This is a genomic window from Pseudomonas sp. SF2 (assembly GCF_036858055.1).
Taxonomy (GTDB): domain Bacteria; phylum Pseudomonadota; class Gammaproteobacteria; order Pseudomonadales; family Pseudomonadaceae; genus Aquipseudomonas.
The window spans coordinates 1-55,836 of the sequence record NZ_JAMBDI010000016.1; the positions used below are offsets into that span (position 1 = coordinate 1).

The 55,836-nt window shown below is 64.2% G+C and carries 49 protein-coding genes, 1 tRNA gene and 2 pseudogenes (1 of these 52 only partly in view); 31 read left to right on the top strand and 21 right to left on the bottom strand.

Annotated features, from left to right (window positions below; translation table 11 throughout):
• Positions 1–142: 142 nt before the first annotated feature.
• Together glyA and M2S36_RS11210 are read right to left on the bottom strand one after the other, a co-directional pair.
• Entirely contained in the window at positions 143–1,396 is a 1,254-nt protein-coding gene (gene glyA / locus M2S36_RS11205; RefSeq protein ID WP_003256308.1) for a serine hydroxymethyltransferase, read from the bottom strand.
• A 217-nt stretch (positions 1,397–1,613) separates the two neighbouring features.
• The gene (locus M2S36_RS11210; RefSeq protein ID WP_207835661.1) at positions 1,614–5,444 is read right to left on the bottom strand and encodes a sensor domain-containing protein; all 3,831 of its coding nucleotides are present in this window, start codon (positions 5,442–5,444) and stop codon (positions 1,614–1,616) included.
• A gap of 248 nt (positions 5,445–5,692) precedes the next feature.
• Here M2S36_RS11210 and M2S36_RS11215 point away from each other — a divergent pair, with 248 nt between their 5' ends.
• The 3 genes from M2S36_RS11215 to gdhA all read left to right on the top strand — a co-directional run bounded on the left by M2S36_RS11215 (position 5,693) and on the right by gdhA (position 9,712).
• The gene (locus M2S36_RS11215) at positions 5,693–6,097 is read left to right on the top strand and encodes a hypothetical protein (RefSeq protein ID WP_207835664.1); all 405 of its coding nucleotides are present in this window, start codon (positions 5,693–5,695) and stop codon (positions 6,095–6,097) included.
• Between the two features lie 293 nt (positions 6,098–6,390).
• Positions 6,391–8,058, top strand: a complete 1,668-nt coding sequence (gene ettA / locus M2S36_RS11220) for an energy-dependent translational throttle protein EttA (RefSeq protein ID WP_087502930.1) — start codon at positions 6,391–6,393, stop codon at positions 8,056–8,058.
• Positions 8,059–8,371: 313 nt separating this feature from the next.
• On the top strand, positions 8,372–9,712 hold the full coding sequence (gene gdhA / locus M2S36_RS11225; protein ID WP_207835667.1) for an NADP-specific glutamate dehydrogenase: 1,341 nt from the start codon (positions 8,372–8,374) through the stop codon (positions 9,710–9,712).
• Between the two features lie 123 nt (positions 9,713–9,835).
• Here gdhA and M2S36_RS11230 read toward each other — a convergent pair whose 3' ends face one another.
• The 4 genes from M2S36_RS11230 to M2S36_RS11245 form a co-directional block, all read right to left on the bottom strand.
• The gene (locus tag M2S36_RS11230; RefSeq protein ID WP_241106244.1) at positions 9,836–10,333 is read right to left on the bottom strand and encodes a GreA/GreB family elongation factor; all 498 of its coding nucleotides are present in this window, start codon (positions 10,331–10,333) and stop codon (positions 9,836–9,838) included.
• 67 nt (positions 10,334–10,400) lie between these two features.
• On the bottom strand, positions 10,401–10,757 hold the full coding sequence (locus M2S36_RS11235; protein WP_207832339.1) for a hypothetical protein: 357 nt from the start codon (positions 10,755–10,757) through the stop codon (positions 10,401–10,403).
• A 215-nt stretch (positions 10,758–10,972) separates the two neighbouring features.
• On the bottom strand, positions 10,973–12,826 hold the full coding sequence (locus M2S36_RS11240; protein WP_233688089.1) for an Lnb N-terminal periplasmic domain-containing protein: 1,854 nt from the start codon (positions 12,824–12,826) through the stop codon (positions 10,973–10,975).
• Between the two features lie 75 nt (positions 12,827–12,901).
• Complete coding sequence (locus M2S36_RS11245; RefSeq protein ID WP_063911184.1) at positions 12,902–13,390, bottom strand: DUF3015 domain-containing protein; 489 nt, start codon at positions 13,388–13,390, stop codon at positions 12,902–12,904.
• A gap of 253 nt (positions 13,391–13,643) precedes the next feature.
• Between M2S36_RS11245 and M2S36_RS11250 the strand changes: the two genes are divergently transcribed.
• From M2S36_RS11250 to M2S36_RS11270, 5 genes are all read left to right on the top strand, one after another.
• Complete coding sequence (locus tag M2S36_RS11250; RefSeq protein ID WP_063911185.1) at positions 13,644–16,082, top strand: Lon protease family protein; 2,439 nt, start codon at positions 13,644–13,646, stop codon at positions 16,080–16,082.
• Positions 16,083–16,243: 161 nt separating this feature from the next.
• Positions 16,244–16,582: a PA4575 family protein gene (locus M2S36_RS11255; protein ID WP_003247487.1), complete on the top strand. Its 339-nt coding sequence runs from the start codon at positions 16,244–16,246 to the stop codon at positions 16,580–16,582.
• A 103-nt stretch (positions 16,583–16,685) separates the two neighbouring features.
• A complete protein-coding gene (locus M2S36_RS11260; RefSeq protein WP_003247486.1) occupies positions 16,686–17,174 on the top strand; it encodes a TIGR00645 family protein in 489 nt (162 codons plus the stop codon).
• Between the two features lie 158 nt (positions 17,175–17,332).
• The gene (locus M2S36_RS11265) at positions 17,333–17,638 is read left to right on the top strand and encodes a DUF6482 family protein (RefSeq protein ID WP_013970818.1); all 306 of its coding nucleotides are present in this window, start codon (positions 17,333–17,335) and stop codon (positions 17,636–17,638) included.
• Positions 17,639–17,723: 85 nt separating this feature from the next.
• On the top strand, positions 17,724–18,341 hold the full coding sequence (locus M2S36_RS11270; protein ID WP_025337633.1) for an FKBP-type peptidyl-prolyl cis-trans isomerase: 618 nt from the start codon (positions 17,724–17,726) through the stop codon (positions 18,339–18,341).
• A 127-nt stretch (positions 18,342–18,468) separates the two neighbouring features.
• On the opposite strand, the gene M2S36_RS11275 is transcribed toward M2S36_RS11270, so the two are convergent.
• The 3 genes from M2S36_RS11275 to M2S36_RS11285 all read right to left on the bottom strand — a co-directional run bounded on the left by M2S36_RS11275 (position 18,469) and on the right by M2S36_RS11285 (position 20,291).
• Positions 18,469–18,714: a PA4570 family protein gene (locus tag M2S36_RS11275; RefSeq protein ID WP_207832342.1), complete on the bottom strand. Its 246-nt coding sequence runs from the start codon at positions 18,712–18,714 to the stop codon at positions 18,469–18,471.
• Positions 18,715–18,797: 83 nt separating this feature from the next.
• Entirely contained in the window at positions 18,798–19,139 is a 342-nt protein-coding gene (locus M2S36_RS11280; RefSeq protein ID WP_009686103.1) for a zinc ribbon domain-containing protein YjdM, read from the bottom strand.
• A 183-nt stretch (positions 19,140–19,322) separates the two neighbouring features.
• Positions 19,323–20,291, bottom strand: a complete 969-nt coding sequence (locus tag M2S36_RS11285; protein WP_207832344.1) for a polyprenyl synthetase family protein — start codon at positions 20,289–20,291, stop codon at positions 19,323–19,325.
• A 244-nt stretch (positions 20,292–20,535) separates the two neighbouring features.
• On the opposite strand from M2S36_RS11285, the gene rplU reads away from it, so the two are divergent.
• The 5 genes from rplU to M2S36_RS11310 all read left to right on the top strand — a co-directional run bounded on the left by rplU (position 20,536) and on the right by M2S36_RS11310 (position 24,224).
• Positions 20,536–20,850 (top strand): 50S ribosomal protein L21, encoded by a 315-nt coding sequence (gene rplU, locus M2S36_RS11290; RefSeq protein ID WP_003247466.1) that lies wholly within the window; start codon positions 20,536–20,538, stop codon positions 20,848–20,850.
• Between the two features lie 38 nt (positions 20,851–20,888).
• Complete coding sequence (rpmA, locus tag M2S36_RS11295; protein ID WP_046616804.1) at positions 20,889–21,146, top strand: 50S ribosomal protein L27; 258 nt, start codon at positions 20,889–20,891, stop codon at positions 21,144–21,146.
• Positions 21,147–21,335: 189 nt separating this feature from the next.
• Entirely contained in the window at positions 21,336–22,562 is a 1,227-nt protein-coding gene (gene cgtA, locus M2S36_RS11300) for an Obg family GTPase CgtA (protein WP_333957175.1), read from the top strand.
• 85 nt (positions 22,563–22,647) lie between these two features.
• On the top strand, positions 22,648–23,766 hold the full coding sequence (proB, locus tag M2S36_RS11305; RefSeq protein WP_063911189.1) for a glutamate 5-kinase: 1,119 nt from the start codon (positions 22,648–22,650) through the stop codon (positions 23,764–23,766).
• Complete coding sequence (locus M2S36_RS11310) at positions 23,763–24,224, top strand: CreA family protein (RefSeq protein WP_233693826.1); 462 nt, start codon at positions 23,763–23,765, stop codon at positions 24,222–24,224. The genes proB and M2S36_RS11310 overlap by 4 nt, the downstream gene beginning before the upstream one ends.
• 105 nt (positions 24,225–24,329) lie before the next feature.
• Here the strand turns inward: M2S36_RS11310 and mksF are convergent, their stop codons facing one another.
• The 3 genes from mksF to mksB are packed head-to-tail and all read right to left on the bottom strand — an operon-like array spanning position 24,330 to position 29,147.
• Positions 24,330–27,164 carry an Mks condensin complex protein MksF gene (gene mksF, locus M2S36_RS11315; protein ID WP_063911190.1) on the bottom strand — a complete coding sequence of 945 codons (2,835 nt, stop codon included), beginning with the start codon at positions 27,162–27,164 and terminating at the stop codon, positions 24,330–24,332.
• The gene (mksE, locus tag M2S36_RS11320) at positions 27,161–27,868 is read right to left on the bottom strand and encodes an Mks condensin complex protein MksE (RefSeq protein ID WP_063911191.1); all 708 of its coding nucleotides are present in this window, start codon (positions 27,866–27,868) and stop codon (positions 27,161–27,163) included. Before mksE ends, mksF begins: the two co-directional genes overlap by 4 nt.
• Positions 27,858–29,147: an Mks condensin complex protein MksB gene (gene mksB, locus M2S36_RS11325; protein WP_024086237.1), complete on the bottom strand. Its 1,290-nt coding sequence runs from the start codon at positions 29,145–29,147 to the stop codon at positions 27,858–27,860. The genes mksE and mksB overlap by 11 nt, the downstream gene beginning before the upstream one ends.
• 285 nt (positions 29,148–29,432) lie before the next feature.
• On the opposite strand from mksB, the gene M2S36_RS11330 reads away from it, so the two are divergent.
• Complete coding sequence (locus tag M2S36_RS11330) at positions 29,433–30,218, top strand: energy transducer TonB (protein ID WP_207832348.1); 786 nt, start codon at positions 29,433–29,435, stop codon at positions 30,216–30,218.
• Positions 30,215–30,670, top strand: a complete 456-nt coding sequence (gene rimI, locus M2S36_RS11335) for a ribosomal protein S18-alanine N-acetyltransferase (protein WP_046616794.1) — start codon at positions 30,215–30,217, stop codon at positions 30,668–30,670. The genes M2S36_RS11330 and rimI overlap by 4 nt, the downstream gene beginning before the upstream one ends.
• 54 nt (positions 30,671–30,724) lie before the next feature.
• Here rimI and M2S36_RS11340 read toward each other — a convergent pair whose 3' ends face one another.
• Complete coding sequence (locus M2S36_RS11340) at positions 30,725–31,882, bottom strand: hypothetical protein (RefSeq protein WP_207832350.1); 1,158 nt, start codon at positions 31,880–31,882, stop codon at positions 30,725–30,727.
• A 67-nt stretch (positions 31,883–31,949) separates the two neighbouring features.
• Between M2S36_RS11340 and M2S36_RS11345 the strand changes: the two genes are divergently transcribed.
• A complete protein-coding gene (locus M2S36_RS11345) occupies positions 31,950–32,531 on the top strand; it encodes a D-Ala-D-Ala carboxypeptidase family metallohydrolase (protein ID WP_333957176.1) in 582 nt (193 codons plus the stop codon).
• Here the strand turns inward: M2S36_RS11345 and M2S36_RS11350 are convergent.
• Positions 32,471–33,388: a LysR substrate-binding domain-containing protein gene (locus M2S36_RS11350; RefSeq protein ID WP_333957177.1), complete on the bottom strand. Its 918-nt coding sequence runs from the start codon at positions 33,386–33,388 to the stop codon at positions 32,471–32,473. The two genes, M2S36_RS11345 and M2S36_RS11350, sit on opposite strands and share 61 nt — an antisense overlap.
• Positions 33,389–33,633: 245 nt before the next feature.
• Between M2S36_RS11350 and M2S36_RS11355 the strand changes: the two genes are divergently transcribed.
• Positions 33,634–34,248, top strand: coding sequence for a LysE family translocator (locus M2S36_RS11355; protein ID WP_207832355.1), 615 nt, complete (start codon positions 33,634–33,636; stop codon positions 34,246–34,248).
• 83 nt (positions 34,249–34,331) lie between these two features.
• Here the strand turns inward: M2S36_RS11355 and M2S36_RS11360 are convergent.
• Together M2S36_RS11360 and M2S36_RS11365 are read right to left on the bottom strand one after the other, a co-directional pair.
• A tRNA-Met gene (locus tag M2S36_RS11360) sits at positions 34,332–34,408 on the bottom strand.
• A gap of 103 nt (positions 34,409–34,511) precedes the next feature.
• Positions 34,512–35,105, bottom strand: a pseudogene (locus M2S36_RS11365) (FecR family protein); the annotation flags it as partial.
• Positions 35,106–35,286: 181 nt separating this feature from the next.
• Here M2S36_RS11365 and M2S36_RS11370 point away from each other — a divergent pair.
• The 6 genes from M2S36_RS11370 (at position 35,287) to M2S36_RS11395 (ending at position 42,469) form a co-directional block, all read left to right on the top strand.
• Positions 35,287–36,501 (top strand): MFS transporter, encoded by a 1,215-nt coding sequence (locus M2S36_RS11370; RefSeq protein WP_233693828.1) that lies wholly within the window; start codon positions 35,287–35,289, stop codon positions 36,499–36,501.
• Positions 36,502–36,700: 199 nt separating this feature from the next.
• Positions 36,701–36,838: a hypothetical protein gene (locus tag M2S36_RS11375; protein ID WP_233688085.1), complete on the top strand. Its 138-nt coding sequence runs from the start codon at positions 36,701–36,703 to the stop codon at positions 36,836–36,838.
• Between the two features lie 83 nt (positions 36,839–36,921).
• A complete protein-coding gene (locus M2S36_RS11380; protein WP_233688084.1) occupies positions 36,922–38,079 on the top strand; it encodes an MFS transporter in 1,158 nt (385 codons plus the stop codon).
• A gap of 88 nt (positions 38,080–38,167) precedes the next feature.
• A complete protein-coding gene (locus tag M2S36_RS11385) occupies positions 38,168–38,794 on the top strand; it encodes a DNA-3-methyladenine glycosylase family protein (protein ID WP_207832363.1) in 627 nt (208 codons plus the stop codon).
• A gap of 148 nt (positions 38,795–38,942) precedes the next feature.
• Entirely contained in the window at positions 38,943–40,001 is a 1,059-nt protein-coding gene (gene ada, locus M2S36_RS11390) for a bifunctional DNA-binding transcriptional regulator/O6-methylguanine-DNA methyltransferase Ada (protein WP_207832365.1), read from the top strand.
• Positions 40,002–40,057: 56 nt separating this feature from the next.
• Positions 40,058–42,469 (top strand): DUF3772 domain-containing protein, encoded by a 2,412-nt coding sequence (locus tag M2S36_RS11395; protein WP_207832367.1) that lies wholly within the window; start codon positions 40,058–40,060, stop codon positions 42,467–42,469.
• A 69-nt stretch (positions 42,470–42,538) separates the two neighbouring features.
• Here the strand turns inward: M2S36_RS11395 and M2S36_RS11400 are convergent.
• A pseudogene (locus M2S36_RS11400) lies at positions 42,539–42,799 on the bottom strand (DUF3422 family protein); the annotation flags it as partial.
• Between the two features lie 175 nt (positions 42,800–42,974).
• Between M2S36_RS11400 and M2S36_RS11405 the strand changes: the two are divergent.
• Positions 42,975–43,493: a GNAT family N-acetyltransferase gene (locus M2S36_RS11405; RefSeq protein ID WP_333957178.1), complete on the top strand. Its 519-nt coding sequence runs from the start codon at positions 42,975–42,977 to the stop codon at positions 43,491–43,493.
• A gap of 130 nt (positions 43,494–43,623) precedes the next feature.
• On the opposite strand, the gene M2S36_RS11410 is transcribed toward M2S36_RS11405, so the two are convergent.
• The 3 genes from M2S36_RS11410 to M2S36_RS11420 form a co-directional block, all read right to left on the bottom strand.
• The gene (locus M2S36_RS11410; RefSeq protein WP_207832372.1) at positions 43,624–45,054 is read right to left on the bottom strand and encodes an aldehyde dehydrogenase family protein; all 1,431 of its coding nucleotides are present in this window, start codon (positions 45,052–45,054) and stop codon (positions 43,624–43,626) included.
• A 13-nt stretch (positions 45,055–45,067) separates the two neighbouring features.
• Positions 45,068–46,567, bottom strand: coding sequence for a purine-cytosine permease family protein (locus tag M2S36_RS11415; RefSeq protein WP_207832374.1), 1,500 nt, complete (start codon positions 46,565–46,567; stop codon positions 45,068–45,070).
• A gap of 95 nt (positions 46,568–46,662) precedes the next feature.
• Complete coding sequence (locus tag M2S36_RS11420; RefSeq protein ID WP_207832376.1) at positions 46,663–47,052, bottom strand: YybH family protein; 390 nt, start codon at positions 47,050–47,052, stop codon at positions 46,663–46,665.
• Positions 47,053–47,290: 238 nt separating this feature from the next.
• On the opposite strand from M2S36_RS11420, the gene ycaC reads away from it, so the two are divergent.
• The 7 genes from ycaC (at position 47,291) to M2S36_RS11455 (ending at position 54,947) form a co-directional block, all read left to right on the top strand.
• Positions 47,291–47,911 carry an isochorismate family cysteine hydrolase YcaC gene (ycaC, locus tag M2S36_RS11425; RefSeq protein ID WP_186673804.1) on the top strand — a complete coding sequence of 207 codons (621 nt, stop codon included), beginning with the start codon at positions 47,291–47,293 and terminating at the stop codon, positions 47,909–47,911.
• A gap of 229 nt (positions 47,912–48,140) precedes the next feature.
• Positions 48,141–48,959 (top strand): polyphosphate kinase 2, encoded by an 819-nt coding sequence (gene ppk2, locus M2S36_RS11430; RefSeq protein ID WP_333957181.1) that lies wholly within the window; start codon positions 48,141–48,143, stop codon positions 48,957–48,959.
• A gap of 36 nt (positions 48,960–48,995) precedes the next feature.
• Positions 48,996–50,192, top strand: coding sequence for a monovalent cation:proton antiporter-2 (CPA2) family protein (locus M2S36_RS11435; protein ID WP_207832379.1), 1,197 nt, complete (start codon positions 48,996–48,998; stop codon positions 50,190–50,192).
• A 38-nt stretch (positions 50,193–50,230) separates the two neighbouring features.
• A complete protein-coding gene (locus tag M2S36_RS11440) occupies positions 50,231–51,328 on the top strand; it encodes an AI-2E family transporter (RefSeq protein WP_207832381.1) in 1,098 nt (365 codons plus the stop codon).
• A gap of 13 nt (positions 51,329–51,341) precedes the next feature.
• Positions 51,342–52,862 carry an efflux transporter outer membrane subunit gene (locus M2S36_RS11445; protein ID WP_207832383.1) on the top strand — a complete coding sequence of 507 codons (1,521 nt, stop codon included), beginning with the start codon at positions 51,342–51,344 and terminating at the stop codon, positions 52,860–52,862.
• Positions 52,859–53,947, top strand: a complete 1,089-nt coding sequence (locus tag M2S36_RS11450) for an HlyD family secretion protein (RefSeq protein ID WP_207832386.1) — start codon at positions 52,859–52,861, stop codon at positions 53,945–53,947. The genes M2S36_RS11445 and M2S36_RS11450 overlap by 4 nt, the downstream gene beginning before the upstream one ends.
• Positions 53,937–54,947: a DUF2955 domain-containing protein gene (locus M2S36_RS11455; protein ID WP_333957182.1), complete on the top strand. Its 1,011-nt coding sequence runs from the start codon at positions 53,937–53,939 to the stop codon at positions 54,945–54,947. Before M2S36_RS11450 ends, M2S36_RS11455 begins: the two co-directional genes overlap by 11 nt.
• A gap of 119 nt (positions 54,948–55,066) precedes the next feature.
• Here the strand turns inward: M2S36_RS11455 and M2S36_RS11460 are convergent, their stop codons facing one another.
• A protein-coding gene (locus M2S36_RS11460; RefSeq protein WP_207832390.1) for a SulP family inorganic anion transporter crosses the window boundary here: on the bottom strand, positions 55,067–55,836 show its end. Its footprint extends 943 nt past the window's final position; only the last 770 of its 1,713 coding nucleotides appear in the window; its start codon lies beyond the right edge, outside the window; its stop codon occupies positions 55,067–55,069.

Sequence of the window (55,836 nt, forward strand, 5' to 3'; positions counted from 1 at the left end):
CGTACACCGCGAACACCGGCGCAGCCGGTGCCATCCACCGTGTTGTCTTCTTCGCGGGCACGCCCGCTCCCACAGGATTCGCCACCTGAAAACGAAAAAGCCCGGCACGAGGCCGGGCTTTTTCCTGTCAGGCAATTGCCAATCAGTTGCCGTAAACCGGCAGCTTCTTGCAGATAGCCTTGACCTTCTCACGTACTGCGTCGATCACCGCTTCGTTGTTCAGGTCAGCCAGGATGTCGCAGATCCAGCCAGCCAGCTCGCGGCACTCGGCTTCCTTGAAACCACGGGTGGTAACGGCTGGGGTGCCGAAACGCAGGCCCGAGGTGACGAACGGAGAACGTGGGTCGTTCGGTACCGAGTTCTTGTTGACGGTGATGAAGGCTTTGCCCAGGGCGGCGTCAGCGTCCTTACCGGAGATTTCCTGCTTGATCAGCGACAGCAGGAACAGGTGGTTCTGGGTGCCACCGGAAACCACGTCGAAACCACGCTCGATGAACACGCTGGCCATGGCCTGGGCGTTCTTCACCACTTGCTGCTGGTAAGCCTTGAACTCAGGCTGCAGGGCTTCCTTGAAGCAGATGGCCTTGGCAGCGATGACGTGCTCCAGCGGGCCACCCTGGGCGCCCGGGAAGACGGCGGAGTTCAGCTTCTTCTCGATCTCTTCGTTCTTGCGAGCGAGGATCAGGCCACCGCGCGGGCCGCGCAGGGTCTTGTGGGTGGTGGTGGTGACCACGTCGGCGAACGGAACCGGGTTCGGGTACACGCCAGCGGCAACCAGGCCGGCAACGTGGGCCATGTCGACGAACAGGTAGGCACCGACCTTGTCGGCGATGGCACGGAAGCGGGCGAAGTCCAGCACCTGCGAGTAGGCCGAGAAACCGGCAACGATCATCTTCGGCTTGTGCTCGACAGCCAGGCGCTCGACTTCGTCGTAGTCGATCAGGCCGTTGCTGTCGATGCCGTACTGGATGGCGTTGTACAGCTTGCCCGAAGAGCTGACGGAAGCACCGTGGGTCAGGTGGCCACCGTGGGCCAGGCTCATGCCCAGGATGGTGTCACCGGCCGACAGCAGGGCCAGGTAGACGGCAGCGTTGGCCTGGGAGCCGGCGTGCGGCTGGACGTTGGCGTAGTCGGCGCCGAACAGCTCCTTGGCACGGTCGATGGCCAGTTGCTCGACGACGTCGACGTACTCGCAACCACCGTAGTAGCGCTTGCCCGGGTAGCCTTCGGCGTACTTGTTGGTCAGGACCGAGCCCTGGGCCTCCATGACTGCCGGGCTGGTGTAGTTTTCCGAAGCGATCAGCTCGATATGCTCTTCCTGGCGCAGAGCTTCTTGCTGCATGGCTTCGAAGAGCTCGGCGTCGTACTTGGCAATGGTCAAATCACGGCTGAACATGGCGGTCCTCAAGGATCGGGGTGAATTGGGGGGGCATTCTAACCGATTGATTGGCGGCTGGCATATGAAGTGGCATCAAGTCGCGGACCAATGGGCCTCATGTTGTATCCCGCGCCGTGTCTGGGCTGGGCGGGAATCTGAGTTGACTCGCAGGTCCGTTTTTCTATCCGGCACTCAGCCATAACACCTTACCTGTGGGAGCACCGCAGGCAACCGGTCAATGGAACATGAACAAGGTCTCGTTGGCGAACTGCGCCTCGAACTGATTCGCCGGCATCGGCCGCCCGAACAGGTAGCCCTGCACTTCGTCGCAACCATGTTCGCGCAGGAACTCCAGCTGCTCGTGGGTCTCCACGCCTTCGGCGATCACCGCCAGGTTGAGGCTGTGGGCCATGGCGATGATCGCCCGGGCAATCTGTGCATCCTGCTCGCCTTCAGGCAGGCCGTCGACGAAGGTGCGGTCGATCTTCAACACGTCGATGGGGAACTGCTTGAGGTAGTTCAGCGATGAGTAGCCGGTGCCGAAGTCGTCCACCGCGATGCTCAGGCCGAGGTTTTTCAGGCTGGCGAGAATCTGCAGCGCTTCGTTCACTTCGCGCATCAGGATGCTTTCGGTCAGCTCCAGCTCCAGGCACGCCGGTGGCAGGCCGGTTTCTTCCAGAATGGTGGCGATACGCGTGCCCAGCTGGCCGTCGGAGAACTGCCGCGCCGAGATGTTCACCGACACCTTGGGCACGCGCACCTTGGCCTTGTGCCAGGCCTTGAGCTGGCGGCTGGCCTCGCGCAGCACCCAGTCGCCCACGTCCACCACCAGGCCCAGCTCTTCGATCACCGGGATGAAGTCGCCCGGCGGCACCAGGCCGCGGGTCGGGTGGCGCCAGCGCAGCAGGGCTTCGGCGCCGGTCAGGCGCTTGCCGTCGCCGCTGAACTGCGGCTGGTAGTAGAGGATGAACTCGTTCTGCTCCATGGCATGGCGCAGGTCGCTTTCCAGCTCCAGGCGTTCCAGGGCACTGGCGTTCATCTCGGCCTGGTAGAACTGGAAGTTGTTCTTGCCGCGTTCCTTGGCATGGTACATGGCGGTGTCGGCGTTTTTCATCAGCTGGCTCAGCTCGCTGCCATCCTGTGGGCTGAGGGCGATGCCGATACTGGCGGTGACGAAGAACTCGCGGTTTTCCAGCACGAACGGCCGCACCAGGCTGCCAAGAATGTTCTCGGCCACATGGATGGCGCGGTTGAGTGCCATCTCGCGAGTGGCGCGCGGTTGCAGCAGCAGGGTGAACTCGTCGCCGCCCATGCGCGCCACGGTGTCGTCGTTATCCACACAGGCCAGCAGGCGCTGGGCCATGTCCTTGAGCATGCGGTCGCCGGCGGCGTGGCCGAGGGAGTCGTTGATCGGCTTGAAGCGGTCCAGATCGAGGAACATCAGCACCACCCAGGCCTTTTGTCGCTCGGCCTGCTGCAAGGCGTTGTACAGGCGGTCCTGGAACAACGTACGGTTGGGCAGGTGGGTGAGGGCGTCGTAGTAGGCCAGGCGGTGGATGCGCTGTTCGCTGGCCTTGCGCTCGCTGATGTCGGTGAAGAAGCACACGTAGCTGGCCAGGTCGCCTTCGTCGTCCAGCACCGCGGTGATGCCGACCCAGGCCGGGTAGTGGTCGCCGTCGCGGCGCTTGAGCCACACCTCGCCCTCCCAGCTGCCGCGCTGGTGCAGCTGCTTGACCACATAGCGCAGGTGGCCCTCCTGCTGTTCGTCGACGGTGAGCAGGCCCGGCAACTGGTCGAGTACCTCGCTGACGGCGTAACCACTGACGCGGCTGAACGCTTCGTTGGCCTGGACGATATAGCCGGCCGGGTCGGTGATGAGGATCGCCGAGGTGGAGTGCTCGAATACCGTCGCGGCCATGCGCAGGTCTTTTTCGGCACGCCGTTGCTGGCTGATGTCGCGGCCCACCCCGAGCACGCCTTCGAAGCGCTCCTCATCGTCCCACACCAGTACCAGGCGCAGTTCGATGGGGATCTTGCGGCCATCGGCGCGCAGGCAGTCGAACAGGAACAACTGGGTCGGCAGCTGGCTGCGCAGCTGGGCCAGTTGGGCCGGGTCGCTCATGGCCTTGCTGACGCGCTCCATCAGGCTGTAGATGCCGGTGAGCTGGGCCGGGTTGGCGATGATCGACTGCCAGCCGTTGGCGAAGATCCAGTCGGCCTGGTAGCCCAGCACGCCCTGCACCGAGGGGCTGACGTAGTTGAGCTTGAGCAGGCTGTCGGTGGAGAAGATCACGTCGCTGATGCTTTCGGCGAGCATGCGGTAGCGCTGCTCGCTGTCGCGCAGCGACTGGCTGGCCTCGATCTGCACCGTCACGTCCTTGCCCACGCCGATGATGCGCGTCACCAGGCCATCGGCGTCACGGGTCAGCACTTGTTCGCGGATGTCGTAGCAGCGCCAGCCGCCATCACGGTGGCGGAAGCGCAGCTGGCAGTGCAGCGGTTGGTCATGGCCGCTGTCGCGCTGTTGCTGGCGCAGTGCCTGGTAGTGCGCCGCGTCCTCGGGGTGCAGCAGCAGTTCCCAGAAGCGGTCGCCCATTTGCGCCAGCTCGGTACGGTCGTAGCCCAGGGTCTGGCCAAGGTGGCGGTTGCTGAAGATCATCCGCTGGTTGAGCACGTCCTGTACGTACAGCTGGTCGGGCACGGTGCGCACCACGTCCGACCAGAAGCTTTCGCGCTCCAGCAGCGACAGTTCCACCTGCTTGCGGCTGGTGATGTCGCTGATGCTGAGGATGACCGCCTGGTAATCACGGCGCTGCTGCGGCAGGCGGGCCATCAGCCACAGGTGCAGCTCGCCACCCAGCGGCGCCGGCAGGCGCACTTCCAGTTCCAGCAGCGGGCGTTGCTCGATCAGCGCGTCGATCAACTGCATGCCGACGCTGTCGCGGCCATCGCCAGTGCCGTCGATCAGGCGCTGCCAGGCACCTTCGTGGCAGTCGATGTTCAACAACTGGCGGGCCACCTGGTTGATCTCGGTGATCTTCAGCTCCAGCAGCAGCGAGCGGCGCAGGGTCGGGTCCAGGGCCAGGCTGTGCTTGAGCGCGGCAGGGTTGCGCAGGTGGTAGCGGTCGAGTTTGCCGGGCAGGCTGGACAGGTCGAGCACGCACAAGGCCACGCCGGTGCCTTCGAAGATTTCCTGGTAGCGCCGGCGGTCTTCCTGTAGCGCCCGTTGGCGGCGGCGCATGTTGATCAGGGCCAGCACCGGCAGCAGGGCGCAGAACAGCACCAGCAGGCATTTGCCGAGCAGCGCCGGCAGCAGTTTCTGCTGGGCCCGCTTGGCGTCGAACAGGCCGCGCAGCTGCCAGGTACTGTTGTCGATGAAGGCCAGCATCACGCTTTGCAGCGGTTCGTTGCTGGTATCGGCCGGCGCATGGCTTTGCAGTACCTCGCCGTTGCGGCTGTTTTCCAGCAGCCACAGCGGGTGGCCGGCATCATTCAGGTGAAGGGTGAGGGTGCGGTAGTAGTCCGGCGACAGGCGTAGCAGCCAGTAGCCGCGGTCCTCTTCGGTGGCCTGACGTAACAACAGGTAGAGGGTGCGGTTGTCGGCCGAGTTGGTGAAGAAGTACGGGCGACCCTGGTTCAACCTGAATAGCTCGTCAAGCAACTGGCGGTCGGGGCTGCCGTCCAGGCTGTCGGCCTGCACCTGCCCGGCAGCGTCCAGCCAGGCCATGCTCTGCAGGGCCGGCAGGCGCTTGCGCAGAGTGCCCAGCAGGCTGGGCAGGGCCTTGGGTGGCGGTGCCTTGAGGTAGGGTTGCATCACATTCATGGCCTGCTGGGCCTTGAACGCCATGTTCAGGCTCAGGTGGTCGGCCTGTTCGGCGGCGGCGTCCAGGCTCTGTTTGCGCAGGTCGGCCTGGGTATGGTTGAACTGGGCGAACAATTGCCACAGCAGCAGGCCCAGCAGGATCAGGGCCAGCAGCGCCAGCGCACCCTTGATCGACCCGCGCAGCGAAGCGACGGGCGCCTGTGGCGCGGAACGCAATGACGACGGATGTGTAAGATTGGTCAAGCGTTGATCCTGCGATTGGGCTGGCGATGGCAGGGATGGATCATGCACGGTATGCGCCGGTGTCTGGTTGCCAGACCGCGGTGGTGCACTATAAGGCCGGACACCTGAAACGGGCTAGCATGCCTAGGATTATGGCAAAGTGCCAGTCCGCTGGACCGGTGGTGCCTGCCCGGTGGTTCGGCAAGCCCCTGCAACCTGTGCGAGAATAGCGCCTGCTTCAAATGACAACGCATCGGAGATGTTCGGTTTTGGTTACTCACTTTTCCACCAATGGCCTCGATTCCGCCTGTGGGCGCAGCAGTCAGACCCTTGTCAGCACTGCCGTGACCGAGGACGTATCCTGCAAGTCTTGCCAGCGTTCGCTGAGCAAACCCGAGGCGGCAGCTGTCGCCAAGAGCAAGAGCCCATCGCTGGCTGAACTGCGCAAGACCGCCAAGGCGGCGGCAGAGCCGGCAGTTGCCGTGGCCGAGGTCAAGCCGGCGGCCAAGGTCGTCAGCAGTGTGCCTGCGGCCGCCAAACCGGCCAAAGCTGTCGAGCAGCAGCCTGCTCGTAGCGGTGGCTTCAGCGTGAAGTCCGCCTGGGCCGCGCGCCTGGCCGAGCAGGGCGACCGCTGCCGCTTGCCGCGGGGTACGGCCAAGCAGCGTCACGTCTGAGCCCTCTTTGGCTGCTGTGCCAGCCCTTTCGCGGCTGAAGCCGCTCCCACAGGGATTATCACTGCCTACGAGCGCTGTGCAGTACCTGTGGGAGCGGCTTCAGCCGCGAAGAGGCCGGTACAGGCAATAGATTCCCCCCGATCCCATCCCCACCATCCGCCCCTCCTATGCAACGCTGCGCGTTGGCGTAGAATGGTCGACTTTGTTCAATGACACCCCGTAAATACATCACCCTGGCCAGCGCGCCGGGGCGATCGTCGATGTCTTTACCTATCTGATTAGAGGGCTTGGTTTTGGCTCAATACGTCTACACCATGCATCGGCTGAGCAAGGTCGTGCCGCCGAAGCGGGAAATTCTCAAGAACATTTCCCTGTCGTTCTTCCCGGGCGCCAAGATCGGCGTGCTCGGCCTGAACGGCGCCGGTAAATCGACCCTGCTGCGGATCATGGCGGGCGTCGACAAGGAATTCGACGGCGAAGCCCGTCCGATGCCCGACATCAACGTTGGCTACCTGCCGCAGGAACCGCAACTGGACCCGAACAAGTCGGTGCGCGAAGTGGTCGAGGAAGCGGTCAGCGTGATCAAGGACGCCCAGGCGCGCCTGGACGAGGTCTACGCGGCCTACGCCGAACCGGATGCCGACTTCGACAAGCTGGCCGCCGAGCAGGCCAAGCTGGAAGCCATCCTGCAGGCCGCCGACGGCCATAACCTGGAGCGCCAGCTGGACGTGGCCGCCGACGCCCTGCGCCTGCCGGCCTGGGACGCGCGCATCGAGCACCTGTCCGGTGGCGAGAAGCGCCGCGTGGCCCTGTGCCGCCTGCTGCTGTCGGCCCCCGACATGCTGCTGCTGGACGAACCGACCAACCACCTGGATGCCGACTCGGTAGCCTGGCTGGAGCGCTTCCTGCACGACTTCCCGGGCACCGTGGTAGCGATTACCCACGACCGTTACTTCCTCGACAACGTCGCCGGCTGGATCCTGGAACTGGACCGCGGCGCCGGCATCCCGTACGAAGGCAACTACTCGGGCTGGCTGGAAGCCAAGTCCGAGCGCCTGGCGCAGGAATCCAAGCAGCAGAGCGCCCACGAGAAGGCCATGAAAGAGGAACTGGAGTGGGTGCGCAAAGGCGCCAAGGCCCGCCAGTCCAAGTCCAAGGCCCGTCTGCAGCGCTTTGAAGAAATGCAGTCGCAGGAATTCCAGAAGCGCAGCGAAACCAACGAGATCTACATCCCGGCCGGTCCGCGCCTGGGCGACAAGGTCATCGAGTTCAAGAACGTCACCAAGGGCTACGGCGACCGCGTGCTGATCGACAACCTGTCGTTCTCCATGCCGAAAGGCGCCATCGTCGGTGTGATCGGTGGTAACGGTGCCGGTAAGTCGACCCTGTTCCGCATGCTGATGGGCAAGGAGCAGCCGGATTCGGGCAGCATCGAGATCGGTGAAACCGTGCAGCTGGCCTGCGTCGACCAGAGCCGCGAGGACCTGGACGGTGGCAAGACCGTGTTCCAGCAGGTTTCCGACGGTTCCGACGTGATCCGCATCGGCAACTACGAGATCCCGTCGCGTACCTACGTGGGCCGCTTCAACTTCAAGGGTGGCGACCAGCAGAAGTTCGTCAAGGACCTGTCCGGTGGTGAGCGTGGCCGCCTGCACCTGGCCCTGACCCTGAAGGAGGGCGGTAACGTCCTGCTGCTCGACGAACCGTCCAACGACCTCGACGTCGAAACCCTGCGTTCGCTGGAAGAAGCCCTGCTGGACTTCCCGGGCGCGGCAATCGTGATCTCCCACGACCGTTGGTTCCTGGACCGTGTGGCTACCCACATCCTGGCGTACGAAGACGACTCGAACGTGGTGTTCTTCGAGGGTAACTACACCGAGTACGAAGCCGACCGCAAGAAGCGCCTGGGCGATGCTGCTGCCCAGCCGCACCGTGTACGGCACAAGAAGCTGGCCCAGTAAGCCGGTGTTCTGATGCACAAGAATGGGGCCTATGCGGCCCCATTTTTGTGCCTGCTGGAAAGCGGCGTTGGCTTCTTCGCGGGTAAACCCGCTCCCACAGGGATACCTATAGCTCTCGGGCTTGCGCAGCTCCTCTGTGGGAGCGGGTTTACCCGCGAAGAAGCCAACACTGATTGCAAATTTGTATACAGTTATAGAAAACGCACCAAATAATTTCAAAAAAACGACATCGCGCCCTGTTCTAGTGCGATTGCTTCTTGGTACATTCCTGAAAAAAACCAATAAGTCCAATCCTCTTGGTGAGATGTCTACCATGATCGAATCTGTCGACAATTTCCTCGCGCGCCTGAAGCAACGCGACCCGGGCCAACCTGAATTCCACCAGGCGGTGGAAGAAGTGCTGCGCAGCCTGTGGCCGTTCCTCGAGGCCAACCCGCATTACCTGCAGGCCGGCATTCTGGAGCGCATGGTCGAGCCCGAGCGTGCCGTACTGTTCCGTGTGTCCTGGGTCGATGACCAGGGCAAGGTGCAGGTCAACCGCGGCTACCGCATCCAGATGAGCAGCGCCATCGGCCCTTACAAGGGTGGCCTGCGCTTCCACCCGTCGGTCAACCTGGGCGTGCTCAAGTTCCTGGCCTTCGAGCAGGTGTTCAAGAACTCCCTCACCTCGCTGCCCATGGGCGGCGGCAAAGGCGGCTCGGACTTCGACCCCAAAGGCAAGAGCGACGCCGAAGTCATGCGCTTCTGCCAGGCGTTCATGAGCGAGCTGTACCGCCACATCGGCGCTGACCTGGACGTCCCTGCCGGCGACATCGGCGTGGGTGCCCGCGAAATCGGCTTCATGTTTGGCCAGTACAAGCGCCTGGCCAACCAGTTCACCTCGGTGCTGACCGGCAAGGGCATGACCTACGGCGGCAGCCTGATCCGCCCGGAGGCCACCGGCTACGGCTGCGTGTACTTCGCCGAAGAAATGCTCAAGCGCCAGGACAAGCGTATCGATGGCTGCCGCGTGGCGATTTCCGGCTCGGGTAACGTGGCCCAGTATGCCGCGCGCAAGGTCATGGACCTGGGTGGCAAGGTGATTTCGCTGTCCGACTCCGAAGGCACCCTGTACGCCGAAGCCGGCCTGACCGATGCCCAGTGGGATGCGGTGATGGCGCTGAAGAACGTCAAGCGTGGCCGCATCAGCGAACTGGCCGCGCAGTTCGGCCTGGAGTTCCGCAAGGGCCAGACTCCGTGGAGCCTGCCGTGCGACATCGCCCTGCCGTGTGCCACGCAGAACGAACTAGGCGCCGAAGACGCCCGCACCTTGCTGCGTAATGGCTGCATCTGCGTGGCTGAAGGCGCCAACATGCCGACCACCCTGGAGGCTGTGGACATCTTCCTGGAAGCCGGCATCCTGTATGCCCCGGGCAAGGCCTCCAACGCCGGCGGCGTGGCCGTGTCGGGCCTGGAGATGTCGCAGAACGCCATGCGCCTGCTGTGGACTGCCGGTGAGGTGGACAGCAAGCTGCACCACATCATGCAGTCGATTCACCATGCTTGCGTGCATTACGGTGAAGAGGCGGATGGCAGCATCAACTACGTCAAAGGTGCGAACATCGCGGGCTTCGTGAAAGTGGCAGATGCGATGCTGGCGCAGGGCGTCGTTTGATCTGAGGCCGTTGGGGCCGCTTTGCGGCCCTTTCGCGACACAAGGCCGCTCCCACAGGGAATTGCGTACTCCTGTGGGAGCGGCCTTGTGTCGCGATGGGCTGCAAAGCAGCCCCCAGGTCCCTCAATCTTCACCAAAAACCTCAACCACTTCGATGACCTGCTCCCCCACCGGCCGCCGCCAGACCACCTCATCCCCAGGCCCCGCCCCGAGCAAAGCCCGCCCCAGCGGCGAACCCCAGTTGATCAACCCCCGCCCGGCATCTGCCTCATCCTCGCCCACCAGCCGCACCACATGTTCCTGGTCCTGCGCATCGACAAACCGCACCCGGCTACCAATCTGCACCTTGCTGCGCGACGTCGCTGCCGGCACCACCTGGGCGCTCTGCACCCGCGCGCTGAAGTAACGCAGGTCCCGTTCGGTATCTGCCAGCCGTTGCTTGTCGCCACGTTCGCCCTGTGCCTGCAGTTCGCCGCGCAGGGCATTCAGCTCGGCCACGCGTGCCTGCAGCTGGCGCAGGCCACTGGCGGTGACGTAGTTGGGTTGTTCGCTGACCCGTCGCTCAACCGGCTGGTCAGCCTGGGCGGCGGCCTGGTCTTCGTTGACGAATGCTCGGCTCATGCGTGGCCTCCTTGTGCAGGAGACCATCATCGCAGGCCGCCAGTTTCAAGAGATGTCCGTTTACGACTCAGTTGTGACGATAGGCGCGTGCGGCGTCGCGGTCCTTTTCCTGCTCCCAGTCGCGCTCGCGCTGGTCCCAGAAGCGTTCGTGGTACTGGCGCTGTTCTTCGCTGTCCTGCATGGCGTGGCACTGGCGAAAGCCGTCGTCCCAGCCGCTTTCGTACTGACGCTCGTGCAGGTAGCGCGGCACGTCCTTGCGAAAGCCGCCAACCATCAGCCCGGCTGCCTGGCGGCCGCTGCTGCAGCCGTCCTGGAAGCCATCGGCGTAGGCAGGGGGATAACCCTGGTTGACCATTTGCTCGTGGGTGGTTTCGCAACCCGACAGCAACAACGCCATGCACACGCCGAACCAGTACCGCGACATAACCACAAAACCCTCCGGTTGATACTGGAAAGTCTAGGTGGCGATTTGTCGGGGAGCCGTCAAAACAGTGTCAAAGAGTTGGTTGGTTCACATTGCTCTGCTGACTTCACTGGCCCATTCGCGGGCGCGCCCGCTCCCACAGGATCACCACAGGATTCGAGGCCTGTGCAGTACCTGTGGGAGCGGGCATGCCCGCGAAAGGCCGCAAAGCGGCCTCAGTAGTGGTACCACTTCAACTCAAGCATCACCTCGTTCTGCGCCGTAGCCAGCTGGCTGAACTCCCGCGAAGCACTCAGCCGCACCCCCAGGTTCTGGCTGATCTCCCACTGCTGGTTCAAGCTCACACTGCGCCGCACTTCGCCATTGGTGAAATAATCGCCCTTGGCCTCCAGTGTCATGTTGCCCAGCCCGTTGCGCCACAGCAGCCCGCCATTGAAGCCTGCCGCCGGGGCAATGAACTGGGCAAAATCATTGTGGTGCTCGACCCGCACCGTGCCCAGGGCAAAGCCCAGCAACCCGTCGGCCAGTTGCCAGGTGCCGCCGGCCCCGCCGTTCACATGGCTCACCAGCACCTCGTCATCATGCTTGCCCGGCACCTGCTCCAGCCCGCCGGCCACCTGCCACGACCAGGGCTTGAGCAGTTCGTTGCGCGGCGTCAGCGAGCGGATGGTGGCCAGGTCCAGGCGTTGTACCTGCCAGTCGTTACCCTCGTACTGGCGCAGCTTCAGCTGCAGGATCTCGATCTGCGCCCCCAGCGGGAAGCCATAGGCGTTGTCATTCAGGTCGTGATAGGCCATGCGCAGGCCGTACTCGGCGTAGGCGCGGTCTTCGCGGGTGCCCACGCCCAGCTGCCAGGTGCGCGAGTCGTGGCCGTCCTCGGGCAGGCCCGGGCGCTCGATCTGCAGGGGCGGTGGCGGGTTGCTGTTGATCGCTCGCAGCAGTTCGAAGCTGCGCTTGGCCTGCCCAGGGTCGCGCGCCTGGCCATTTGCGCGGTAACGCTCCAGGCGGTACGCGGCATCCTGCACCAGCGCCTGGCGCTCGCGGGGGAGGGCCTTGAATTCAGGGCTCTGCAGTTGTGCGGTGTCGGCGCTTACCGCCAGCACCTGGCGCTTTTCGCCGTGATCGAGTGGCTCTGCCCGGGCCAGCAGCTCACGTTCGCGCGAGGGGCGGTACGTCTCGCTGGCGACCATGCCGGACTGTTTCACGGCCTTCACCGTGTCGGTCGGGATGGCGGTCAGCGGGAACTGCGAGGTCAGGTCCAGGCTCGGCCGGGCCACCTGCAGCAGCTCCAGCAGGCGATACGAGCAGTTTTCGTCGAAGAAGAAGTAGTCGAACTGGATCTGCTTCAACTCCCACACATGCTCGACCATGCGCCCGGTTTCTTCCGGGGTCAGGTCCAGCTGGTACTCCCACAGGTCGCGGTTTTCCAGGCTGCGGTATTCGGACAGTTTTTCCTGGTAGGGCATCAGCGCGAACAGGCCCGGGTAGCCACCCATCAGGCCCTTCCAGGCGTACAGGATGCTGTTGTCGCTGCCTTCGATATAGGCGCCAAAGTTGATCGCGTAGCTCAGCAACGTGGTGTCGTCGCTGCGGGTATTGGACTGGTCGATGCGCAGCAGGGTGTGGCCGAACATCGATGACGGGCTGTTCAGGTAGGCCGCCGGGAAGATCAGCGCCGCACTGTGCGGGTCGATCGACTGGTACCAGGTGGCGAACTCCTGGCAGTCCGGTTGCGGCAAATCGCGCAGGTCGAGCTGTTCGCGCAGCCAGCGGGTGCGCGCCGGGAACACGCACTGGGCGTGCTTGTCGCCGAGGTTGGCCGGGGCGTACAGCGCTTCGACCGTGGCTTGCAGCTCCTGGTCGGGGTGGTGCGCGCCGTCCTTGGCGAGGAAGAACGCATCATCGTCCACATAGCTGCGCCAGCCGCCCAGCTTGGCGGTTTCGTAATGGCCCAGGGCAATCCAGTAAGGGGTGTTGGCCAGTTGCTGGACACGGCCTTGGTCCAGCGCGGGCGCGGCATGAACAGGGGCGCAGGCACACAGCGCCAGGGATATGAAGCGTTTGAGCATATCGGGCAACTACTTCTTGACGATGCCGAAAAAAAGGCGAAACCCGCCCCGGAGCCGGGGCGGGAGCAACCGCACTTAGGCCTCGGTAGCGTATTTGGCCAGGCGTGGGTCGTTCTTCAGAACGGCCAGGGTGTTGCTGTGGACCGTTTCGGCAGTGACGTCGGCACTGCTGAAGATCTGGTTGAAGTGCTGGTGGGTGACCGATGCGAAGTAGCCGCGGTCTTCCGGGGCCACGCCGAGAACCACGGCATAGGTGGTCAGTGCTTCGCCCTGGCCCATGGCCATGTCTTCGGACAGTTCATTCATCATGCCGTTCATGGCGAACCAGGACTTGCCGCCATAGGTCAGCGACGCCTTGGTCGAGCAGCCGTTGGTGCCCGAAGTCATGCCGAAGGTGGCGTTACCGGAGGTGCCGTTGGTGGTGGAAGCCAGGAAGTGTGCCGGCGTGCCGCGCTGGCCTTCGAACAGCATGTTGCCCCAGCCGCAGTTCGGGCCGCCTGGCGCTTCGGCCATTGCATTGAGTGAGGCCACGGTGAACAGAGTACCCAGAAGAATCCGTTTCATAGCATTTGTTCTCTATTTGACTTAACCAAGGGTCAGGGTTTCTGGCAACTCGGTTGCCAGGTCGGGAAAGCGTTTCACCCACCCGCGCAGCTTGGAGTTTAGGCACGATCTAAGAGTTGCGTTGTTGATTGCGAAAAATTTGCTGTTACATGTCCCGCTCAGGCTGCGACATAAAGTCTTGTGGAGCCTTGCAAGGCGCGCGCGGGCAGCGCCAGAATGCTGCGTATCTGCCCCGCCGAAGTAAGGAAACCCAATGCCCGATCCTGTCGCTGCGCGCCTGCGTCTCGCGCCTGAAGCCCTGACCCGGCGTTTCTCCCCCGAGCAGTTTGCTTTTACCCATACCGACGATCTGGAGCCGTTTCGCGGAGTCCTGGGCCAGGAGCGTGCTGTCGAGGCCCTGCAGTTTGGCGTGGCCATGCCGCGCCCCGGTTACAACGTGTACGTGATGGGCGAGCCTGGCACCGGCCGCTTCTCGTTCGTCAAGCGCTACCTCAAGGCCGAGGGCAAGCGCCAGCAGACCCCGGCCGACTGGCTCTACGTCAACCACTTCGATGACACCCGCGAGCCGCGCGCGCTGGAATTGCCGTCCGGCAGCGCCGGGGCGTTCATCGCCGACATGAACGGGCTGATCGACAACCTGTTGTCGACCTTCCCGGCGGTGTTCGAGCATCCGTCGTACCAGCAGAAAAAGGGCGCTATCGACCGCGCCTTCAACCAGCGTTACGACCGCGCCCTGGATGTGATCGAGCGCGCCTCGCTGGAAAAGGACGTGGCCCTGTACCGCGACGCCAGCAACGTTGCCTTCACCCCGATGGCCGACGGCAAGGCGCTGGATGAAGCCGAATTCGCCCAGTTGCCGGAAGAGGTGCGCGAGCAGTTCCACGAGGATATCGCCCTGCTCGAGGAGCGCCTGAACGAAGAGCTGGCCAGCCTGCCGCAATGGAAACGCGAGTCGAACAACCAGCTGCGCCAACTCAACGAAGAAACCATCACCCTGGCCCTGCAGCCTTTGCTGGCGCCACTGTCGGAAAAGTACGCCGAGAACGCTGCGGTCTGTGCCTACCTGCAGTCGGTGCAGCTGAACCTGCTGCGTACCGTGGTCGAGCAACTGGTCGACGACAGCAAGACCGACGCCGCCGCGCGCAAGCTGCTGGAAGAGCAGTACGCCCCAAGCCTTGTGGTCGGCCACCACGCCGACGGCGGTGCGCCGGTGGTGTTCGAGCCGCACCCGACCTACGACAACCTGTTTGGCCGTATCGAATACAGCACCGACCAGGGCGCGCTGTACACCTCGTACCGCCAGCTGCGCCCGGGTGCGCTGCACCGGGCCAACGGCGGCTTCCTGATTCTGGAAGCCGAGAAGATGCTGGGCGAACCGTTCGTATGGGACGCGCTCAAGCGTGCGCTGCAGTCGCGCAAGTTGAAGATGGAATCGCCACTGGGCGAGCTGGGCCGGGTGGCCACCGTCAGCCTGACGCCGCAGATGATCCCGCTGAACATCAAGCTGGTCATCATCGGTTCGCGCCAGCTGTACTACGCGCTGCAGGACCACGACCCGGACTTCCAGGAGATGTTCCGGGTACTGGTGGACTTCGACGAAGACATGCCCATGGTCGACGAGAACCTGGAGCAGTTTGCCCAGCTGTTGCGCACCCGTACCAACGAAGAGGGCATGGCGCCACTGACCAGTGACGCGGTGGCGCGCCTGGCCACCTACAGCGCCCGTCTGGCAGAAAACCAGTCGCGTCTGTCGGCCCGTATCGGCGACCTGTTCCAACTGGTCAGCGAAGCCGATTTCATCCGCCAGCTGGCCAGTGACGAAATGACCGACGCCGGGCACATCGAGCGTGCGCTCAAGGCCAAGGCCACCCGCACCGGGCGTGTTTCGCAGCGGGTGCTGGACGACATGCTCGCCGGCATCATCCTGATCGACACCGAAGGCGCGGCCATCGGCAAGTGCAACGGCCTGACCGTGCTGGAAGTGGGGGATTCGGCGTTCGGCATGCCGGCGCGTATCTCCGCCACCGTGTACCCGGGCGGCAGCGGTATCGTCGACATCGAGCGTGAGGTCAACCTCGGCCAGCCGATCCACTCCAAGGGCGTGATGATCCTCACCGGTTACCTGGGCAGCCGCTATGCCCAGGAGTTCCCGCTGGCGATCTCGGCGAGCATCGCTCTGGAGCAATCCTACGGCTATGTGGACGGTGACAGCGCCTCGCTGGGCGAGGCCTGCACGCTGATCTCGGCCTTGTCGCGCACGCCGCTCAAGCAGTGCTTCGCCATTACCGGCTCGATCAACCAGTTTGGTGAAGTGCAGGCAGTGGGCGGGGTCAACGAGAAGATCGAGGGCTTCTTCCGTCTGTGCGAGGCGCGTGGCCTGACCGGTGAGCAGGGGGTGATCATCCCGCGTGCCAACGTTGCCACGCTGATGCTCGACGAGCGCGTGCTGCAGGCGGTGGAGAACGGCATGTTCCACGTGTATGCGGTCAGCCAGGCCGACGAGGCGTTGAGCCTGCTGGTGGGCGAGGAGGCCGGGGTGCTGGATGACAAGGGCCAGTTCACTGAAGGCAGCGTCAACGCTAGGGTGGTGGAGCGCCTGCGTGAGATCGCCGAGATGATCAGTGAGGAAGAAGTCGAGAAGGCGGAGAAGGAACGCCTGGAAGAGGTGATTGCCCAGGCCAAGCCGGCCTGAGTCAAGAAACCGGCGCTGGCGGCGATGTGCTACCGTTCAGCGCCGGTTTTCCATCTTTCGGTACTGTTCTTCTATGCTGGAACTTAAGGACGGTATTAGCGTTCAGGATGGAAACAGCCTGAGGTCCAGGCTGAACAAGGCTTATTGGAGGGGGCGCGGCCATGCGCAATCTCAGCCTCACACGCCAGTGCCTGGGCCTGGTGACCCGCATCGAATGCAGCATCCGTCCGCTGGCCGGGGACAACGGCATGTGGACGCTGCTGTTCGCCGCCGGCATGGCCGGTGAACAACCCTCCGCCATCAAGGCCCAAGGGCCGTTCCATGGGCCGCTGGTGGCCGAATCGGTGCTCAATGCCATTGTCGACAGCCTGACCTTGCATGGGTATCAGGTGGCCGAGGATCCGCAGATCTGGTGTTTGCATCTGCAGGCGCAGTTGCGGCGGATCAATGGCGAGCGGTGCCGGAACCTGGGGGATTACCAGTTTCATCCTGAGACTTGATTGAGGCCGGGGGCTGCATGGCAGCCCCCGGGCTTTTGCTGTAACAGGTGGCTGGCTATACTCGCCGTCGCTTTTTTAGTCACCTGATGAGTCCCAATCCTCCATGGAACGTATCCTCGAAAACGCGATGTATGCCTCTCGCTGGCTGCTCGCCCCCATCTACTTCGGCCTGTCCCTCGGCCTGCTGGCCCTGGCGCTCAAGTTCTTCCAGGAAGTGGTCCACGTCCTGCCCAACGTCTTCGCCCTGAGCGAAGCCGACCTGATCCTGGTGATCCTGTCGCTGATCGACATGTCGCTGGTGGGTGGCCTGCTGGTGATGGTGATGATCTCGGGCTACGAGAACTTCGTCTCGCAACTGGACATCGACGAGAGCAAGGAAAAGCTCAACTGGCTGGGCAAGATGGATTCTTCGTCGCTGAAGATGAAGGTTGCCGCGTCGATCGTGGCCATTTCGTCCATCCACCTGCTGCGGGTGTTCATGGACGCGCAGAACATCTCCACCGATTACCTGATGTGGTACGTGATCATCCACATGACCTTTGTGGTCTCGGCATTCTGCATGGGCTACCTGGACAAACTGACCAAGCACTGAGCCTGACTGGCCTCTTCGCAATCCCTGTGGGAGCGGGCAAGCCCGCGAAGAGGCCAGCACGGTCCAACTGACGAGCGGCGTCAGTCATGCCTTGTGCATTCTCCCTTTCTGTAGAAAAAATGAGCTCTCATGCGTGGTTCCCATCGCGAGGTGCTCTCATGAACCTGCATCAGCTCAATACCGAGGCCAGGGCTGGCCATGTCGACGAACTGAACCTGATCGCCATCGAAGGCGGTGACTACCTGCTCGAGGCCCGGATCAAAGGCCACCCCCATCCCCTGTCAGACACCCGTGGTGAACGCTTGCGCGTGCATTCGGTGGAGGATGCGCGCAAGTTGCTGCAAACCATCCCCATGGTTTCGATGAACCTGGTGCATTGGTCGGTGCAGGACGAAATGTGCGGTATGGGCACGCACCCGGAAGAAGACTTGAAGGTGCCGATTTCCCAGCGCTCGGCCTGGTAGCTGCTCGCAGCGCCCCAGTGTGCTAGGCTGCTCGCCCTTTTCATCAAGGGCGCGGCTTCACTGCGCCCTGCAGTGGAGCACGACAATGTCCGAACTCAACCTGTCCACCGACGAAACTCGCGTCAGCTACGGCATCGGCCGTCAGCTGGGCGGCCAGCTGCGCGACAACCCGCCACCAGGCGTCAGCCTGGAAGCCATCCTGGCCGGCCTGACCGACGCCTTCAACGGCGCCGACAGCCGCGTCAGCGAAGCCGACCTGTCGGCCAGCTTCAAGGTCATCCGCGACGTGATGCAAGCCGAAGCGGCTGCCAAGGCTGAAGCAGCAGCTGCTGCTGGCAAGGCATTCCTGGTCGAGAACGCCAAGCGTGACGGCATCACCACCCTGGCCTCGGGCCTGCAGTTCGAAGTGCTGACCGCCGGCGAAGGCGCCAAGCCGACCCGCGAAGACAACGTGCGCACGCACTACCACGGCACCCTGATCGATGGCACGGTGTTCGACAGCTCCTACGACCGTGGTCAGCCTGCTGAATTCCCGGTGGGTGGTGTGATCGCTGGCTGGACCGAAGCCCTGCAGCTGATGAACGCTGGCAGCAAGTGGCGCCTGTACGTGCCGAGCGAGCTGGCCTACGGCGCCCAAGGCGTTGGCAGCATCCCGCCGCACAGCGTGCTGGTATTCGACGTCGAGCTGCTCGACGTTCTGTAATACCCTCGGGGCCGCTTTGCGGCCCATTCGCGGGTGAACCCGCCCCCACAGGGACCTCACAATGCTTCAGAGCTGTGGGGCCCCTGTGGGAGCGGGTTCACCCGCGCAGAGGCCGGCCCTGCCAGCCTCAGTTCCAGTCCGTTCCCCCGGGGCGCAAGGCCCGCGCATAGCAGAACAGAAACAGATTGCGCACCAGCTCCTTGAGCACCCCCGGCTCACTCGAATTCAGCCCGCTCATGTCCAGGTCGCCCTGGTCACGCAGCTCGTCGAGCGCGTCTTCTTCAAGCACCGCGCACACTTCGCCGGTTTCCCGATGAAGGATGCGCAGATAGGGGTGAGGGCGGTCCAGCCAGGCGTCGATCAGATAAGTCATGGCTATTCTCCTTGGATAGCGGTTCCAATGAGAATAATTCTTATTATCTAAATAGCAAGCGCCAATTGGCGGTATTCGCGTTATCAGACTTTACGCACGAACTCGGACTTCAGCTTCATGGCGCCGATGCCGTCGATCTTGCAGTCGATGTCGTGGTCGCCATCGCACAGGCGGATGTTCTTGACCTTGGTGCCGACCTTGACCACCAGGGAGGAGCCCTTGACCTTGAGGTCCTTGATCACGGTGACGGTGTCGCCGTCCTGCAGGATGTTGCCGACCGAGTCCTTCTTCACCACCTCGTCGCTGGCCGCTTCGGCGTCGCCGCTGGCCGACCACTCGTGGGCGCATTCAGGGCAGATCAGCTGAGTGCCATCCTCATAGGTGTATTCGGAGTTGCATTTTGGGCAGGGTGGCAGAGTGCTCACTTCGGTTCCTCAAACAAACAGACGGTTGAAAGCCCACATTGTAAGAGGTATTTCTGATGAAGTGATTATGTCCGGACAAATGCTTCGCGGGTAAACCCGCTCCCCCAGATACAACATAGGCCCGGAGGCCTGTGATATCCCTGTGGGAGCGGGTTTACCCGCGAATGAAGGCGACTCGATCTGTCAGTGAGTACGCGCCACAGCAAACTCGCTCAGCTCGACCAGTGCATCACGGTATTCGCTGGCCGGCAGCACTTCCAGGCACTGGATGGCACGCTTCACATAGTCACGCGCCAGCTCCGCCGTGTAGTTCAGCGCACCCGACTCTTCGACCGCCACGCGAATCTGCTCCAGGTCCTCCAGGCCACCCTTCTGGATCGCCTGGCGTACCAGTGCAGCCTGTTCGGCGGTGCCTTCGCGCATGGTGTAGATCAGCGGCAGGGTGGGTTTGCCTTCGGCCAGGTCGTCACCGACGTTCTTGCCCAGGGTCTGCGAGTCGCCCTTGTAGTCCAGCAGGTCGTCGACCAGCTGGAACGCCACGCCCAGGTGATCACCGAAGGTACGCAGGGCCTCGCGCTGTTCGTCGCTGGCTTCGGCCAGCGCGGCGGCGCTGTGGGTCGAGGCTTCGAACAGCATCGCGGTCTTGCCGCGAATGACCTCCATATAGACTTCCTCGGTGGTGCTGGCGTCGCGTACCCGCGACAGCTGCAGCACTTCACCTTCGGCAATCACGCGGGTGGCCTTGGACAGGATCTGCATGACCGGCATCGAGCCCAGTTCGACCATCATCTCGAACGAGCGCGAATAGAGGAAGTCGCCCACCAGCACGCTCGGCGCGTTGCCCCACAGGGCATTGGCGGTGGAGCGGCCGCGGCGCATGCCGGACATGTCGACCACGTCGTCGTGCAGCAGGGTGGCGGTGTGCAGGAATTCGATGGTGGCAGCCAGCAGGCGCAGGTCGTCGCCCTCGCGGCCCAGGGCCTTGCCACACAGCAGCACCAGCAGGGGGCGCAGGCGTTTGCCACCGGCGGACGTGATATAGTCGCCGATCTTCGATACCAGCGGCACGCGCGAGGTCAGCTGCTTCTTGATGATCTCGTCGACGGCGCTGAAATCATCAGCCACCGCACGGTAGAAGGTTTGGGGTTGCATCGGCTGCTCCAGTGAGGTTGCGCGGCATGCTAGGTCGCGGGTCCCGGTGTGTCAAGGCGCGGTACCCGTGCGCCGGGGGCGGTACTTGCAAGCAAAACCGCGGTTGCGTACAATCGCGCACCCTAACTTCCTGGGCAGCACCTGCCTTACGCAATTGCGCCGGGCCGTTCCAGCCCTGTGCAGCCATGCCAGCCAATACTCATCATATAAAGCGCTGGGTGAGCAGGATTATCGGAGAAATACCATGTCTTACGCAGTAATCGTTACCGGCGGCAAGCAGTACAAAGTCGCTGAAGGTGAATTCCTCAAGATCGAAAAACTGGAAGTCGCCACTGGCGAATCCGTGACCTTCGATCGCGTCCTGCTGGTCGCCAACGGTGAAGAAGTCACCATCGGTGCTCCAGTTGTTGCTGGCGCTAAAGTAGTGGCCGAAGTCGTTTCGCAAGGCCGCCACGACAAGGTTCGCATCATCAAGTTCCGTCGTCGTAAGCACCACATGAAGCGTATGGGCCACCGCCAGTGGTTCACCGAGATCAAAATCACCGGTATCCAGGCTTAATCCCCTAGATCCCCTGAATTTATTTGGAGAATTGAACCATGGCTCACAAGAAGGCTGGTGGTAGTACTCGTAACGGTCGCGACTCAGAATCGAAACGCCTTGGCGTGAAGATGTATGGCGGCCAGGCTATCAAGCCAGGCAACATCATCGTCCGTCAGCGCGGCACCGAATTCCACGCTGGCTACGGTGTTGGCATGGGCAAGGATCACACCTTGTTCGCCAAGATCGAAGGCGTGATCAAGTTCGAGAAAAAAGGCGAGTTCATGCGCCGTTACGTGAGCATCGTCGCCGCTTAATCGCGACGTCGCTCCAGAAGCCCCGTCATGCGACGGGGCTTTTTCGTTTGTGGTGAGCCTCTTGCAAAGCTGTTTGTATGGGCTGCCGGCGTGGGTTTCTTCGGTCGTACGGGGCCGCCGCGCTCAGTTTTGCAAGAGCCTCAGGTTTTTCAGGTATTCAACTCGCCAGCAGGCGAGAGGCGGTTTTGAATGAAGTTTGTTGACGAAGTATCCATTCGGGTCAAGGCCGGTGATGGTGGCAACGGTTGCATGAGCTTCCGTCGCGAGAAGTTCATCGAGAACGGTGGCCCTAACGGTGGTGACGGTGGCGATGGTGGCTCGGTGTACATGGTCGCCGACGAAAACCTCAACACCCTGGTCGACTATCGCTACACCCGTCACCACGAGGCCCAGCGTGGCGCCAACGGTGGCAGCACCGACTGCACCGGCAAGAAAGGCGACGACCTGTTCCTGCGCGTGCCGGTCGGCACCACCGTGATCGACGCTTCCACCCAGGAAGTGATCGGTGACCTGGTCACCCCTGGCCAGAAGCTGATGGTCGCCCAGGGCGGCTGGCACGGTCTGGGCAACACCCGTTTCAAGTCCAGCACCAACCGTGCGCCGCGCCAGACCACCCCTGGCAAGCCGGGTGAGCAGCGCGACCTGAAGATGGAAATGAAAGTGCTGGCCGACGTCGGCCTGCTGGGCCTGCCGAATGCCGGCAAGAGCACCTTCATCCGCTCGGTTTCGGCCGCCAAGCCGAAAGTGGCCGACTACCCGTTCACCACCCTGGTGCCGAACCTGGGCGTGGTCAGCGTCGACCGCTGGAAGAGCTTCGTCATCGCCGACATCCCTGGCCTGATCGAAGGTGCTTCCGAAGGTGCCGGCCTGGGTATCCGCTTCCTCAAGCACCTGGCGCGCACCCGCGTGCTGCTGCATCTGGTGGACATGGCGCCGCTGGACGAAAGCAGCCCGGCCGATGCCGCCGAAGTCATCGTCAATGAGCTGACCCGCTTCAGCCCGTCGCTGGCCGAGCGTGAGCGCTGGCTGGTGCTGAACAAGGCCGACATGGTCATGGAAGACGAGCGCGACGAGCGGGTCAAGGAAGTGGTCGAGCACCTGCAGTGGGAGGGCCCGGTGTACGTGATCTCGGCCATCTCCAAACAGGGTACCGAAAAGCTCAGCCACGACCTGATGCGCTACCTCGAAGACCGCGCCGACCGCCTGGCCAACGACCCGGCCTATGCCGAAGAGCTGGCTGACCTCGACCAGCGCATCGAAGACGAAGCCCGTGCCCAGCTGCAGGCCCTGGACGACGCCCGTACCCTGCGTCGCACCGGCGTCAAGAGCGTGCACGACATCGGCGATGATGACGGTTGGGACGATGATTTCGAGGACGACGAAGACGGCCCGGAAATCATTTACGTGCGCGACTGACCGGTTGCAGTACACTAAACGCCGCTCCTTGGAGCGGCGTTTTTGTATCCACGGTATCTACAGATTCGACATAGGTTGGAAGAAGATGCGAAGCAAGGTGACGGGCGCCAAGCGCTGGGTCGTGAAGATTGGCAGTGCTCTGCTGACCGCCGATGGCAAAGGCCTCGACCGCGGTGCCATGGCCGTTTGGGTCGAGCAGATGGTCGCGCTGCGTGAGGCAGGCGTGGAGTTGGTACTGGTCTCCTCCGGGGCCGTGGCTGCCGGCATGAGCCAGCTTGGCTGGACCTCGCGACCGAGTGCGATGAACGAGCTGCAGGCCGCTGCCTCGATCGGCCAGATGCGCCTGGTGCAGGCCTGGGAGTCGAGCTTCGGCGAGCACGGCAAGCACACCGCGCAGATCCTGCTGACCCATGACGACCTGTCCGACCGCAAGCGTTACCTGAACGCCCGCAGCACCCTGCGCACGCTGGTCGACCTGGGCGTGGTGCCGGTAATCAACGAGAACGATACCGTGGTCACCGACGAGATCCGCTTCGGCGACAACGACACCCTGGCGGCGCTGGTGGCCAACCTGGTCGAGGCTGACCTGTTGGTGATCCTCACCGACCGCGATGGCATGTTCGATGCCGACCCGCGCAACAACCCCGACGCCCAGCTGATCTACGAGGCCCGCGCCGACGACCCGGCACTGGACGCCGTGGCCGGCGGTACCGGTGGCGCCCTGGGTCGTGGCGGCATGCAGACCAAGCTGCGCGCCGCGCGCCTGGCCGCCCGTTCCGGTGCCCACACCATCATCATCGGTGGCCGCATCGAGCGCGTGCTGGATCGCCTCAAGGCCGGCGAACGCCTGGGGACCTTGTTGTCGCCCGAGCGCGGCATGCTTGCCGCGCGCAAGCAGTGGCTGGCTGGCCACCTGCAGACCCGTGGCACCCTGGTGCTGGATGCCGGTGCCGTGCAGGCGCTGCGCCAGGCCAACAAGAGCCTGTTGCCGGTTGGCGTGAAGACCGTACAGGGCAGCTTCCGTCGTGGCGAGATGGTGGTGTGCGTCGGCCCGGACGGTGTTGAAGTGGCCCGCGGCCTGGCCAACTACAGCGCGCTGGAAGCGCAAAAGATCATCGGCCAACCATCCGATGTCATCGAAAGCGTGCTGGGCTATATCGCCGAGCCGGAACTGGTGCACCGCGACAATCTGGTGTTGGTATGAGCCTGTTCAAGCGCGTGTTCGGTGTGGCGGCACTGGTGCTGCCAATGCTGGCCGGGGCTGAGGAAATCGGCCAGGTGTCCACCGTGTTCAAGTTCCTCGGGCCGAACGACCGTATTGTGGTCGAGGCGTTCGACGACCCCAAGGTCGAGGGCGTGACCTGCTACCTGTCGCGGGCCAAGACCGGCGGCGTGAAGGGTGGGTTGGGGCTGGCGGAGGACCGGGCGGAGGCATCGATTGCCTGTCGTCAGGTCGGGCCGATCAACTTCAAGGGTGAGCTGAAGGATGGCGAGGAAGTGTTCAAGGAACGCACCTCGCTGGTGTTCAAGACCATGCAGGTGGTGCGCTTCCTGGACAAGAAGCGCAATACGCTGGTGTACCTGGTGTACAGCGACCGCATGATCGAAGGCAGCCCGCAGAATGCGGTGACCGCGATTCCGATTCTGCCTTGGGCTCATTGATAGCCTGACAGATCCTGGGAGGCCTTCGGCCTCCTATCGCGACACAAGGCCGCTCCCACATTGATCGGTGTACACCGGACCTTTGTGGGAGCGGCCCCAATTACCTCAGGCCAATTCCTCGGCCTGATGATCCTCACGCACAACCGCCTTCACCTCATCCCGACGGCTGATGAACTTCCAGTCCGCCTCGTCGATGTAGATGCCATTCGGCCCGCTACCACCTTCCAGGTCGATCGCCACCCGCGCCGACACCTGCGGCTTCACGCTCGCCAGGATCGGCACGAAGCCCAGCTGCAGGCTGGTTTCCAGCAGCGCAGCCTGGTTGCGTTCGTCGATGTCCGCCGCTTCGTCCAGGTAGTACGGCAGGCGGATGCGCCCGGCCAGGTCGCGGTCCATCAGGTGCAGCAACAGGTACATGTTGGTCAGCGCCTTGATGGTCATGGTGGTGCCGTTGGATGCCGCGCCGTCGATGTCGGCATGGATCACCGGCTGGCCGTTGACCTTGGTGATCTCGAACGCCAGCTCGAACAGGTCCTTCAGGCCCAGCTGGTTGTGGTTGGCCGCCACCAGCCGTGCCAGGTATTCCTTGGCCTCTTCGTTCTTGTTGTCCTGCTCGGCGCTCTGGGTCAGGTCGAACACCGACAGGGTTTCGCCTTCTTCGTACTGGCCGGCGCTGTGGATGATCTGGTCGATATGCTTGAGCGCTTCCTTGTTCGGCGCCAGCACCACGCGGAAGCTCTCCAGGTTGGATACCTGGCGCCTGTTGATCTCGCGGTTGAACAGGGCCAGCTGGTGCTCGAGGCTGTCGTAGTCGCTGCGGATGTTGCGCAGGGTCCGGGCGATGTCGGTGACCGCGGCGCGGCGGGCCTTGGCCAAGGTCAGGGCTTCGTCGGTGCGGTGCGCATAGGCGTTCACCAGCAGCTGCAGGCGGCGTTCCATGTCGTCTTCGCTGTCGAACTTGGCCACGCCTTTCAGGCGCACCTGGGCGTACAGCGCCTCGATCTGGTTGTCCACCCGCTGCAGGCTCTGCCAGCTGTCCTGGTAGTCGTTGAGCAGTGGCAGCAGGTTGTCCATCGAGTCGTCGATGGCTTCCATGTACGGTGTGCCGTAGGGCAGGTCGGCCGGCAGCAGCTGGCGACGGCGCAGGGCGTCTTCCAGGGTGCGCTGCTTGGCCTCGAGGTCGCCGATCTGCCGGCCGACCAGCTGCAGCTTGGCCGACAGTTGCTGGACACGTTCGGTGAAGGCGTCGCTGGAGCGCTTGAGTTCGTCCTGGGCGGCTTCCAGCTGCGACAGCTGTTCCAGCTTCTCGGGCTCTTCGGCGGCCAGGGTTTCGCTGCGGCGGAAGTCTTCCAGCGCTTTCTGCGCGTCCAGAACTTCCTGGTACAGGGCTTCGGTCTGCGCCTTGGAGGCGGAGCGGTCGGCGGCCACGGCTTGCTGGGTCTTGAGCTGCTTCAGCTCTTTTTCCAGGCGCTCCTTCTGGTCGCGCAGGGCGGCACGGTCGGCCAAGGCCTGCAGCGCCGGTGGGTCGATGTGCGACAGGTCGATGGACAGGCCTGGGGCTTCGAAACGTTCGCCCTTGAAGCCGTCGAGCACCGCTTCCAGCGATTTTACCCACAGGTCGCTGTCGTCCAGTTCGATGCCACGGTCGCCCAGCGGCAGGCTGAACAGCGCGCCGTTGAACAGGCGCATAAGGCGGTCGACGTCCTGCTGCGAAAACTCTTCGCGCAGGCGGGCATAGCTGTTGTTGTCGGCGTGGTCGAGCTGCTGCTTGACTTGCTTCAGGCGCTTTTCCAGGTCGCGCACGCGTTCGTCCAGGTCTTCGGCGCTGAACTGCCGCGACTGGGCCAGGGCACCGGCCAGTTCGTCGTGGGCGTCCTTGGCCGCCAGCAGTTGCTGCTCCAGCACCTTGACGTCATCGACCAGGGCAAAGCGGTGCTTGAGCACCGACAGCTCGCCCAGCCAGCGCTGGATACCGGTGATTTCACGCTCCAGGCGCATCAGCTCCTGGGTGCCGCCGCGCTGGTCGTTCTGCAGGCGGTCCTGCTCGCCACGGTAGTGCTCGGCCTGGATCACCAGCTCTTCCTTGCGCGCCATGGCGTATTCCTGCCAGGTGCCCAGCAGGGTGTCGAGCACTGGCGAAATGCGGTGCAGCTTGCCGCGCAGGATGTCGCGCTGGGCCACGCCACCGGCCAGGGCCTCGACCAGCGGGCCGGCGGCGACCAGGGCGTTGTAGTCCTGCTCCATGCGGCGCACGTCACGGAAGGCTTCCTCGCAGGCGGCGATGTAGTCGACGCTGCCGGAGCGCAGGCTGTGCTCGAAGGCATCGAGGAACAGTTGCTTGAGCTTGGCGGCGGTGATTTCGCGCATGTGCAGCAGGTTGATGAACAGCGCGCGGAAGGTTTTCAGGCTTTGCTCGCTGGTCGAGCGCAGCGGGATCATGGTCAGGTCCAGCGGCACCGAGGTGTGGCCGCCGACCAGCAGACGACGCAGTTCATCCGGCTTCAGCTCGTAGGCCTTGATGCCGAGGCGCTCAAGGTTGGTGAACAGCTCTTTCTGGCGCAGGCAGGTGTCGTTCTTCTGGTAGTGGGCCAGGTCCAGTTCGCCCTTGTAGGCAAAGAACTGGTGGCCGAAACCGCCGCCCGGGCCGCGGCCAACCACGCCGATCACGTGCGGGCCGTGGGGCAGGCTCAGCTCGCAGAGAATGTACGAGGTGTCGCTGGCGAAGTAGAAGCGGCGCGACTGCTCGAGGCTGTACTTGCCGAAGCTCATGTCCGACATGCGCGCCAGGATAGGGAATTGCAGGGCGTTGATCGACGCCGATTTACCCAGGTTGTTGGCACCGTAGACCGACAGCGGGTGTTCCAGCGGGAACAGGCCAAGGCTGTAGCCGGCGGTGTTGAGCAGTGCGAAGCGGCGGATGCCGTAGCGTTCCTGGCTCATGCGTCAATCTCCTGTTGCTCTTCGCGGATGGCCCGGGCCAGGGCTTGCTCTTCGCTTTCCTCGCCCTCGAACGGGCTGAGGTCGAGCGGGTCGTCGGTGCGGTTGAGTTCTTCGGGGCTTTCTTCCTCGACCAGTACCGGGGTCGGCAGCGGCAGGTCGCTGTGCAGGGTGGCCGCCAGGTCGCGGTCCTGCTGCACGGCCAGGCACACGTCGAGGAAGCGGTGCATCGGTGGCAGGAAGCGGTAGATGCCGCCTTCCTCGAAGGCGAAGCCGAGTTGGGTCATGCGGCGCAGGATTTTTTCTTCCAGCTCGTCCACGGTCTGCACTTCGGCCTGCAGGAACAGGTCGCGGTACTTGTCCAGCAGCGAGGGCAGTTCGTCACGGCCGATGCTGCCGCCATCGAGCACGGCCATCGGGTCGCGGCCCTGGTCGGCCAGGTGTTCGACCAGGATGAAGGTGAACAGCGACAGGCGCTGCGCGGTCTTGTTGACCTGCGCGGCGGTCATGTCCGGCACGAAGTAGTAGAAGCCACGGGTGTCGCACACCAGTTCGAAGCCCAAGGCCTTGAACAGGGTGCGGTACTGGTCCTGGAAGTTCGACAGCTGGGCGTACAGCTCGGGGTCGCGGCGGCTGACGTGGAAGCCTTTGAACAGCTCGCGGAAGATCGGCGCGAGCTGGGACAGTTCGGAAAGATCAAGATGCATGGGCTGGGCTCGCGTTGGATTCGGTAGGCGCGCTGGCGGCGTCTTCGCGGCTGGAGGTCAGGGCGAACGAGCGCAGGCTGACCAGGTGTTCCTGGGTGATGTACTCGCGGCGGTCGAGGCGTTCGCGCTTGAAGCGCTTTTCCCGCGACAGGCGCGAGAACCAGTACAGCAGCTCGTCGGTGGCGCCTTCGGGTTCCTGCTCCAGCAACCAGACCATCAGGTCGGGCAGCGGCAGGGCCTGTTCGCAGCGTTCGGCCATTTCCTTGACCGTGCGCGGTGCACGGGGCAGGGCGCCGGACTGGGTCTTGTGGGCCTTGGGGAAGCGCGCCGGCTTGGGCTCGAAGCGGGCCAGGGCGTAGACATAGGCCTCGACCTGGCTGGCGCTGCCGAGGAAGGTGCTTTGCGGGCGGGTGAACATCGGCATGGCCGCTTGCGGCACGGCGTCGATGCCCTTGCGCCGGATCACCGACAGGGCCAGTGCGGCGCCACGGGTCACGGCGTTGTGCCGGCGGGCCTCTTCGCGCAGCGGCAGCAGCAGTTCGCGGGCGTGGCGCAGGGTCAGCTGGGCGCTGGTCTGCATTTCCAGGATGCGCGCGTGGGTGCGCAGCAGCATGTCGTCGTCGACCAGGTGGCCCAGGCGCGCCTGTTCACCCAGCAGCTTCAGCAGTACGGTCTCGACCTTGCGTACACCCTGTTCGAAGGCGCCGTCGGCGTTGACCAGCTGGATCATCGGCTCGACGTACTCGTCCCAGGTCGCCAGTACTTCGGCATAGCGCTGGCGCAGCGGGATCTGGCGGTTGCTGGTCTTGGCCCGCTCGGCCACGGCCACCAGTGCCTGCTCGTCGTTGTCGAGCTTCTTCAGTACATCGCGCACGCGCATGTCGAGCAGGCGCAGCTGGCGCGCCAGGTCGTCGCTGTCGCGGTTGTCGAAGGCGTCCTGGATATGCCCGGCCAGGCGTTCCAGGTGGCGCAGGTAGGCTTCGATCTCCAGGCACAGGCCCAGCCGGTGTTCGCGGCGCAGGTAGGCGAGGAAGTCGTGGATCTGCGCGTTGAGCTCGAAACGGTTCGGACTCTTGGCCACCGGGACCAGGATATCCAGACGGATCCACACGTCGAGCAGCTGGGTGATGTCCTGCGGGGTGCTCTCGACCTGCTGGCGGGCCACATGCTGACGCAATTCGACCAGGCTCAGGGTGCCCTGGTCGAATCGCTCGCACAGCGGCTCGATCAGGGCCCAGTGTTCGGCTAGGGCGCGCAGGACGCGCTTGGGTTCGATCATTGGCTTCGACTCGTTGCCAAGAAAAAGGGGGCGATTGTACTGCATCCGGGGGGGAGGTTTTCACCCCTTGGTCTGTAATGAGAGATATCCATCATCCTTGTAGGGGATTCACTGGCCCTTTCGCGGGTGAACCCGCTCCCACAGGTACTGCACAAGGCCCTGTGGGAGCGGGTTCACCCGCGAAAGGGCCAGTACAGGCAACAAAAATCCGCCGACCAGTTGCGGCACTCGAATGCCAACGGCGTTAGAATGGTCAATTGTCTCCACCCCTCGGAAACCCGCCCCTTGCTCACCGAACCCCGTCGCCGCGCCTACCTTTCCGCCATGCAAGTGGTGCACTGGCTGCCGCGCGCCGAACTGCCGTTCGCTGCACCGTCGCGCCCCGAGCTGCTGCTGCCGGTGGCGCCGGTCGAGGCCCCCGATTTCGACGTCAGGCCGGTACCGGCTGCCAACGAGGCGCCCGCCGCCCCCCAGGCCCGTTCCGGCGAGCGGCCGAAAATCGAGATTCCGCGCCCGGGCAGTGCGCCCAAGCCTGCCGCAAAGCCCGCCGAGACCGAGGAGCAGGCCGCACCACCGCGCCCGGCCCCGGTGCCGCCCCCGCGCTTCTCGCTGCAGTTGCTGCGCGCTGGCAGTTGTTTGCTGCTGGTTGAACTGGCCACCGGCCAGCCGTTCCAGAGCCGCGATCCGTCCTATCTGCTGCTCAAGGACATGCTGCGCGCCGCCGGCCTGCCCGATGCCCCGCAGATCATCGGCGAGCCGGTGCGCTGGCCGCTGCTGGTGCGCGGCAACATGGACCAGGGCCCGGAGGCTGCGCGCGATTTCGTCCAGGGCTTTGTCCAGGCGCGCCTGGAGGACGCCCCGTGCACCTGCCTGTGGCTGATCGGCCTGCCGGCGCTGCGCTTTGCCGCCAATGCCGATGGCGATGCCTATTACCAAACCCTGAAGCTCGAGGGCCTGGGCGAAGCCTGGGCCTTGCCGGGCCTTGAACTGTTGATGGACGAGCCGCAGCGCAAGGCGGACGTCTGGAAAGCCATGCGCCAGCTGATGGCGCGCTGGAAGAGCGTTGAATGAGTGACTCGATCAGTTTCCGCCCGATGACCGAGGCGGATCTGGATGCCGTACTTAAGATCGAATATGCCGCGTTCAGTCATCCCTGGACCCGAGGTATCTTTCAGGATGCGCTCAAATCGTACGAAGTCTGGCTGATGTTCGACGGTCAGCAGCAAGTGGGCCATGGCGTGATCAACGTGATCATCGACGAGGCACATCTGCTCAACATTACCGTCAAACCGGAAAACCAGGGCCGCGGGCTGGGCCTGCGTCTGCTCGAACACCTGATGGCCCGGGCCTACCAGCTCAATGGCCGCGAATGCTTCCTGGAAGTGCGCGCCAGCAACCAGTCGGCCTACCGCTTGTACGAGCGCTACGGCTTCAACGAAATCGGCCGCCGCCGCGACTATTACCCGGTTGCCGGCGGCCGCGAGGATGCGCTGGTGATGGCCTGTACCCTGCTCGAAGACTGAGCAGGCCTGCACGGGCCCCTTCGCGGGCGTACCCGCGAAGAGACGGTATGCCGGTCACAGGTCCTGCGGCTGAGCCTCTATCGGCTTGGCCAGGTCGCGCAGGCTTCGGGTCACGCTGCCGGTATTGCATTTGGCTGCCGCCTGCTCTGGCGTGTACTTGCGCACGGTGCGGAAGAACAGCTCGCAGGTCTGTTTCTTCTGCGTCACCTGCCACTTGGTCGAGCAGGCGTCCAGCGTCAGCTTGGCATCGGCCCGTTGATTGCGCCCCATCCCCGCCTGCCAGCATGCCGCGGTCAGGTCCTGCCCCATCATTTTCAAGCCGGCGGCATTGGCTGCATCCTCGTTGCCACCGTGGCTGTCCTTGTTCGCCGCATACCAGATGGCGCTGGGGTGGTTGGCGCCCAGCACCGGCACCTTGGCCCCTGGCTGCGGGCTGATGCTGACCAGGCCCAGCACATCCACCTGCGGCCCGTACTGTTGCTGGATCCAGCTGCGTACCGGCGCGCCGAAGGCCACCATCGGCAGGGGCCTGGCGGGGTTCTGCAGGGTCATCTCGCTGACCATGCGCAGCTGGTAGTCCTTGAAGTAGCTGTAGGTGTCCTTCAGCGCTTCGCCCGCGCTGGCCGGTGCGGCGATGGGGGCGATATCGATGATGGTCTGGTAGGCCGGGGTCTGGCTGGCGTCGACGCCGTTGAATGTCAGCAGCTCGGCCCAGCGGTCGGTGGTGTTGGAGCGCAGGTAGTCCTGGGCCTGGGTCAGTGAGTAGTCCGGCGGGAAGTGCAGCAGTTCGATACTGCGGCGGTTCTGCAGGGCCATGCCCAGTGGCAGGAACAGGTACCAGTCGTAGGACCATTTGCCGTCCTTGTTCAGCCGGGTGGCCCCCTGATAGGCCAGTTCACCGCTGTCGAGCAGCTTGCGCAGCGGCTTGGCATAGCTGGCGGGTACACCACTGATGGTTGCGTGCAGGCGGTCATTGTCGCGGCTTACATGCACCTGGGCGGCGGCATGGCCGTCGCGGCGTACGCTCTGGGTCAGGTAGTGTTCGACGGTTTGCTCCAGGGTCCAGTCGCGATAACAGATCACGTGGCAGTTGTTGGGGAAGGCGAAGAGGCGGGTAACGCGCTGGGCGTCGCCCAGGTCGATGCGCGCGTCGGCGGCGGCAAGGCCGCTGAAGGCCAGGGCGGCGAGGCTCGGTAAGGCAATCTTGTGCATGCTTAACTCCTTGTTGGGCGCTGCCGTGTTCGGCAGTGTTGCACATACTGTGGCAGGGAGAGCAGGGATGAAAAGGGCTGGATGGTTGGCGCTGGCACTGGGCATGCTGTGTGCTGCAGCGCAGGCCGATGAGCGTGATCTGTGGTTGTTCGCGCAATGGGCCGGGGACCATCAGACCCGGCCGTTTCGCGAGATGCTGGTGGATGCGCGCCTGTATGGCGTGGTACCGATCCATCAGTTGCTGCGTTCGGCCTCGGACTGGAAGCTGTGCCACGCGTCACCCTTCGCCGTGCCACCTGCCAGCAACTGGCCTGCAGTGCGCTCGACGCTCTCGCTGATCAAGACGCTCGACGACCAGGGCATCCTGCGCCAGTTCGAGGTGGTTTCGGCCTACCGCGACCCACGCCTGAACGTCTGCGCCGGCGGGGCAGCCAACAGCGCCCACACCCGTGCCTTCGCCGTCGATATCCTGCTACCCGCCTGGGCGGACCCCAACCCGCTGTGCCGTTTCTGGCAGCAGTATGGCCAGGCCTGGAACATGGGCCTGGGGCGCTATCCGTCCGGGCGTATTCATGTAGATACCGCGGGTTACCGCACCTGGGGTGGTGATGGCCGTTCGGGTTCGTCGTTCTGTATCAAGCCCAGATGAGCCAGGCAGCCCCGGCATTCGCCCATCACCCATGCGGCGAAGCGCTGGCGCTTGCCGCCGTCTTCCAAGGGCTGCGGGCTGAGCAGGTGGTAGGCCGAGCCGTCGCGTACAAAGCCGAATGGCGCCTGCAACTGCCCGCTGTCGAGTTCGTCACGCACCATCAGGGCTGAGGCCATGGCCAGGCCCAGGCCGGCGCTGGCAGCCTGAATCGACAGGTAGAAATGCTCGAAGTCGCTGCGCTCGGTGTGCCGAGCCTGCTGGCCGCTCAGGCGCAGCCAGGTGGGCCAGGCCCCGGGGCGGGTGGCGCTGTGCAGCAGGCGTTGGCCTTCAAGCTGGATGGGGGAGGTGGGGTGACACACCGGGCCGATCCATTCGTCGCAGATTTTCTGGTTGTACAGCTGCTTGTCCCAGTGGAAGTCGTCGCGGCGAATTGCCAGGTCGACACCGCTGCGGGCGAAGTCCAGGGGCCCGCCTGCGGCCACCAGGTGCAACTGCAGGTCGGGGTGGGCGGCATGGAAGCGGGGCAGGCGGGGGATCAGCCAGCGCATGGCAATGGTCGGTTCGCACGACAGCACCAGCACGTTGTCGCGGGCCTGTTGCTGCAAACGCTGCACGGCGCCTTCGAGCTGCTCGAATATCGCCTGGGTGGTGCCCTGCAAGGCGCGACCGGCAGGGGTGAGGAAAATGGCCCGGTTGCGGCGCTCGAACAGCTCCACGCCAAGGCTTTCTTCAAGCAGGCGCACCTGGCGGCTGACCGCGCCGTGGGTGACGTGCAGGTGCTCGGCGGCGCGCACGAAACTCTCGGTTTTGGCGGCGATGTCGAAGTAGCGGAAGGCGTTGAGTGGAGGCAGTTTCATGGCATCCCTGGTTACCTGTACCGGCCTCTTCGCGGGTAAACCCGCTCCCACAGGAACTTCTCCGAACCTGAGGGCGGCGCATCACCTGTGGGAGCGGGTTTACCCGCGAGAGGCCGGCACAGGTTCTATATAACTGTGAGGAAAGCTATCAGATTTGCTTCACTATAAATCGATTTTTCCCGGGCTATAAGCTCTCGATAATTGCGTGGTCTGTGCATTTCCATCGCCTATCGAGAGCCACCAGCATGACCGAACTCATCGCCGTCGCCCTGTTCACCCTGCTCGCCGTCATCAGCCCTGGTGCCGACTTCGCCATGGTCACCCGCAGTAGTTATGCACAAGGCCGCAAGGCCGGGCTGGCTGCCGCCGTGGGCATTGCATTGGGGGTGCAGGTGCATGTCCTGTACACGGTGCTGGGCATCGCGGTGATCATCAGCCAGAGCCCGGCCTTGTTCCTGGGCATGAAAGTGCTAGGCGCGGGTTACCTGGTTTATCTGGGCTACCAGTCGCTCACCAACACCCGGCGCATCAGCCTAGACGGGGGCGCTGCATCCGCCGCCAGCGTGACGCAGGCCCTGCGCACGGGCTTTCTGACCAACGCCTTCAACCCCAAGACCATGCTGTTCGTCATCAGCGCCTTCACCCAGGTGGTGAAGCCCGGTAGCCCGCTGGTGCTGGATTTTGCCTACGGCGCTTTCATGTCCGTTGCTCACTGGCTGTGGTTCAGCCTGGTGGCGGTGTTCTTCTCCAGCACGGCATTGCGCAAGGCGATGATCGAGCGGCAGATGCTGGTGGACCGGGTGATCGGTGTGGCGCTGATAGGGCTTGGCCTGGCCGTGGCTGTTACCGGCATGCGTTGAGGCGGGAGAAAGAGGGCAGGCCTGTGGTATTTTTCGCAGGCAAAGAAAAAGGGCCTACCTTGCGGTAAGCCCTTTGTCTTGTTTGGTGGCTACACAGGGACTTGAACCCCGGACCCCAGCATTATGAATGCTATGCTCTAACCAACTGAGCTATGTAGCCGATGGCGCGCATTATTCTCTTGAACGGCCCCCCTGTCAACACTCATTTCAAAAAAAATTTGCACGCTTTCAAAAACTTAGCGGCCAGGCCCGCTTTCTGCGTGGCCCAACGGCATGTCGCTGGCTTTCAGGTGCCCGTTGCGCCAGCTGCCGACGGCCTTGAGGTCGGCTTTGCGCACCGGGCCGATACGCGAGCCATCGAAGGTTACCCGCTCGCCCGCCGACACCAAGCGCTGTTCGCCGCCCTGGATAACCATTGCCTGGCCACTGAGCACCACCAGTTCGTCATGGCCTGCATGGCGGGCGACCTGCAGGCGGGTACCGAACACCTGAATGCGCGCATCGCCCACTGTCACCTCCATGGCCCGGCCGTCGAGCATCACTTCCAGGTACACCTGGCCCTGCACCAGTTGTAGTTCGCGTGTACTGCCGCGCAGGTCGGCGTTCATCGCGCTGGCGCTATCCAGGTGCAGAGTGGTGCCATCGGCCAGGCGCAGGCTGCGAAGTTCACCTGCATCGGTATGCAATTGGCTGCCCAGGCGCTGCATCAGCGGCCAGTACAGGTATGCGGCAGCGCCCAGCCCCAGCAGGAACAGCAGCGCCAGCCATTTGCCCAAGTGGCTGCGGCGCGCATTGATCTGGCGCGGGCGGGGGCGAGTGGTCGGCGGCTGCAATTGCCTGGCGGGCATCGGGCTCATGAATTCGGTCTGCTCGCGATAGGGGCCGTTTCGCCCAACGATGACAGGGGAATGGGCCGATGATGCTAATTATATTGAGAAGCATTTACAAGTGCGCTGCGACAGATGAATAAAAAAGTTAGCTAAGTATCTATTCGTTTCCCGATAATCGGATCCCAAACTACGGATGGAGAGTCGGCACATGGCTATCAGTAGCGCCTCCACGGCGCCCACCAGTGCGGCGTCGAGCCAAGCCACGCCGCTGGTGATGCGCATCATCGGTTTCTGCGCCCTGGCGCACCTGATCAATGACCTGATCCAGTCGGTGCTGCCGGCGATCTACCCGATGCTCAAGGCCAACTACGACCTGAGTTTCGCCCAGATCGGCATGATCACCCTGACGTTCCAGATCACCGCTTCGCTGCTGCAGCCTTGGGTCGGCTTCTTCACTGATCGCCGCCCGGCACCGAACCTGTTGCCGCTGGGTACCCTGTGCACCCTGGTGGGTATCGTGATGCTGGCCTTCGTCGGCAGCTTCCCGATGATTCTGCTGGCCTCGGCGCTGGTGGGTATCGGCTCGTCGACCTTCCACCCGGAGACCTCGCGTATCGCGCGCCTGGCCTCGGGTGGGCGCTTCGGCCTGGCCCAGTCGACCTTCCAGGTCGGCGGCAACACCGGCTCGGCCCTGGGCCCGTTGCTGGCGGCGGCCATTGTCATTCCGTTCGGCCAGAGCCACGTGGCCTGGTTCGGCCTGGCTGCGCTGTTCTTCCTCGGCGTCACCCTGATGCTGCGTGGCTGGTACAAGGAGCACCTCAACCAGGCCAAGGCGCGCAAGGCAGTGCAGGCGACCCACGGCATTTCCCGCGGGCGGGTGATCGTGGCGCTGATCGTGCTGGGCCTGCTGGTGTTCTCCAAGTACTTCTACATGGCCAGCTTCACCAGCTACTTCACTTTCTACCTGATCGAGAAGTTCGATGTGTCGGTGGCCAGTTCGCAGCTGCACCTGTTCCTGTTCCTCGGTGCGGTGGCGGCAGGAACCTTCTTCGGCGGACCGATCGGTGACCGGATCGGGCGCAAGGCGGTGATCTGGTTCTCGATCCTTGGCGTGGCGCCGTTCACCCTGGTGCTGCCGTATGCCGACCTGTTCTGGACCACGGTGTTGAGCGTGGTGATCGGCTTTATCCTGGCCTCGGCGTTTTCCGCGATCGTGGTGTATGCGCAGGAGCTGGTGCCGGGCAGCGTGGGCATGATTGCCGGGATCTTCTTCGGGCTGATGTTCGGTTTTGGCGGTATTGGCGCGGCGCTGCTGGGGTATGTGGCAGACCTGCGCGGTATCGAATATGTGTATGGGCTGTGCTCGTTCCTGCCGTTGTTCGGCGTGTTGGCGGTGTTCTTGCCGAGTACCGGTAAGCGCTGATATTGCCGGGGCTGCTTTGCAGCCCATCGCCGGCAAGCCAGCTCCCCACCTCGACCACATCGGCCTCAAGCCATGCGCAGTCCCTGTAGGAGTCTGGCTTGCCGGCGACGGGGCGCAGCGGCCCCCGACGATTGACGGCCTGACACCCTTGGCCTAGAGTGCCGCCTCTTTCCAGACCACCTGCGTAGTAGCCAAAGCAATGTGCCGTACCCAGTCCCTGCCAAACACCCGCCAGCCGGCCCTCCAGGCCCTGCGTCGTGCGTGGCCGAGCGACACGGTGCTCAAGCGTCGCCGCAGCGTGCTGTTTGCCTTCACCTTCTCGCCACACCTCGCCTGAACTGATCTGCGCTTACGCGTCGCTCGCCGCCCTGGCGTGCGCGCCTGTGTCTGCACGTCTTTTCGGTCTGCAAGGAGTGGTACATGAACATGCGTTTGCTGGCGGGCTTGTTGTTCGCCGTTTCGGTCGTGGGTTTCAGTTTGGGGGCCAGCCTGCCGCTGGTGTCGTTGCGCCTGCATGAGGCCGGTGCAAGTACCCTGGAAATCGGCATCATCTCGGCCATACCCGCCGCGGGCATGATGCTCTCGGCGTTCCTGGTCGACGCCTGCTGTCGCCACCTCACCCGGCGCACCATCTACCTGCTGTGCTTCAGCCTGTGCACGCTCAGCATTGCCTTGCTCGAGTCGTCGTTCGGCTCGCTGTGGCTGCTGGCGCTGTTGCGCCTGGGCCTGGGGCTGGGCATGGGGATCGCCATCATCCTCGGCGAGTCGTGGGTCAACGAGCTGTGCCCGGAGCACAACCGCGGCAAGATCATGGCCCTGTACGCCACCAGCTTTACCGGTTTCCAGGTGCTCGGCCCGGCCATGCTGGCGGTGCTGGGCGCCGACAGCCCATGGATCACCGCTGTGGTCACCGCCTGCTATGGCCTGGCGCTGCTGTGCATCGTGCTGACCGTGCCCAACGACCATGTGGAACATGAAGAGGGTGAAAAGAGCTTCGGCCTGGCCGGTTTCTTCCGCGTGGCGCCGGCGTTGTGCGTGGCGGTGCTGTTCTTCTCGTTCTTCGATGCCGTGGTGCTGTCGCTGCTGCCGGTGTATGCCACCAGCCATGGCTTTGCCGTGGGTGTGGCGGCGCTGATGGTGACCGTGGTGTTTGCCGGCGACATGGTGTTCCAGTTGCCGCTCGGCTGGTTGGCCGACCGGGTGGAGCGCACCGGGTTGCACCTGGTATGCGGGCTGCTGGCGATGGCGATCGGTATCGGCCTGCCCTGGCTGCTGAACATGACCTGGCTGCTGTGGCCGCTGCTGGTGCTGCTGGGCGCAGTGGCAGGGGGTATCTACACCCTGGCGCTGGTGCTGATCGGGCAGCGCTTCAAGGGCCAGGACCTGGTCACCGCCAATGCCAGCGTGGGGCTGCTGTGGGGCGTGGGTAGCCTGGTCGGGCCGCTGGTGAGCGGTGCGGCGATGGATGTGGCGCCGCATGGTCTGCCCATCGCACTGGCGCTGATGGCCGGGTTGTTCGTGTGCTTTGCCCGGCAGTCCTACCGGCGCGCGGGGCGGTTGCGGATGATTGCCGACTGACGGTCAGGAATTGGTTGCGCAAGAACCGGCGTTTGCCCGATGAGCGGCTGCGCTAAGCTGGACCTGCAATCGACTTGATGGAGGTTCCATGATCCTGGCCGACCTTTCGCCTGACGCCTACCGCGAGGCCACCGAATACCTGGCGGCGCTGGACCCGGACTGGGCACGGCATATCGCAGCGACCGGGCCTTGCCTGCACCAGGCCACGCCGGGGCGGGAGCCTTATGAGGTGTTGGTGCGGGCGATCGCCTACCAGCAACTGCATGCCCGTGCTGCCGAGGCAATTCTTGGGCGCTTGCTGGCGCTGTTCCCGGAGGCTGCGTTCCCAGGGCCAGAGCAATTGTTGGCGGTTACACCGGAAACCATGCGCGCCTGTGGTTTTTCCGCGAGCAAGCTGGCGACGATCCAGGGCATTGCCCAGGGCCGTCTGGAGGGTGTGGTGCCGACCCGGGAGGAGGCACTGGCCATGTCTGACGAGGCGTTGATCGAACGGCTGGTGACATTGCGCGGGGTAGGGCGGTGGACGGTGGAGATGTTGCTGATCTATAGCCTGGCGCGTTCGGACGTGCTGCCGGTGGACGATTTTGGCGTGCGCGAGGGGTATCGGCGGATGAAGGGGCTGGACACGGCGCCGACGCCGGCGCAGATGCGTTCGCTGGGCGGCGGTTGGCGGCCGTACCGCACCGTGGCGGCCTGGTACCTGTGGCGGGCCTGAGGTTTTGCACTGCCTGGGCCGGTCTCTTCGCGGGTAAACCCGCTCCCACAGGGATTTCCACAGCCTGGAATGTCTATGCAGTACCTGTGGGAGCGGGTTCACCCGCGAAAGGGCCGGCACAGGCGACAACCAATCTGGACATTTACTAATGAACCCCTACACCACCCCCGACCAACGCTGGCAAGCCGTAGAATCCCGCGAAACCGCCGCCACCGGCCACTTCGTCTACGCCGTGCGCACCACCGGGATCTACTGCCAGCCCGGCTGCAAATCACGCCTTGCCAAGCGAACCAACGTCGAGTTCTACGACACCCCAGCCGCCGCCGAAGCCGCCGGCTACCGCGCCTGCAAACGTTGCACCGCCACCAGCAACCCCAGCGCCACCCGCCACAGCCAGTTAATCACCCGCGCCTGCCGCCTGATCGAAGCCAGCGACCCCGCCCCCGGCCTCGACCAACTCAGCGCCCAACTGGCTGTCAGCCCTTTCCACCTGCACCGCCTGTTCAAGGCCGAAACCGGGCTTACCCCCAAGGCCTACGCCACCGCCTTCCGCGCCCGGCGCCTGCGCGCGCACCTGGAAGATGGCCAGCGCTCGGTCACCGATGCCATCTACGATGCCGGCTACAACTCCAACAGCCGCTTCTACGAAAGCGCCGACCAGCGCCTGGGCATGCGTCCGCGGCAATACCGCGCCGGCGGCGCCGGGGCAACCATCCACTTCGCTCTCGGCCAGTGCTCTCTGGGTGCGATCCTGGTCGCCCAGAGCGAGAAGGGCATTTGCGCGATTCTGCTGGGCGACGACCCCGAGGCCCTGCTGCACGACCTGCAGGACCAGTTCCCCAAGGCCCGGCTGATCGGCGGCGACAGCGCCTACGAACGGCTGGTTGCCGAAGTGGTGGGCTTCGTCGAAGCGCCGGCACTGGGCCTGGCCCTGCCACTGGATGTGCAAGGCACGGCCTTCCAGGAACGGGTGTGGCAGGCCCTGCGCGAGGTGCCGGCCGGCAGCCGGGTCAGCTACACCGACATCGCCGAGCGCATCGGTGCACCCAAGGCGGTGCGCGCGGTGGCCATGGCCTGCGCGGCCAACCACATCGCCGTGGCCATCCCCTGTCATCGGGTAGTGCGTCGGGACGGCGACATCAGCGGCTACCGCTGGGGCGTCGAGCGCAAACAGCAACTGCTCAAGCGAGAAACGGCACTCTCCTGATCGCGTGAAGCCGAGTAGAATCCGCCGCCAAATCGAATTGTAAAGAGGAATATTCGATGAGGCGTGTCAGCCTTGCCCGTTATTGTCCAGGCCTTATGGTCCTGATGGCCCTGATGCTGGCGCTCGCCAGCCCGGCCTGGTCGGCCCCGGCCACACCCTTGTCCAACCTGGCGGTTGCCGAAGCGCCCGTGCTGGATGAGAACGCCAGCTTCGAGCAACTGAGCGAGCGGCTGGACCAGATCCGTCAGGGGGTCACCAACGAGGCCAACGACGATCTGCTGTCGCAACTGCGCCTGGGCGCCATGCAGGTTCAGCGCCAGGCCGATGCGTTGACTGCCCTGCGCACCACGGATGTGGAAAAAGTCGACGACCAGCTCAAGGTCATCGGCCCGGTCCAGCCGGACGAGGCCGCCACCCTGACCCAGCAGCGTAAAGCGTTGGAAGCCGAGAAGAAGGCCTTGGTAGCCCAGCAGGACCAGGCTGCCAAGCTGACCCAATCGGCCCGCGACCTGTCCACGCAAATCGTCAACCTGCGGCGCAGCCAGTTCAACTCGCAGATCACCAGCCGCGCGGCCTCACCGCTGAGCCCGGCATTCTGGCAGAGCATCATTCGTCCCACCCAGGACGATGTGGGGCGCCTGCGTGACCTGCGTGGCGAGACGGCCGATGCCATCGGCAGTGCCTTCAGCGCCGAACACCGCTGGCTGTTCATTACCAGCCTGGTGGCGGCAATCCTGGTCTGGACTTTGGTGCGCCGCGTGCTCGAGCGTTTGCTGGCCAACGCCATGGTCAGCTGGCTACCCGAAGGCCGCCTGCGCCGCAGTGCGTTGGCGCTGGGTGTGAGCCTGGCAACCCTGGGTACCATCGCCGGCTCGGTCTCGCTGCTGCGTTGGGGGCTGGAGAGCAGCGCCGAGCTGGGCTCCGATATCGCCAGCCTGGCCAACCATGTGCTCGCCCTGGTGGTGTTCAGCGCCTTCATCACTGGTCTGGGCCGCGCCATGCTGATGCTGCAACGCCCGTCCTGGCGCTTGCCGCCGATCCACGACGAAGTGGCCAGCGCGCTGGGCTGGTTCCCCAAGGTGCTGGCGTTGGCACTGATGGTCATGATGACCATGGAGCGCATCAACAGCGTGATCGGTGCCAGCCTGGCGCTGACCGTGGCGGTCAACGGCCTGACCGCGCTGGTGGTGGCGGTCACCTTCGCCTGTGCGCTGCTGCGATACCGCCGTACCCTGCGCAAGCATGACCTGGAACAGCCCACGGGCCTGGCCGGGTTGATCCCGTTCGTGATGGTGATCTGGCTGACGCTGATCCTGCTGGCCCTGCTCACCGGTTACCTGACACTCGCCTACTTCCTCACTGCCAAGCTGCTGTGGGTCAGCCTGGTGGTCACCTGTGCCTATCTGCTGACCACCTTCTTTGGCGACCTGTGCGAAACCCTGCTGTCGCCCCGCCAACCAGGCGGCCTGGCGCTGGCCTCGACCCTGGGCCTGGCGCCGCGTCACCAGGCCCAGGCCAGCACCATCCTGGCCGGCATCGGCCGCACCGTGGTGCTGTTCCTGGCACTGCTGCTGGCACTGATGCCGTCGGGCACCAGCCCCAGCGAGCTGCTGCTGAGCCTGGGCGACTGGGACGAAACCGGCGGCAAGCTGCTCGGCAACATGAACATTGTCCCCCAGGACATCCTGTTGGCGGTGGTGATGTTCCTCGGCGGTCTGTTCGCCATCCGCGTGGTAAAGCGCTGGCTGAGCGATCGCCTGCTGCCGGAAACCGACATGGACGCCGGCATGCGTGCCTCGCTGGTGACCCTGGTGGGTTACCTGGGCTTCATCTTCCTGGCCATGCTGGTGATGTCGACCCTGCGCATCAACCTCACCAGCCTGACCTGGGTGGTCAGTGCCCTGTCGGTGGGTATCGGTTTCGGCTTGCAGCAGATCGTGCAGAACTTCATCTCTGGCCTGATCCTGCTGACCGAGCGCCCGGTGAAGGTGGGCGACTGGGTCAGCCTGGCGGGCGTCGAGGGCGACATTCGCCGTATCAACGTGCGTGCCACCGAGATCCAGATGTCCGACCGTTCGACGGTAATCGTGCCCAACTCGCAGTTCATTTCCCAGAACGTGCGCAACGTGACCATGGGCAATGCCTTGGGCGTGGTCGGCATTACGCTGACGCTGCCGCTGGAGACCGATGCCAACCGCGTGCGTGAACTGCTGCTGGCGGCTTACCAGGAGCACGAGGCGATTCTGGATGCGCCGGCCACCTCGGTGTCGTTCAAGGACCTGACCAGCAGCGGGATGGTGATTGGCGTGAGTGGTTACGTGGCGGGGCCGCGGCAGGTGTCTGGTACCCGTAGCGACCTGCTGTTCACCATTCTTGGGCGCCTGCGTGATGAAGGCATTTCCTTGTCGTCGCCGCAGAGCATGGTGTTGGTGCAAGAGGGCAATCGCTCGGCTGACGAGTCGGTGTGAAGCCAATCGCCGGCAAGCCGGCTCTCACAAGGGCCGCGTCGCCTTCAAGCCATACGCAGTACCTGTGGGTTGCGGGGCGATAGCCTCGGCCAGCACCGGCTGCAGTGCAGGGCACCACCAGGGGCAGGGTGAAGAACTCGGTGTGCCGCTCCCACTTGAACGGATGCCCATCCAGGCGGGTGATGCCCTGGGCGGTTGCGGTGTCCAGGGCATCCGGGCAGCAGCGTCGCCGCCGAGCAAGGCCAGGTGGAAGACATGCGCCGGGCCGTCGAAATACAGCGACGGGCGGGCGTGCAGTTCATTGTGCAAGGCGGTGCGTTGAGGGTGCATGGGTGGTCCGGCCTGGTGTTGTGATTTTGGGGGGACCAGAGAGTGGGACTTTGCCGGGGGCCGTGAAAGTTACCTGTTGGTGACACATTTCCAGTGACACATATTGTCGCAGCGCAGCCGGCAGCTACCGCGAGATTGCGCATACAGTAGCTATTCGACGAGCAGGGAGAACCGAATGCAACCCACACTGTATACGCCACGTTTGCAGCTTCGCCCCCTCGCCCAGCGCGATGCGTCTGCCATCGAGGGCTTGCTGCAGGACCGGGAAATCGCCCAGATGACCTCGCTCATTCCCTTTCCTTACCCGCCAGGCCTGGCGAGTGCCTGGATTGGCCGGCACCCACGGCTCTGGGCGGCCAGGGAAGGGGGGGTGTGGGGGATCTGCTGCCGTGATGAGGGAACGCTGATGGGGGTGATTTCGTTGCGGGAGCTGGGCGGTGCAGCACCGGTGCTGGGGTATTGGCTGGGCAAGGCGTTCTGGGGCAATGGCCATGCAACCCAGGCTGCCAGCCGGGTTTGCCGGTATGCCAATGATGAGCTGGGGATCCCTACCCTGGCGGCCAGTTGCCTGAAGCGGAACATTGCCTCCGCCAAGGTGTTGAGCCGGGTGGGGTTCAAGGTCGTCGGGCTAGGGTTCGAGTTGCTCGACAACAAGCCGGGCCATGAAGCGGTTGTGTATCACCGCCTGGGGTAGGGGCTTGCCGGCGAATGGGCCGCATGGCATGTGTTGCCTGCACCGGCCTCTTCGCGAGTAAACCCCCTCCCACAGGTACGGCGCTGCCCTTCAGGCCTGCGCTATCCCTATGGGAGCGGCCGCAGAAATCTCAGCCCAGACACCGCGTCACATGCTTGACCGACTGGTAGGCCGACAACCCCCACGGCCCCAACTCACGCCCGATCCCGCTGCCCTTGGTACCACCCCATGAGGTCTCGACGAACACCGCCTGTACCGAGTTGATCCACACATGGCCAACCTCCAGCGCATCGGCCACTCGCTCGGCGCGCTCCAGGTCGGCGGAGCACACCGTCGCCACCAGCCCGAAACGGCTGTCGTTGGCCTCGGCAATCGCCTGTTCCTCGGTAGCAAAGCGCCGTGCGCACAGTACCGGGCCAAAGATTTCCTCGGTCCACAGGCGGCTGTCTTTCGGCACATCGGCATACAGCGTCGGGCTGACGAACCAGCCATCCCGGTCCAGCGCCTTGCCACCGGCCAGGCACTGCAGGCCTTCTTCCCGCGCCGTGGCAAAGTAGCTGGCCACCTTCAACCACTGGGCCTGACTGGTCAGTGGCCCCATATCGACCTCTTCGGTCAACGGATTACCGACCCGCAGGTTTTCCAGTGCAGCCTGCAAGCGCGTTAGCAGCGCATCGGCAATGCCGTCCTGCACCAGCAGCCGCGAAGTGGCCGAGCACATTTGCCCGGCATTCCAGGTGATGCCGGCGACGATCCATTCTACAGCCTGGTCGACATCGCAATCATCGAACACCACGATCGCCGACTTGCCACCCAGTTCCAGCGTCACCGGCCGGCACTGCGCCGACGCGCTGCGCATCACCTGGCTGCCGACGCTGTTGCTGCCGGTGAACGACAGTTTGTCCAGGCCGTTGTGGTTGCTCAGTGCGGCGCCAGTCTCGGCCTTGCCGTTGACGATGTTCAACACCCCGGCCGGCAGCCCCAGGGCATCGGCGATCTGGCCGTAGGCCTGTTCGATCAGCGGGGTGACTTCCGAGGGCTTGAGCACCACGGTGCAACCGGCAGCCAGGGCCGGGGCGAGCTTCCAGGCGCTGGTCACCAGCGGGAAGTTCCACGGCACGATCAGGCCGACCACGCCCACCGGCTCCAGGCGAGTGCGCGCAGTGAAACCCGGTGCAGCCAAGGGTACGTCACGGTTCTTCGATGGCAGTTGCTCGGCCAGTTCGGCGTAGTAGCTGAAGGTGGCGATGGCGTCGTCCAGGTCGATTTCCGCTTCGTGACGTGGCTTGCCGTTGTTGCGCATCTGCAAGCTGATCAGCGCTTCGCGGCGTTGGCCGAGTTGCTCGGCAAAACCGCGCAGGTAGGCGGCGCGTTCGCTGGCGCTGGTGTTTTTCCAGGCGGGCAGGGCGCCACGGGCAGCGGTCACGGCCTGGTCTACCTGGGCGACGCTGGCGGCCATCAGTTCGGCGAACGGTTGCCCCAGTGCAGGGTCATTGACGCTGATGCAGTCGCTGCCCTGGCCTTCGACCCAGCGGCCGGCGATGTAGTGGGAAGTGGTCATGGTCGGTTTCCAGTCAGGCCATTTCGGCAGTGGTTACCGGCGTGTGCGCGGTGCTTTTGCAACGCACCCAACGCGGGCCCAGGGGGCCATACACGCCAGCAGGTTCGGGGAACAGGTTGAGCAGCAGCAGGTACAGCACGCCGGCCAGCCCCAGGGTGACCGGCAGGCTCAGGTCGATGCCGCCGGCCAGGTCGCCCAGCGGGCCGACGAACTGCCCTGGCAGGTTGACGAAGCACAGGCCGACCGCCGCGCTGGGGATCCACGCCCCCATGCCGCGCCAGTTCCAGCCATGCAGGAACCAGTAGTGGCCGCCACGCTGGCCGCGGGTGAACACCTGCAGGTCGTCGGCATGGTAGAAGCCGCGGCGAGTGATCAGGCCGAGGATCATGATCACCATCCACGGGCTGGTGCAGGTGATGATCAGCACGGCGAAGGTCGACACGCTCTGCACCAGGTTGAAGGTGAAGCGGCCGATGAAGATGAAGCCGATCGCCAGCACACCGATCAGCAGTGTGGCGCCGGCACGGCTGAGCAGGCGTGGGAACACGCTGGACATGTCCAGGCCAGTGCCGTACAGCGCCGTGGTGCCGGTGGACATGCCACCGATTACCGCAATCAGGCACACCGGCAGGAAGAACCAGCTTGGCGCCACCGCCAGCAGGCCACCGACGTAGTTGTTGGCGGCGATGTAGTCCGGTGCCTGGGTGGCCACCAGGGTGGCGGTGCACAGGCCGAACAGGAACGGGATCAGGGTCGCGCCCTGGGCCGCGATCACCGCCAGCATGATGCGCGCCTTGGGCGTTTCACGCGGGATGTAGCGTGACCAGTCGCCGAGGAACGCACCGAACGACACCGGGTTGCTCATGGCCAGGATCGCCGCGCCGACAAAGGCCGCCCAGAAGCCCGCCTGGCCGAGGTTGACGCTGCCCGCGTAGCCGGCATCGAACGGCCCGGCAAAGGCAACGATGCCCAGCAGGAACAGCAGGCTCGAGGCCCACACGGCAACTTTGTTGACCCACAGCATGAAGCGGAAGCCGAAGATGCACACCACCAGCACCAGCACCGCGAACAGGCCGTAGGCCAGGCCCAGGGTCAGGTCGGTTTCCGGCAGGCCAGCCAGGCGCTTGGCGCCACCGACCAGGGCGTCGCCCGAGCTCCACACCGACAGCGAAAAGAACGCCACCGCGGTGAGCAGCGACAGGAACGAGCCGACGATGCGCCCGTGCACGCCAAAGTGCGCGCCCGACGACACCGCGTTGTTGGTGCCGTTGAGCGCACCGAACAGGCCCATGGGCGCGAGGATCAGCGCGCCCACGGCGACGCCGAGCAGGATCGCCCACACGCCGGCCTGGAACGACAGCCCGAACAGCACCGGGAAACTGCCCAGCACGGCGGTGGCGAAGGTATTGGCGCCGCCGAAGATCAGGCGGAACAGGTCCAGCGGGGAGGCGTCGCGTTGATCGTCGGGGATCTGTTCGACGCCGTTGGTCTCGATACCGGTCGAGTGGCTCATGGTGATGCTCCAGCGCGGTTGTTGTGGGTCGGCGCAGTGCGCGGGCCTTCTTGTGGGTGCGATGGCAGGGCGGCAGGGCCGCGTAAAAAAGCAGATCAGGCCGGCGATACGACCGACAGGTGCTCGTGGCAGGCCAGCCACTGTTCGCCGTGGCGGCGGAAGACGATGGTCTCGCGCTCGCTCAACTGGTGTTCTTCGCCGGCGATGCGGATGTGCGTGGCCACATCGTGCATGAAGATCGCCACGTCACCTTGCAGGCTCACCTGGGCATTGCCTGATTCGCAGGCGAGCACGGCGAAACCGTCGGCCTGCCACTGGGCCCAGAGTTGCTCGTAGGCACGGCGCGACAGCAGCGGTTGCGGCAGGGTGTGGAAAAGGAAGCTGGCGTCTTCGCTGAAGCAGGCGAAATAGCGGGCGGTGTCGTTGCTGGCGAACGCGGCAACGAGGTCGGCGGCGGCTTGCCGTACCTGGAGTGTCTGGTCCACGGGAGTGGCCTCACGGTTCTTGTGATTGTGGTGAAGCGATTCTGGTGGCGGTCGGCGAGGGGAAAAATCGCTGCGGGCAAATAATCAGTTCAGGAATTTGTGAAGTGACGGCTGTGCTTTCCTTACTGTGGGAGCGGACCGCTACAGCCAACAATGAGCCAACCGACTGACGGTCCCCCCCAGCTCTCATCCTTGCCTACGCTGATACTCCCAACCCGCTGAAGCAAGGAGAACTGTCATGGCCTTCCAATACAAGCGTCTGGACAAGAACAACGCTGCTGTGCTGCTGGTTGACCACCAGACTGGTCTGCTCTCGCTGGTAAGGGACATAGACCCAGACCGCTTCAAGAACAACGTCCTGGCCCTGTCGGACCTGGCCAAGTACTTCAAGCTGCCGACCATCCTCACCACCAGTTTCGAGACCGGCCCCAACGGCCCGCTGGTGCCCGAACTGAAAGAGCAGTTCCCCGACGCCCCGTACATCGCACGCCCTGGCAACATCAACGCCTGGGACAACGAGGACTTCGTCAAGGCCGTCAAAGCCACCGGCAAGAAGCAACTGCTGATCGCCGGGGTGGTGACTGAAGTGTGCGTGGCCTTCCCGGCACTGTCGGCGCTGGAGGAGGGCTTTGAGGTATTTGTCGTCACCGACGCCTCCGGCACCTTCAACGAACTGACCCGGGACTCGGCCTGGCGGCGCATGGAGGCGGCCGGGGCGCAGTTGATGACCTGGTTCGGCGTGGCCTGCGAGCTGCACCGGGACTGGCGCAATGACATCGAAGGGCTGGGGACCCTGTTCTCCAACCATATTCCGGACTACCGCAACCTGATGACCAGCTACAACAAGCTGGCCAGGTAATCCGGCCTTGAAGGCACCGCATACCCTGTGGGAGCGGGTTTACCCGCGAAGACGTCGATAGTTTCAATGACGCATTCGCGGGTGAACCCGCTCCCACACCCTCCCCGGAACACCCACCAGCACCCGCAGAATCAATGAGATAGAACCAGGCCTGCGAAATCTGCAAGCGAAGCGGCAAAGCGCCATGGATCGACCATACTGACTCTTCATCCGCCCTCAGGAGAGTGCCATGTCGAAGTCGTCCAGGAAGAAAGATCCCAGGAACCAGCCGAAAAAACTGGGCGGCAAGGCCTATGAGAAGGAACTCAAGCAGCTGCATGTGGAACTGGTGAAACTGCAGGAGTGGGTGGTCGCCAAGGGCCAGAAGGTGTGCATTGTCTTCGAGGGCCGCGACGGTGCTGGCAAGGGCGGCACCATCAAGGCCATTACCGAGCGTGTCAGCCCGCGAGTATTCCGCGTGGTGGCGCTGCCGGCACCGACCGAGCGGGAAAAGACCCAGATGTACGTACAACGCTACCTGGGGCACTTGCCCGCTGCAGGCGAGGTAGTGATCTTCGACCGCAGCTGGTACAACCGCGCCGGTGTCGAGCGGGTGATGGGCTTCTGCAGCGAAGAGCAGAGCAGCAAGTTTCTCACCGTGGTGCCGCTGTTCGAAAAGATGATGGTCGAGTCGGGGATCATCCTCATCAAGTACTGGCTGGAAGTCAGTGCCGAAGAGCAGACCCGCCGCCTGCAAGACCGCATCAACGATGGCCGCAAGCTGTGGAAGCTGTCGCCGATGGACCTCAAGTCGTACACCCGCTGGGATGAGTACACCCGGGCCCGCGACGACATGTTCGCCGCCTCCGATTCGTCCTGGGCACCTTGGTTCATGGCCCATTCCAACGACAAGCGCCGTGCCCGGCTGAACATCATCAGCCATCTGCTGACGCGCATTCCCTACAAGGACATTACCCGCGACGAGGTAGTGAAGTTGCCCAGGCGCGGCAAGATCGGCAAATACAAGGCCGTGAACTATCCGTTCAAAGTCGTCGAAGAGCGTTTCTGATCCTTCCCTGCGGGGAGCAGCGGAGAGAGCGAGCCTATGCCACATGACGGCAGCCTGTTGCAGGCGACGGTGGTGTTCCTGCTGGCCGTGGTGCTTCTGGTGCCGCTGGCGCAGCGTTTGAAAATGGGGGCAGTGCCCGGCTATCTGCTGGCGGGCATCCTGATAGGGCCGTCGGTGTTTGGCCTGCTGAACAACCCGGATAACGTGGCGCGCCTGTCGGAGATGGGTGTGGTGATGCTGCTGTTCGTCATCGGCCTGGAGCTTTCGCCGAGGCGTTTGTGGACCATGCGCCGGGCGCTGTTCGGCATCGGCTCGCTACAAGTGGGCCTGAGCGCCATAGTGCTTGGCCTGCTGGCGTACTGGCTGTTCGACCAGTCGAAGCAGGCAGCCATCGTGCTGGGCTTGGGGCTGGCGCTGTCGTCCACCGCGTTTGGCCTGCAAGTGCTGGCCGAGCGCAAGGACCTGGGCAAGCCGCATGGTCGCCTGGCCGTGGCGATCCTGTTGTTCCAGGACATTGCCGCGATCCCGCTGATTGCCGTGGTGCCGTTGCTCGGAGGTGACGTCAGTACCGCCGACGAAGGCGCCTGGCCGGTGCTGGCGGTGGTGGCTGGTATAGGTGTGGTGATTATCTTTGGCCGCTACCTGCTGACCCCTGTCTTCAAATGGACAGTCGGTTCGGGCCTGCCCGAGCTGTCGACCGCTACCGCCTTGCTGGTGGTGCTGGGCACTGCCTGGGTGATGGAGCACGTGGGCGTGTCCATGGCGCTGGGGGCATTCCTGGCGGGCGTCTTGATGGCTGAGTCGCCTTTCCGCCATGAACTGGAAACCCAGATCGAACCCATCAAGGGGCTGCTGCTGGGGCTGTTCTTCGTTGGCGTGGGGATGAGTGCCGACCTGCGCCTGCTGTTCGGCATGCCATTGCTGGTACTGGCGCTGACCCTGCTGCTGGTGGTCATCAAGCTGCCGCTGCTGTATGGCCTGGGGCGCATGGCCGGTGGGCTCAACCAGCCCCAGGCGCTGTGCCTGGGCGTAGTGCTGGCGTCTGGCGGCGAGTTTGCCTTCGTGGTGTTCAAGCTGGCACTCGACCATCAGGTGCTGGCGCAGCAGGTGCATGACCTGCTGGTGCTGGCCATCACCTTGTCGATGGCGGTGGTGCCCTTGGTAATGATGGCCCTGGCGCGGCAGTTGCGTGACGACAGCCCAGCCCAGGCAAGCCCTGAAACGGGCCACTGAATCGCGCCACATGGCGCACCTGAGTTCGGAGGTGAAGCATGCAACCGGGTCTCAAGCTGGACAGCCGCCTGTCGCGGGGCTTGCTCGATGTGCTCATCAAGGCCGGCCTGGTGGCGGCGCTGGTGATGTTCGCCTTCCAGACGTTCCAGCCGTTCCTGGAGCTGATGCTGTGGTCGGTGATCCTGGCGGTGACCTTGTATCCGCTGTATTGCCGCATCCAGCGCCGCACAGGGCTCAAGGACGGGCTTTCAGCGACGCTGGTGGTGCTACTGGTACTGGTCGTGCTGCTGGTGCCGATCTACCTGGTGGTGATGTCCATCGGCGAATCGGTGGACAGCCTGGTGACGCTGCTCAAGAGCGGTGCCTGGAGCGTGCCGGCACCGCCTGATTCGGTGGCGGCCTGGCCATTGATCGGGCCGAAGGTGCATGCCCTGTGGCTGGCCGCTTCGGAAAACATGGCCGGTGTGCTGAACCAGTGGATGCCCCAGCTCAAGGGCGCCGGGCGCACGGTGCTGGGTGCAGCAGCCAGCGCAGGGGGGGCGTTCCTGTTGTTCATCGCGGCGATCATCGTCTCGGGCATCATCATGGCGTTTGGTGACCGCGGTGAAATCGCGGCGCAGCGCATTGCCATGCGGGTGTCGGGCGAGGAGCGTGGCAAGCCACTGGCCAAGCTGTGCACCGCCACCATTCGCGCGGTGGCCCAGGGCGTGATCGGCATTGCCTTCATCCAGATGCTGCTGATCGGTGTCGGCTTCGTCATCAAAGGGGTACCGGGGGCGGGGATGCTGGCCATCGTCATCCTCATGCTGGGGATTGCCCAGGCGCCGGCCACGTTGATCACGGTGCCGGTGATCATCTACGTATTCAACGTCGAAGGCTTTACCGTGGCGACCATCATCTTCGCCATCTACAGCTTTGTCGCCGGGCTTGCCGACAACGTGCTCAAGCCGCTGCTGCTGGGGCGCGGGGTGGACGTGCCGATGCCGGTGGTGTTGATCGGGGCGCTGGGCGGCATGGTGGTCAAAGGCATCATCGGCCTGTTCATCGGCCCGGTGATCCTTGGCGTCACCTACGTGCTGTTCTGGCAGTGGGTGGCGCTGCAGGTGCCGGAAAACCCCGTCGAGCCATCGGCGTAAGCCAAGGCCCGCCATGCCCGGACGCTTCCATGGTTGTGCACTGAGCCTGGCTGCCATGTTGGTGGGCTGTACCCAGGTCGGCCCGGATTTCCGGCCGCCGCAGGACCCGTGGCTGGGCACCTGGAACACCCCGCTGCTGGAACAGGCAGGGCGGCAGGCCGCAGCGCCCGACCTGCGCCAGTGGTGGGCCGTGTTCGCCGACCCGGCCCTGGATGCCTTGATCGCCGAGGCCGATGCCAACAACAGCAACCTGCGCGTGGCTGGCTTGCGTATTGCCGAAGCCCGTGCCCAGCTGGCCATCGTGCAGACCGGGCGTTATCCACAGCTGCAGCAACTGCGCGCCCAGAGCCTGTACCTGAAACAGGACCAGTCCGGCACCGCCACCGCTCGCGACTCGGTGTTCTGGCAATCCAGTGCGGGCTTCGACATCGGCTGGGAAATCGACTTCTGGGGGCGCTTCAGCCGCGCCATCGAAAGCGCCGACGCCGTCTACTTTGCCTCCCAGGCCAACTACGCCGATGTCATGCTGCTGTTGCGTGCGCAGGTGGCCGACACCTACTTTGCCCTGCGCACCGCCGAAGCGCGGCTGGATATCGCCGAGGAAAACGCCCGCCGTCAGGCGCGCAGCCTGGAGATAACCGAGCGGCTGTTCCGGCATGGCGAAAACGACGAACTCGACTGGCAACAGGCGCGCACCCAGTACCTGGCTACCCAGGCCACCATCCCCGAGTTCCAGAACCAGCTCAATGCCCTGCGCAACGTGCTGTGCTCGCTGCTCGGCAGGCCGCCCGGGCCGCTGCCGCAGCTCGATGCAGGCCACGGCCAGCTGCCGTTGCCGGACCGTGCCGTGCTGCAGGACGTGCCTGCCAGCCTGCTGCAGCGCCGCCCGGACATCCGCGCCGCCGAACAGGCGGTGGCGGCACAGTCGGCGCTGGTCGGGGTGGCCGAGGCCGATCTTTATCCACAGCTGAGCCTGCTGGGCAGCATTGGCTGGAGCTTCGTCTCGGCCAATCACCTGCCCGATACCTTCGACATCGCCGCCGGGCCCAGCCTGATCTGGAACCCGTTCGACTATGGCCGGCGCAAGAACGCCGTGCGCGTGGAAGATGCCCGCTTGCAGCAACTGATCGAGCTGTATCACCAGGATGTGCGCGAAGCCGCGCGCGAGGCCGACGATGCCGCCAGCGGGCTGGTGCGCTCGCTGCAGAGTGCAAGTATCCGCGAGCAGGCCTCGCAGGCCGCGCAGCGCTCGCTGAACCTGGCCAGCTCGCAGTACCGCGAAGGCTTTGCCGACTTCCAGCGCGTGCTCGACGCCCAGCAACTGCTGCTGCAGCAACAGGACGGTTACCTGGTCAGCCGCGGCAATGCCGTCAGCAGCCTGGTGACGCTGTACAAGGCCCTGGGTGGCGGTTGGGACGCCAGCCGCGCACCGATCGACCCGGCCACGCGCCAACAGATGCAGCAACGCACCGACTGGGGCGATCTGCTCGACGAGCCAGCCCCCAGCGCACATGCACAAGGTGAACCGAAATGAGCGACGCCACGCCAACGCCAACCCCCGATCGCGGCATGCGCTGGGTGCTGCTGCTGATTGCCGTGAGCCTGCTGTGGTACCTGCTGGCCGACCGTTTCACGCCCTACACCCAGCAGGCCCGCCTGCAGGCCTACGTGGTGCCGGTGAGTGCCGAGGTGGCCGGGCAGGTGAAGCGTGTGGCGGTGGGCAACAACCAGGAAGTGCGCAAGGGCGATGTGCTGTTCGAGCTGGACCAGGAGCAGTACCGCATCGCCCTGGCCCGCGCCGAAGCCGACCTGGACACGGTACGCCGGCAGATCGGCGCCCACACCGCCGGCATCGACTCGGCCCAGGCGGCACTGGTGGCGGCCCAGGCCAACGAGCGCAAGGCGCGGCAGGACGCCGAGCGGCTCAAGCGCCTGATCGATGAAGACCCCGGCACGGTGTCGGTACGCCGCCTGGAAGGCGCCCAGGCCACCCGTGACCAGGCCATCAGCCAGGTGGCGGCAGCCCGTGCCGAAGTGGAGCGGGCCCGTGAGCAGCAGGGCGGGGCGCAGGACGACAACGCCCAGCTGCGCAGCGCGGCGGCCAATGTGGAAAAAGCCCGCCTGGACCTGGCGCGCACCGTGGTACGCGCCGACGCGAACGGGCTGATCACCGACCTGCGTACCGACGTTGGCCACTATGTCGGCGCTGGCAGCCCGATGATGACTCTGATCGCCATCCATGACGTGTGGATAAGTGCCGACATGACCGAGAACAACCTCGGTCGGCTGCGCCCTGAAACCCCGGTGCTGGTAGTGCTCGATGCGCTGCCCGGCACGGTGTTGAAGGGGCGTATTCGCAGCATTGGCTACGGCGTGAGCGTGGGCCAGAGTACCCCGCCGGGTACGTTGCCGACCGTGCAGAACAGCCGCGAGTGGCTGCGCTCGGCCCAGCGCTTCCCGGTGATCGTTGAACTGGAGCGTGACCAGTTGCAGGACAAGACCGGTTTGCGGGTCGGCGGCCAGGCCGAAGTCATGGCGCTGCCCAGCGAGGGCAACCCATTGAACCTGCTGGGCCGGTTGTTCATGTGGCTGATGAGCTGGCTGTCTTATGCCTATTGAGCTGCGCCGCCTGCGCGCCCTGCGCCTGGCCTGGGGCGTGGCGCTGTGCCTGGCGGTGAGTTTTGGCATCGGCCTGCCGGTGCCGATCCTGGCGCCGGTGTTCGCGGTGCTGTTGCTGGCCATGCGCAGCCAGCCCTTGCCCCTGCGTGCGGCACCGGCCCTGGCGGTGCTGGTGCTGCTCAGTTGCGGCAGCGGGCTGCTGCTGATTCCGCTGCTGCGCCATGCCCCGATGAGTGGGGTTTTGCTGGTGGGGGTGGGGGTTTTTCTGACTTTGCGTTATGCGCTGAAAGGCGGCAACGGCCTGCTAGCCAATTTGCTGGTCATCGGCCTGACCATGATCGCTGCTGCTGGCACCAGCGACTTCACCTTGGCGCTATCGGTGGTCGAAGCGCTGGCCAAAGGCATGCTGCTGGCGGTGCTGGGCACGGCGGCGGCGCATGTGCTGTTTCCCGAGCCGGCCAATGCGCCGGCGCCACCGGCACCACCGTTGCTCGACAGTGACCAGGTGAGCTGGGTCGCTTTGCGTGCCACGCTGATCGTGATGCCGGCCTTTTTGCTGGCGCTGATTGCCCCGGACCAGTACATGCCTCTGATCATGAAGGCAGTGAGCCTGGGGCAGCAGGCCGGTGAGACCCGCGCGCGACATGCCAGCCGCGAGCTGATCGGCTCGACCTTGCTTGCCGGGTTGCTGGCGATACTGATGTGGGGCGCGTTGAGCCTGTTCGTGCACCTGTGGATGTTTTTCCTGTGGGTGCTGCTGTTCGTCCTTTGGCAGGGGCGCAGGCTCTACCGTGCGGTGGATACCAGGCAAAGCCCGGCGTACTGGGTGAGTTGCCTGACGACCATGCTGATTTTGCTGGGGCAGTCGGTGCAGGACAGCGCGGGCGGGCAGGATGTGTACCGCGCCTTTGCCGTGCGCATGGCGCTGTTTCTGGTGGTGTCGGTGTACGCTAGCGCCATGCTCATATGGATTGATCGGCGTCGCGTTCGGACTGTTTAGCTCTTCTGTACTGGCCTCTTCGCGGGCACGCCCGCTCCCACAGGGATCGCACAAACTTCAAGGTTGTCGTTGTACCTGTGGGAGCGGGTTTACCCGCGAAGAGGCCAGCACAGGAAACCCTAGGGCCTCCAGTCAACCCCACTCTCTTCCAGATAGGCATCCACCGCTGCACCTACAGTGGGATGGAATGCCGACTCCCCCATATGCTCGAACAACTCGAACTGCCGCATCTTGTCCTTTACCGGGTCCTTCATCTCGGCAAACTGCAATTCCACCCCCTGCGCCTCCAGCGCCCGGTCCAGCTCGGCCAGCATGTCCGCCGAGGTGATATCGATGCTGGTCACCGGCTCCGCCGCAATCACCAGCCGTTGGACCGGGGTAGGCGACGCATCCACCGCAGCCATCACCGTGTTCTGGAACTGCTCGGCATTGGCAAAGAACAGCGGCGCATCCCAACGCAGCAGCACCAGCCCCGGAATGCGTCGGGCCTGTGGATAACGCAGCACGTCATGGTAGCCACGGGTGCCATCCACCCGGCCCAGCACCGCATGATGCGGCCGCCAGCCGTCCCACAGGAATTCGATCACCGACACCGCCACGGCAATGCCGATACCGGGAATGGCCCCGAATACCGCCACGCCGACGAAGCAGGTGAATGACAGCCAGAACTCCCATTGCTGCATGCGGAAGATGCGCTTGAGGTCGGCAAACTCGAACAGGCCCAACGCTGCGGCAATCACCACCGCCGCCAGGGCGCTGTTGGGCAGGTGTTGCATCAGGTTGGGCGCCACCAGCAGCAACAAGGTTACCGCCAGCGCACCGATGATGCCGGTGAGCTGGGTCTGCGAGCCGGCCGCTTCGGCCACGGGGGTACGTGACGAGCTGCTGC

What these genes read in the sequence shown, in the direction of transcription:
- M2S36_RS11385 (WP_207832363.1), top strand. Translation starts at nt 38,168, where the DNA reads ATGATCCTGGCCGACCTTTCGCCTGACGCCTACCGCGAGGCCACCGAA.
- M2S36_RS11265 (WP_013970818.1), top strand. Translation starts at nt 17,333, where the DNA reads ATGAACCTGCATCAGCTCAATACCGAGGCCAGGGCTGGCCATGTCGAC.
- rpmA (WP_046616804.1), top strand. Translation starts at nt 20,889, where the DNA reads ATGGCTCACAAGAAGGCTGGTGGTAGTACTCGTAACGGTCGCGACTCA.
- M2S36_RS11275 (WP_207832342.1), bottom strand. Translation starts at nt 18,714, where the DNA reads ATGACTTATCTGATCGACGCCTGGCTGGACCGCCCTCACCCCTATCTG.
- M2S36_RS11435 (WP_207832379.1), top strand. Translation starts at nt 48,996, where the DNA reads ATGCCACATGACGGCAGCCTGTTGCAGGCGACGGTGGTGTTCCTGCTG.
- M2S36_RS11395 (WP_207832367.1), top strand. Translation starts at nt 40,058, where the DNA reads ATGAGGCGTGTCAGCCTTGCCCGTTATTGTCCAGGCCTTATGGTCCTG.
- M2S36_RS11230 (WP_241106244.1), bottom strand. Translation starts at nt 10,333, where the DNA reads ATGAGCCGAGCATTCGTCAACGAAGACCAGGCCGCCGCCCAGGCTGAC.
- M2S36_RS11345 (WP_333957176.1), top strand. Translation starts at nt 31,950, where the DNA reads ATGAAAAGGGCTGGATGGTTGGCGCTGGCACTGGGCATGCTGTGTGCT.
- M2S36_RS11350 (WP_333957177.1), bottom strand. Translation starts at nt 33,388, where the DNA reads ATGAAACTGCCTCCACTCAACGCCTTCCGCTACTTCGACATCGCCGCC.
- M2S36_RS11445 (WP_207832383.1), top strand. Translation starts at nt 51,342, where the DNA reads ATGCCCGGACGCTTCCATGGTTGTGCACTGAGCCTGGCTGCCATGTTG.
- M2S36_RS11415 (WP_207832374.1), bottom strand. Translation starts at nt 46,567, where the DNA reads ATGAGCCACTCGACCGGTATCGAGACCAACGGCGTCGAACAGATCCCC.
- gdhA (WP_207835667.1), top strand. Translation starts at nt 8,372, where the DNA reads ATGATCGAATCTGTCGACAATTTCCTCGCGCGCCTGAAGCAACGCGAC.
- M2S36_RS11440 (WP_207832381.1), top strand. Translation starts at nt 50,231, where the DNA reads ATGCAACCGGGTCTCAAGCTGGACAGCCGCCTGTCGCGGGGCTTGCTC.
- M2S36_RS11310 (WP_233693826.1), top strand. Translation starts at nt 23,763, where the DNA reads ATGAGCCTGTTCAAGCGCGTGTTCGGTGTGGCGGCACTGGTGCTGCCA.
- M2S36_RS11370 (WP_233693828.1), top strand. Translation starts at nt 35,287, where the DNA reads ATGGCTATCAGTAGCGCCTCCACGGCGCCCACCAGTGCGGCGTCGAGC.
- ycaC (WP_186673804.1), top strand. Translation starts at nt 47,291, where the DNA reads ATGGCCTTCCAATACAAGCGTCTGGACAAGAACAACGCTGCTGTGCTG.
- glyA (WP_003256308.1), bottom strand. Translation starts at nt 1,396, where the DNA reads ATGTTCAGCCGTGATTTGACCATTGCCAAGTACGACGCCGAGCTCTTC.
- M2S36_RS11285 (WP_207832344.1), bottom strand. Translation starts at nt 20,291, where the DNA reads ATGCAACCCCAAACCTTCTACCGTGCGGTGGCTGATGATTTCAGCGCC.
- rimI (WP_046616794.1), top strand. Translation starts at nt 30,215, where the DNA reads ATGAGTGACTCGATCAGTTTCCGCCCGATGACCGAGGCGGATCTGGAT.
- cgtA (WP_333957175.1), top strand. Translation starts at nt 21,336, where the DNA reads ATGAAGTTTGTTGACGAAGTATCCATTCGGGTCAAGGCCGGTGATGGT.
- M2S36_RS11340 (WP_207832350.1), bottom strand. Translation starts at nt 31,882, where the DNA reads ATGCACAAGATTGCCTTACCGAGCCTCGCCGCCCTGGCCTTCAGCGGC.
- M2S36_RS11375 (WP_233688085.1), top strand. Translation starts at nt 36,701, where the DNA reads ATGTGCCGTACCCAGTCCCTGCCAAACACCCGCCAGCCGGCCCTCCAG.
- M2S36_RS11255 (WP_003247487.1), top strand. Translation starts at nt 16,244, where the DNA reads ATGCGCAATCTCAGCCTCACACGCCAGTGCCTGGGCCTGGTGACCCGC.
- M2S36_RS11240 (WP_233688089.1), bottom strand. Translation starts at nt 12,826, where the DNA reads ATGCTCAAACGCTTCATATCCCTGGCGCTGTGTGCCTGCGCCCCTGTT.
- proB (WP_063911189.1), top strand. Translation starts at nt 22,648, where the DNA reads ATGCGAAGCAAGGTGACGGGCGCCAAGCGCTGGGTCGTGAAGATTGGC.
- ada (WP_207832365.1), top strand. Translation starts at nt 38,943, where the DNA reads ATGAACCCCTACACCACCCCCGACCAACGCTGGCAAGCCGTAGAATCC.
- M2S36_RS11405 (WP_333957178.1), top strand. Translation starts at nt 42,975, where the DNA reads ATGCAACCCACACTGTATACGCCACGTTTGCAGCTTCGCCCCCTCGCC.
- M2S36_RS11245 (WP_063911184.1), bottom strand. Translation starts at nt 13,390, where the DNA reads ATGAAACGGATTCTTCTGGGTACTCTGTTCACCGTGGCCTCACTCAAT.
- M2S36_RS11455 (WP_333957182.1), top strand. Translation starts at nt 53,937, where the DNA reads ATGCCTATTGAGCTGCGCCGCCTGCGCGCCCTGCGCCTGGCCTGGGGC.
- M2S36_RS11410 (WP_207832372.1), bottom strand. Translation starts at nt 45,054, where the DNA reads ATGACCACTTCCCACTACATCGCCGGCCGCTGGGTCGAAGGCCAGGGC.
- M2S36_RS11260 (WP_003247486.1), top strand. Translation starts at nt 16,686, where the DNA reads ATGGAACGTATCCTCGAAAACGCGATGTATGCCTCTCGCTGGCTGCTC.
- rplU (WP_003247466.1), top strand. Translation starts at nt 20,536, where the DNA reads ATGTCTTACGCAGTAATCGTTACCGGCGGCAAGCAGTACAAAGTCGCT.
- ppk2 (WP_333957181.1), top strand. Translation starts at nt 48,141, where the DNA reads ATGTCGAAGTCGTCCAGGAAGAAAGATCCCAGGAACCAGCCGAAAAAA.
- mksE (WP_063911191.1), bottom strand. Translation starts at nt 27,868, where the DNA reads ATGCATCTTGATCTTTCCGAACTGTCCCAGCTCGCGCCGATCTTCCGC.
- mksF (WP_063911190.1), bottom strand. Translation starts at nt 27,164, where the DNA reads ATGAGCCAGGAACGCTACGGCATCCGCCGCTTCGCACTGCTCAACACC.
- M2S36_RS11250 (WP_063911185.1), top strand. Translation starts at nt 13,644, where the DNA reads ATGCCCGATCCTGTCGCTGCGCGCCTGCGTCTCGCGCCTGAAGCCCTG.
- M2S36_RS11355 (WP_207832355.1), top strand. Translation starts at nt 33,634, where the DNA reads ATGACCGAACTCATCGCCGTCGCCCTGTTCACCCTGCTCGCCGTCATC.
- M2S36_RS11380 (WP_233688084.1), top strand. Translation starts at nt 36,922, where the DNA reads ATGAACATGCGTTTGCTGGCGGGCTTGTTGTTCGCCGTTTCGGTCGTG.
- M2S36_RS11235 (WP_207832339.1), bottom strand. Translation starts at nt 10,757, where the DNA reads ATGTCGCGGTACTGGTTCGGCGTGTGCATGGCGTTGTTGCTGTCGGGT.
- mksB (WP_024086237.1), bottom strand. Translation starts at nt 29,147, where the DNA reads ATGATCGAACCCAAGCGCGTCCTGCGCGCCCTAGCCGAACACTGGGCC.
- M2S36_RS11270 (WP_025337633.1), top strand. Translation starts at nt 17,724, where the DNA reads ATGTCCGAACTCAACCTGTCCACCGACGAAACTCGCGTCAGCTACGGC.
- M2S36_RS11450 (WP_207832386.1), top strand. Translation starts at nt 52,859, where the DNA reads ATGAGCGACGCCACGCCAACGCCAACCCCCGATCGCGGCATGCGCTGG.